44 protein-coding genes and 2 pseudogenes (1 of these 46 running past the window's edge) are annotated in these 57671 nt (G+C 69.2%); 23 read left to right on the plus strand and 23 right to left on the minus strand.

The genetic code is table 11. The features are described 5' to 3' along the window. The 5 genes and pseudogenes from AB1L88_RS10255 to AB1L88_RS10275 form a co-directional block, all read right to left on the minus strand. Positions 1-1247, minus strand: a pseudogene (locus tag AB1L88_RS10255) (hypothetical protein); the annotation flags it as partial. A 169-nt stretch (positions 1248-1416) separates the two neighbouring features. Beyond that, positions 1417-3888 carry a type IV pilus assembly protein PilM gene (gene pilM, locus AB1L88_RS10260; RefSeq protein WP_367096560.1) on the minus strand — a complete coding sequence of 824 codons (2472 nt, stop codon included), beginning with the start codon at positions 3886-3888 and terminating at the stop codon, positions 1417-1419. Positions 3889-4305: 417 nt separating this feature from the next. Continuing rightward, complete coding sequence (locus tag AB1L88_RS10265) at positions 4306-7509, minus strand: amidohydrolase family protein (protein WP_367096561.1); 3204 nt, start codon at positions 7507-7509, stop codon at positions 4306-4308. A gap of 331 nt (positions 7510-7840) precedes the next feature. Then, positions 7841-8056, minus strand: coding sequence for a hypothetical protein (locus tag AB1L88_RS10270; protein ID WP_367096562.1), 216 nt, complete (start codon positions 8054-8056; stop codon positions 7841-7843). A gap of 472 nt (positions 8057-8528) precedes the next feature. Continuing rightward, positions 8529-9632, minus strand: a complete 1104-nt coding sequence (locus tag AB1L88_RS10275) for a CPBP family intramembrane glutamic endopeptidase (RefSeq protein WP_367096563.1) — start codon at positions 9630-9632, stop codon at positions 8529-8531. A gap of 207 nt (positions 9633-9839) precedes the next feature. Between AB1L88_RS10275 and tyrS the strand changes: the two genes are divergently transcribed. The 6 genes from tyrS to AB1L88_RS10305 all read left to right on the plus strand — a co-directional run bounded on the left by tyrS (position 9840) and on the right by AB1L88_RS10305 (position 14583). Next, positions 9840-11057, plus strand: coding sequence for a tyrosine--tRNA ligase (gene tyrS, locus AB1L88_RS10280; protein ID WP_367096564.1), 1218 nt, complete (start codon positions 9840-9842; stop codon positions 11055-11057). Between the two features lie 47 nt (positions 11058-11104). After that, positions 11105-11803 carry a Uma2 family endonuclease gene (locus AB1L88_RS10285; RefSeq protein WP_367096565.1) on the plus strand — a complete coding sequence of 233 codons (699 nt, stop codon included), beginning with the start codon at positions 11105-11107 and terminating at the stop codon, positions 11801-11803. A gap of 49 nt (positions 11804-11852) precedes the next feature. Then, positions 11853-12920: a Gfo/Idh/MocA family oxidoreductase gene (locus AB1L88_RS10290; protein WP_367096566.1), complete on the plus strand. Its 1068-nt coding sequence runs from the start codon at positions 11853-11855 to the stop codon at positions 12918-12920. A 77-nt stretch (positions 12921-12997) separates the two neighbouring features. Continuing rightward, on the plus strand, positions 12998-13222 hold the full coding sequence (locus AB1L88_RS10295) for a type II toxin-antitoxin system HicB family antitoxin (RefSeq protein ID WP_367096567.1): 225 nt from the start codon (positions 12998-13000) through the stop codon (positions 13220-13222). 101 nt (positions 13223-13323) lie between these two features. Then, entirely contained in the window at positions 13324-13578 is a 255-nt protein-coding gene (locus AB1L88_RS10300; protein ID WP_367096568.1) for a hypothetical protein, read from the plus strand. A 57-nt stretch (positions 13579-13635) separates the two neighbouring features. Continuing rightward, positions 13636-14583 carry a lysophospholipid acyltransferase family protein gene (locus tag AB1L88_RS10305; RefSeq protein WP_367096569.1) on the plus strand — a complete coding sequence of 316 codons (948 nt, stop codon included), beginning with the start codon at positions 13636-13638 and terminating at the stop codon, positions 14581-14583. A gap of 41 nt (positions 14584-14624) precedes the next feature. Here AB1L88_RS10305 and AB1L88_RS10310 read toward each other — a convergent pair whose 3' ends face one another. The 4 genes from AB1L88_RS10310 to fae form a co-directional block, all read right to left on the minus strand. Then, entirely contained in the window at positions 14625-15725 is a 1101-nt protein-coding gene (locus AB1L88_RS10310; protein ID WP_367096570.1) for an MBL fold metallo-hydrolase, read from the minus strand. 81 nt (positions 15726-15806) lie between these two features. After that, positions 15807-16835 (minus strand): DUF1464 family protein, encoded by a 1029-nt coding sequence (locus tag AB1L88_RS10315; protein WP_367096571.1) that lies wholly within the window; start codon positions 16833-16835, stop codon positions 15807-15809. A 53-nt stretch (positions 16836-16888) separates the two neighbouring features. Further along, positions 16889-17752, minus strand: a complete 864-nt coding sequence (locus AB1L88_RS10320; RefSeq protein WP_367096572.1) for an NAD(P)-dependent methylenetetrahydromethanopterin dehydrogenase — start codon at positions 17750-17752, stop codon at positions 16889-16891. Between the two features lie 163 nt (positions 17753-17915). Continuing rightward, positions 17916-18422, minus strand: coding sequence for a formaldehyde-activating enzyme (gene fae, locus AB1L88_RS10325; protein WP_367096573.1), 507 nt, complete (start codon positions 18420-18422; stop codon positions 17916-17918). A 271-nt stretch (positions 18423-18693) separates the two neighbouring features. On the opposite strand from fae, the gene AB1L88_RS10330 reads away from it, so the two are divergent. The 4 genes from AB1L88_RS10330 to AB1L88_RS10345 all read left to right on the plus strand — a co-directional run bounded on the left by AB1L88_RS10330 (position 18694) and on the right by AB1L88_RS10345 (position 22303). After that, positions 18694-19845, plus strand: a complete 1152-nt coding sequence (locus AB1L88_RS10330) for an ATP-grasp domain-containing protein (RefSeq protein WP_367096574.1) — start codon at positions 18694-18696, stop codon at positions 19843-19845. A gap of 141 nt (positions 19846-19986) precedes the next feature. After that, on the plus strand, positions 19987-20679 hold the full coding sequence (locus AB1L88_RS10335; RefSeq protein ID WP_367096575.1) for a zinc metallopeptidase: 693 nt from the start codon (positions 19987-19989) through the stop codon (positions 20677-20679). Between the two features lie 176 nt (positions 20680-20855). Further along, positions 20856-21344 carry a transporter substrate-binding domain-containing protein gene (locus AB1L88_RS10340; protein WP_367096576.1) on the plus strand — a complete coding sequence of 163 codons (489 nt, stop codon included), beginning with the start codon at positions 20856-20858 and terminating at the stop codon, positions 21342-21344. Further along, positions 21341-22303 (plus strand): cation transporter, encoded by a 963-nt coding sequence (locus AB1L88_RS10345; protein WP_367096577.1) that lies wholly within the window; start codon positions 21341-21343, stop codon positions 22301-22303. The genes AB1L88_RS10340 and AB1L88_RS10345 overlap by 4 nt, the downstream gene beginning before the upstream one ends. 56 nt (positions 22304-22359) lie before the next feature. On the opposite strand, the gene AB1L88_RS10350 is transcribed toward AB1L88_RS10345, so the two are convergent. The 5 genes from AB1L88_RS10350 to AB1L88_RS10370 form a co-directional block, all read right to left on the minus strand. After that, positions 22360-22896, minus strand: a complete 537-nt coding sequence (locus tag AB1L88_RS10350) for a hypothetical protein (protein ID WP_367096578.1) — start codon at positions 22894-22896, stop codon at positions 22360-22362. A 3-nt stretch (positions 22897-22899) separates the two neighbouring features. Continuing rightward, positions 22900-24765, minus strand: coding sequence for a hypothetical protein (locus tag AB1L88_RS10355; RefSeq protein ID WP_367096579.1), 1866 nt, complete (start codon positions 24763-24765; stop codon positions 22900-22902). Between the two features lie 267 nt (positions 24766-25032). Then, a complete protein-coding gene (locus tag AB1L88_RS10360; protein WP_367096580.1) occupies positions 25033-25365 on the minus strand; it encodes a hypothetical protein in 333 nt (110 codons plus the stop codon). Positions 25366-25472: 107 nt separating this feature from the next. Next, complete coding sequence (locus tag AB1L88_RS10365) at positions 25473-26444, minus strand: GNAT family N-acetyltransferase (protein ID WP_367096581.1); 972 nt, start codon at positions 26442-26444, stop codon at positions 25473-25475. A 94-nt stretch (positions 26445-26538) separates the two neighbouring features. Beyond that, on the minus strand, positions 26539-26847 hold the full coding sequence (locus AB1L88_RS10370; RefSeq protein ID WP_367096582.1) for a Rieske 2Fe-2S domain-containing protein: 309 nt from the start codon (positions 26845-26847) through the stop codon (positions 26539-26541). A 254-nt stretch (positions 26848-27101) separates the two neighbouring features. Between AB1L88_RS10370 and AB1L88_RS10375 the strand changes: the two genes are divergently transcribed. From AB1L88_RS10375 to AB1L88_RS10410, 8 genes and pseudogenes are all read left to right on the plus strand, one after another. Further along, complete coding sequence (locus AB1L88_RS10375) at positions 27102-28664, plus strand: NAD(P)/FAD-dependent oxidoreductase (RefSeq protein WP_367096583.1); 1563 nt, start codon at positions 27102-27104, stop codon at positions 28662-28664. A gap of 79 nt (positions 28665-28743) precedes the next feature. Continuing rightward, complete coding sequence (gene bshB1, locus AB1L88_RS10380; protein ID WP_367096584.1) at positions 28744-29451, plus strand: bacillithiol biosynthesis deacetylase BshB1; 708 nt, start codon at positions 28744-28746, stop codon at positions 29449-29451. A 224-nt stretch (positions 29452-29675) separates the two neighbouring features. Next, positions 29676-31784 carry a vWA domain-containing protein gene (locus AB1L88_RS10385; RefSeq protein ID WP_367096585.1) on the plus strand — a complete coding sequence of 703 codons (2109 nt, stop codon included), beginning with the start codon at positions 29676-29678 and terminating at the stop codon, positions 31782-31784. A gap of 221 nt (positions 31785-32005) precedes the next feature. Next, positions 32006-33025, plus strand: a complete 1020-nt coding sequence (locus AB1L88_RS10390; RefSeq protein ID WP_367096586.1) for a sugar phosphate isomerase/epimerase — start codon at positions 32006-32008, stop codon at positions 33023-33025. A 632-nt stretch (positions 33026-33657) separates the two neighbouring features. Further along, positions 33658-37182 (plus strand): PQQ-dependent sugar dehydrogenase, encoded by a 3525-nt coding sequence (locus AB1L88_RS10395; RefSeq protein WP_367096587.1) that lies wholly within the window; start codon positions 33658-33660, stop codon positions 37180-37182. 216 nt (positions 37183-37398) lie between these two features. Further along, positions 37399-39018, plus strand: a complete 1620-nt coding sequence (locus AB1L88_RS10400; protein ID WP_367096588.1) for an ABC transporter substrate-binding protein/permease — start codon at positions 37399-37401, stop codon at positions 39016-39018. Beyond that, positions 39015-39761 (plus strand): amino acid ABC transporter ATP-binding protein, encoded by a 747-nt coding sequence (locus AB1L88_RS10405; RefSeq protein WP_367096589.1) that lies wholly within the window; start codon positions 39015-39017, stop codon positions 39759-39761. Before AB1L88_RS10400 ends, AB1L88_RS10405 begins: the two co-directional genes overlap by 4 nt. 87 nt (positions 39762-39848) lie before the next feature. Next, a pseudogene (locus AB1L88_RS10410) lies at positions 39849-40217 on the plus strand (GxxExxY protein). Between the two features lie 247 nt (positions 40218-40464). Here AB1L88_RS10410 and AB1L88_RS10415 read toward each other — a convergent pair. The 3 genes from AB1L88_RS10415 to AB1L88_RS10425 form a co-directional block, all read right to left on the minus strand. Further along, positions 40465-41988: a hypothetical protein gene (locus AB1L88_RS10415; protein ID WP_367096590.1), complete on the minus strand. Its 1524-nt coding sequence runs from the start codon at positions 41986-41988 to the stop codon at positions 40465-40467. A 204-nt stretch (positions 41989-42192) separates the two neighbouring features. After that, a complete protein-coding gene (locus AB1L88_RS10420) occupies positions 42193-43119 on the minus strand; it encodes a DMT family transporter (RefSeq protein WP_367096591.1) in 927 nt (308 codons plus the stop codon). 201 nt (positions 43120-43320) lie between these two features. Beyond that, the gene (locus AB1L88_RS10425) at positions 43321-44442 is read right to left on the minus strand and encodes a hypothetical protein (RefSeq protein WP_367096592.1); all 1122 of its coding nucleotides are present in this window, start codon (positions 44440-44442) and stop codon (positions 43321-43323) included. 434 nt (positions 44443-44876) lie between these two features. Here AB1L88_RS10425 and AB1L88_RS10430 point away from each other — a divergent pair, with 434 nt between their 5' ends. The 3 genes from AB1L88_RS10430 to AB1L88_RS10440 all read left to right on the plus strand — a co-directional run bounded on the left by AB1L88_RS10430 (position 44877) and on the right by AB1L88_RS10440 (position 47682). Further along, entirely contained in the window at positions 44877-45680 is an 804-nt protein-coding gene (locus tag AB1L88_RS10430; RefSeq protein ID WP_367096593.1) for a PEP-CTERM sorting domain-containing protein, read from the plus strand. 178 nt (positions 45681-45858) lie between these two features. Then, complete coding sequence (gene hemB / locus AB1L88_RS10435) at positions 45859-46878, plus strand: porphobilinogen synthase (RefSeq protein WP_367096594.1); 1020 nt, start codon at positions 45859-45861, stop codon at positions 46876-46878. Positions 46879-46926: 48 nt separating this feature from the next. Further along, positions 46927-47682: a RidA family protein gene (locus AB1L88_RS10440; protein ID WP_367096595.1), complete on the plus strand. Its 756-nt coding sequence runs from the start codon at positions 46927-46929 to the stop codon at positions 47680-47682. 245 nt (positions 47683-47927) lie between these two features. Here AB1L88_RS10440 and AB1L88_RS10445 read toward each other — a convergent pair whose 3' ends face one another. After that, positions 47928-48383 (minus strand): nucleoside deaminase, encoded by a 456-nt coding sequence (locus tag AB1L88_RS10445; protein WP_367096596.1) that lies wholly within the window; start codon positions 48381-48383, stop codon positions 47928-47930. 303 nt (positions 48384-48686) lie between these two features. Between AB1L88_RS10445 and AB1L88_RS10450 the strand changes: the two genes are divergently transcribed. Further along, on the plus strand, positions 48687-49898 hold the full coding sequence (locus tag AB1L88_RS10450; RefSeq protein ID WP_367096597.1) for a PcfJ domain-containing protein: 1212 nt from the start codon (positions 48687-48689) through the stop codon (positions 49896-49898). Between the two features lie 53 nt (positions 49899-49951). Here the strand turns inward: AB1L88_RS10450 and AB1L88_RS10455 are convergent, their stop codons facing one another. The 3 genes from AB1L88_RS10455 to AB1L88_RS10465 form a co-directional block, all read right to left on the minus strand. Beyond that, positions 49952-50884, minus strand: coding sequence for an LssY C-terminal domain-containing protein (locus tag AB1L88_RS10455; RefSeq protein WP_367096598.1), 933 nt, complete (start codon positions 50882-50884; stop codon positions 49952-49954). A gap of 49 nt (positions 50885-50933) precedes the next feature. Beyond that, on the minus strand, positions 50934-51269 hold the full coding sequence (locus tag AB1L88_RS10460) for a cupin domain-containing protein (protein ID WP_367096599.1): 336 nt from the start codon (positions 51267-51269) through the stop codon (positions 50934-50936). Positions 51270-51780: 511 nt separating this feature from the next. Continuing rightward, complete coding sequence (locus tag AB1L88_RS10465) at positions 51781-52869, minus strand: calcium/sodium antiporter (RefSeq protein WP_367096600.1); 1089 nt, start codon at positions 52867-52869, stop codon at positions 51781-51783. 976 nt (positions 52870-53845) lie between these two features. Here AB1L88_RS10465 and AB1L88_RS10470 point away from each other — a divergent pair. Then, positions 53846-54232, plus strand: coding sequence for a hypothetical protein (locus AB1L88_RS10470; RefSeq protein ID WP_367096601.1), 387 nt, complete (start codon positions 53846-53848; stop codon positions 54230-54232). A 296-nt stretch (positions 54233-54528) separates the two neighbouring features. Here the strand turns inward: AB1L88_RS10470 and AB1L88_RS10475 are convergent, their stop codons facing one another. Further along, on the minus strand, positions 54529-55833 hold the full coding sequence (locus tag AB1L88_RS10475; RefSeq protein WP_367096602.1) for a DUF1552 domain-containing protein: 1305 nt from the start codon (positions 55831-55833) through the stop codon (positions 54529-54531). 63 nt (positions 55834-55896) lie between these two features. Then, positions 55897-57671, minus strand: partial view of a DUF1592 domain-containing protein gene (locus AB1L88_RS10480; protein WP_367096603.1) — the 3' portion only. 2458 nt of this gene lie beyond the right edge of the window; 1775 of the gene's 4233 nt are visible here — the last part of the coding sequence; its start codon lies off the right edge, out of view; it ends in the stop codon at positions 55897-55899.

Genomic DNA, 57671 nt, shown 5'->3' on the forward strand with positions numbered 1-57671 from the left:
ATCATGCCGGGCATCCCGCCCATCATGCCGGGCATCATGCCTTCCATGCCGTACAGGCCGCCGCCCATCCCCATGCCGAAGCCGCCCATGCCGCCGTACCCGGAGAAGCCCTGGCCCTTGACGGGGGGCTGGACCCGGGTCTTGGGCCGGGTCCAGTTGGCCTCCAGCACCCGCATCGTCATCGGGGAGTTCTCGAACTCGACGAGCAGGTTCTGGATCGAGTTCTGGTCGATGAGCACCGAGACGTACGCGGGGTAATCGCGGAACAGTTCGACCCCGTCCTCCTGGAGGAATCGCACCGGGCCGCCCCCCTTCGAGACGCCCATGCCGCTCATGCCGCCCATCATGCCGGGCATGCTGCCCATGCCCTCCATGCCGGGCATCATGCCGGCGGCGCCGCCGGCCATGCCGCGCATGGAGTCCTGCATCTCTCCCATGCCGGGCATGCCGCCCCCGGCGGAGGTGGCGGGGGTTTCCGGCTCGATGGCCTGGCCGCCCTTGGTCACCTCGGGGGGATCCTTCAGCTCGAAGCCGAGGGCGGTCGTCCGGTGGTCGACCGCGGCCGGGTTGCCGACTTCGAGGCGGTTCAGGCGCTTGATCGCGGCCGTCTCCCAGTCCTTCGCGCCGGCCTTGCGGTTCACCTCGGCGATGACCTCGAGGATCGAGCGGCGGACCCAGAGGTTTTCCTGGTACTGCCAGATCTTGCCGATCGAGGGCAGGTTGTTGATGTCGAACGAGACGGTCTGGAGCAGCATCTCCATCGGCGGGACCTCGACGATCCCCTCCCCTTCGATCGGGTCCCAGGGATTGACGACTTCGTAGACGTTCTCCGCGTAGTCGTCGTAGACCTGGCTGTAGAAATAGGCGACCCGCTGAGTCTCGTTCTCGGAGATGTCGGCGGGGATGTCGCGGCCCCATTCGGTCAGCTGCGGCGCGACCTCCTCGGGCCAGTCGAGCAAGGGGGCCTGCCGCTCGTAGAGCCGGCGGTGGGCCTCGTTCACGTCGTTCTCGATCAGCGCGATCTTCTTCTGGGTGAAGTCCGCGTACTGGCCGTTGGGCACGGTGCCGGAGGTGTAGGACTGGGCGCCTTGCTGCGCGGACTTGATCTCGTTGGCCTTGGTCTCGGCCTGCTCCTTGACCGTCCCGGCCGTGACGAAGTAGCCGACGACCGGCAGCAAGGCGGCGATGAAGAGCACGATCCAGAAGCGATTCTGGATCAGGAGACGGAGGATATCCTTGGCATCCATGGCGGTCGGTTCCGGTGGGCTCGGGGGATCACGAATCGGTCCGATCTGAACGGGCGTGGATGGGCGAGCAGGGGCCGGAAGATGGGATGGGATCGCCCGCCGGCCGCTCTGGCCGCCGCGACGATCCCCGGGGGGAGGATCGTCGCGGCGGGTCGAGAGAGGACTGGACTCAGGGGGTCGTGGCGTCGGTCGGCGCCTCGGTGGCCGGGGCGGCCCCGTCCTCCTCGCCGACCGGGAGCTGCTGGAGCGTCTCCTGGATGACCTGCTCGGACTCGGCCGCCGATTCCGCCTCGAACTCCTCGAGGTTCGGCGCCTGGACCTTGCCGCGGTACTTCGCCTCGGCCTCTCGCATCCCCTTGGCCAGCTCGGTGGCCTCGGGGGCGGGCTTCTCCTCGGTCGGCGGCTGCCAGATCACGTAGATCACGAAGTCGGTGCGGGTCAGGTACTCGATCTCCGGTTCCTCGCTCTGACCCCCTCGGCCGCCGAAGGCCGAGGTGCGGCCGCCCATCATGCCGGGCATCATCCCGGGCATCCCGCCCATCATGCCGGACATGCCGCCTTCCATGCCGGGCATCATGCCGCCGGCCCCCATCATCTGCTCGTAACCGGACATGCCCTCCATGCCGGGCATGCCCGACATCCCTTCCATGCCGGGCATGCCGCCGGCCTGGGAGCCCATCATGCCCTCCATGCCGGGCATCATGCCCGCGGCGCCGCCGGCCCCGCCCGAGGTCGGTGCGGGGGTCGAGTGGCGGAGGGTCGGGGCGGTGGTCGGGAGGCTATTGGAGGCGAGGGCCTTCTCGCTCGTCCAGGTGGCGTCGGTCAGCAGCCAGGCCAGGGCCGCGTGCGAGAAACCAAGACGCCGGAACGGGATTTCCCAGAACCGGGGCAGGACCCGCTCGGTCAGGAACAGGTACGGCCCGCCTTCCTGGTCTCGGAGCGAGAGCGGGTTGTAGTGGTGCCCGATCAGCTCGATCACCCAGCCGGAGCCCGTCGGGGGGTTCTCCTGGTCGTACGGGTGCATGGTGTTCTTGGCGCGGGCCTTCAGCTCCTGGGTATTCTCGAACCACTGGGCGAGGTCGTCCTTGTAGACGGGCCGGATGGCGTCGATGTGGACCCGCTGCAGTTCGAGTTGGCGACGGTTCTCGGGGTTCTCGAAATCGACGTTCTGGAACCGGCGATCGTCCCGGGGGTCGTAGGTCGCCGCGCTGAGGATCTGGAAGAGGCTCTTGAAGTCGGCCCCGTCGGGGCTGGTCTCGACGAGCGTCTCCCCCTTCGTCTTCAGCGTGTTGAACTGGCCCAGGTCGGCGTCGTACTTGCTCTTGAAGCTGTCGCCGTTGGACTTGACCGAGTTGGCCCGCGAGACGGCCTCGGCGAACTCGGCGTTGTCGACCTTCGCCAGGGCGCGGTAGTCGCCCAGGAAGAGGGCCGAGAAGCCCAGCAGCAGGAGCGAGGCGGCCAGGAGGGTCAGCGGCTTCTTGGCCCGGATCATCCGGGCCTGGGCGATCTCGGTCGGCAGCAGGTTGGTCTTCAGGCCGCCCAGGTGGAGCCCCTGCACGCCGAGGCCGTACGAGACGGCGAACGAGGCGATGTTCTCCTGGAACTGCGGGGCCGTGGTGACCTCCTCGCCGACGACCCGGTCGAAATGCTCGAGCTTCTCGACCTCCATGTTCAGGTTCTGCTGCAGGAACTTCTGCAGGCCCGGCAGCTTGAAGCCGTTGCCCAGGCCGACGACCTTCACCACCTTCGCCTGGCGGTTCACGCTGCCGTAGAAGCCGATCGAGCGCTGGACCTCGCTGGAGAAGTCGTTGAAGACGTTCCGCATGGCCGTGAACACGGCGCGGGGGTCGGGGGCCTTCGTGGCGTTCCGCTTCAGGTGCTCGGCCTTGGCGAAGGTCAGCTTCAGCTCCTTCGTCAGGGCCCGGGTGAAGTGGTTGCCGCCGATCGGCACGTTCCGCTGCCAGATGCGCTGGCCGTCGGTGATGATCAGGTCGGTGTGGTCGGCGCCGATGTCGAGCAGGACGATCGAGCCGCCCGGCTCGATCGCCGGGGCCGGGGCCTCGCCGTCCTCCCCCTCGGCCGCCACGCCCAGCGGGGGGCGGAGCCGGTCGTAGGCGATGAAGTTGAACAGGGCGATCGGGCTCATCTGGACGATTTCGACCTCGATCCCCGCCACGGTGAAGGGCAGGAGCGATCGCTGGATCTGCTCGCGTTTCATGGCGAACAGGCCGACCTCGGTCTGCGAGAACTCCTCTTCCCCCTCGGTCGCGATCTCCTGCCAGTCCCAGATCACCTCCTCGAGGGCGAACGGGATCTGCTGGCGGGCCTCGAACTTGACGATGTCCGGGACCCGCTTCTTGTCGACCGGGGGCAGCTTGATGAACTTCACCAGGCCAGACTGGCCCGGCACACCGATGGCAACCGGGATCCCCTTGACCTCGTTGCGTTCGAGGAACGTCGTCAACGCCTCGCGGACGAGTTCCTCGGGGTCGGCGTCGGGCTGGCTGAGGATCTTCGGATACTCGATGTAATCGAAGGCCTCGGCCACGACGTGGTCGGGGGCAGCGCCCGGCGCCAGCTTCAGGGCCTTCAGCGCGGACAGGCCGATATCGATGGCCCAGACGGGCTGGATCTTCGGCATGCGGTCATTCTCCTGCGGGCCGGATGTCCGGGCCGGTCGGAAGCTCCGAACTGGCTTTGAGTTGCGTCGAATGAACTGGAGAGGGGAGGCGGAGGTCCGTCGTCCCTAGGAGACGAGTCAAGGGCCACCGAGGGCCCCACGCTAGCAGAGCGATCGGCGCGTCGTCAATCATTCGGGACCCGCGGACCTCCGTCGCTGCTTCTTTCGACGCCGAGGGATCGCCGGGAGTTCCCGAGTGTTGCCGAAGCCGATCAGGACCGCCGCACCCCGCCGAACCCCGGCGAGGTGCTGAACCTCCTTCGTTTAACATACGTGAGAACCGTCGTCCAAGAGGTCGCTCGATCCGCCCGGCTCGCCCGTGCCCCGCGATAACCCGCACGACGCGATTGGATTCCCGGGACACGGGCCGATTCCTCATCACGAACCGCCCCGCCCCGATCGGGAGAAGACGACCTCCCCGTCGACGACCGTCTCGGCCACCTCCGCCGCGCGGACTTCCTCCGGAGTGCTCGCGAACGGGTCGCGGTCGATCACCGTCAGGTCGGCCCGGAACCCGGGGCGGAGCACCCCGAGCCGTTCCTCGTCGAACGCCGCGAAGGCCGAACCGCTCGTGAATGCCCGCAAGGCCTCGTGGAGCGAGAGCCGGTGCTCGCTGTGCCAGCCCCCGGCCGGGAGCCCCTGCGCATCGCGACGGGAGAGCGAGGCGTAGAGCCCCCAGAACGGGCTGACGATCTCGACCGGGAAATCCGAACCGAAGGCCAGCCGCACGTCGGCATCGCGGAACCATCGCCAGGCGTAGGCCCCCAATACCCGTTCGGGGCCGAGCCGGGCATCGGCCCATCGCATGTCGGTGCTGGCATGGGAGGGTTGCATCGACGCGATGATCCCCAGCTCGGTGAAGCGCGGGACATCCTGCGGGCGGACGACCTGGGCGTGTTCGATCCTCAGGCGGGGGTCGGTCGCCTCCGGGACGGCGGCCAGGGCGGCGGCGTAGGAGTCGAGCACCAGGGCGTTCCCCTTGTCGCCGATCGCGTGCGTGCAGACCTGCCAGCCGTTGCGCAGGGCGGCGATGGTCGTCTCGCGGTGCCGGTCGGGATCGATCAGGTACAGGCCGGTGTTCTCGGGGTCGTCGTGGTACGGCTCGAACATCAAGGCCCCGCGCGACCCCATCGCGCCGTCGATGAACAGCTTGATCGCCCGGTAGCGGAACCGGGCCTCGGGCCCGGCGGCCTCGGGGGGCGTCGAGGCGAATTCGACCTCCCGGCCGTCCGGGGGATTGGCCATCCCGTAGACCCGGAGCTTGAGCAACCCCTCCCGGTCGAGTTGCCGGTAGATCGCGGCGATGCCCGGCGGGATGCCCGCGTCGTGCACGCCGGTCAGGCCGGCGGCGAGGGTCGCCTCCTGGGCCAGCAAGATCCGACGACGAATGTCCTCGGTCGAGACCTCCGGGGCGACCCGGCCGATCAGGCCCATCGCGCCGTCGATGAAGACGCCCGTCGGGTTGCCGTCGGCGTCCCGGATGATCTGCCCGTCGCTCGGCGGCTCCGAAGCGGCGGTCACGCCGGCGAGTTCCATCGCCTTCGAGCTGGCCCAGCCGGCGTGCCCATCGACGCGGCGGAGCCAGACGGGTCGATCGGGGCTGGCCTCGTCGAGGAGGCTCGCGTCGGGGAACTCGCCGCCCGGCCAGAGGCTCTGGTCCCAGTTCCGGCCGAACACCCAGCCCCCTTCCGGGGTCTGCTCGGCCCGCTCTCGGATCAGGCGCTTCACCTCGTCGAGCGAGGCCACGTCGCGCAGGTCCACTTCCTCCAGCGACGAGCCGAGCATCAGCAGGTGGACATGCGCGTCGATCAGGCCGGGCATCGCGAAGCCGTCGGGGCGATCGACCACCACCGTCTTCGGCCCCCGGAAGCGGTCGATCTCCTCCCGGGAACCGACCGCGAGGATTTCCCCGCCCCGCGCCGCCAGGGCTTCGGCCCAGGGGGACTCCGGGTCGCCGGTCCAGATGCGGGCGGCCGAGACGACCAGGTCGGCCGGGCCGTCTTCCTTCAGCCGGAGGGCCCGGCCGGGCAGGGTGTCCATGAACGCTCCCCCGGAAATGGCCGGCTCCCCGGCGATGAACAGGTGGACGACCCCCGGCGCGTACTGAGTCGGGGCGTCGAAGGTCGCCGAGTCTCGGAACGCCTCGGGGTCGAAGACGACCAGGTCGGCCACGGCCCCCTCGCGGATCACGCCCCGATCGGCCAGCCCGAGGATCTCCGCCGGCAGGCCGCTCGACGACCGGACCGCCTGTTCCAGGCTGATCACCCCGTCGTCCAGGGCATAGCGCATCTTGCGCGGGAAGGTGCCGTACGATCTCGGGTGCGGCCGGTCGTCGCCGCCGGGCAGGTGGGCCGAGCCGTCCGACGCGGTGGCGACGAACTCCCGCTGCATGACGTGCCGGACGTCCTCCTCGGTCATGCCGAAGCTCACGCCCGAGGCCCCGCCGTTGCGCTGGATCTCGATGACCACTTCCTCGGCCGGTTTCCCCTCGGCCTGGGCGATCGCCGCGATCGACTTGCCCACCCATTCGGGACGCTCCGTGTAGCGGGCGATCCGGATCGACTCCCCCCCATTCCTCGATTCGAGGCCGGAGCGGATCCCTGCGCGCAGCTTCGCCCCGCGTTCGGGGTCGTCGGCGATCGCCTTGAACGCCTCGGTCCCGTCCCGGACGGCCCAGTCGGGGATGACCATGGCGCTGACGGAGGTGCTCGACGCGATGTACGGGTATTGATCGGCCGAGACGGCCTGGCCGGCGGCTCGGGCCTCGGCGATCCGGTCGCAGGCCGGGACCACCAGCCCCCAGGCCGCCTTGCCGCTCGCCTTCAGGTGCGAGATGTGCACTGCCGCGCCCGATTCTGAGCCGATCCGGATGGCCTCGTCGATCGACCTCAACAGGCCGGTCCCCTCCCCCCGGATGTGGCTCGCATACAGCCCGCCGTGCCCGGCCACCACCTTCGACAGGGCGATCAATTCCTCCGTATCGGCGTACTGGCTGGGGATGTAGATCAGGCCGGTGGACATGCCCCAGGCCCCGCCCTCCATGCCTTCGGCAACGAGCTGCGTCATGCGATCCAGTTCCTCGGGCGACGCCTCGCGGTCGGCGCTGCCCATGACCTCGCGGCGGATCGAGCCGTGGGGGATCAGGTGGATGACGTTCGTGCCGGCCCCCTTCGCATCGACCTCGGCCAGATAGGCCGCCACGTCGATCGGGCCCGAGCCGCAGTTGCCGGTCACGATGGTTGTGACCCCCTGCGCCTGGAAATTGCGGTTCGGCCGCGTGCCGTCCTGCAGGATCGAGCGGTCCGAGTGGCTATGCAGGTCGATGAACCCCGGCGCGACGATCAGGCCGGTCACGTCGATCACGCGGGCGTCCGGGGCCGGCTCGACTCGGCCGACCGCGACGATCCTCCCGTCGCGGAGGGCCACATCGGCGACCCGACGATCCGCCCCGGTCCCATCGACGACCGTCCCCCCTCGCAGGACCAGGTCGGCCTGAGTCGATCCTCGGGCCGATGCCGATTCCCCCGAACACAGGCAGACGATCAGTGTCAACAGGGTGGCAAATCGAGCAGGCAAGGTCATGGATGCTCCCTCTCCCGGGGGGCTCGCCGCCCCTGGTCGTTCGCGTTCACGGGCCCAATGAATCGCCCGATTATGAGGGGCATACGACCTCGGTGCCAGCGTCTTCCGGCCGCGGGCCTGCGGCGTTCCGGCGAGGCAGCGATGCGGCCGGCGGTCCCGTCTCGGCGACGACCCCGGGGCCGGGACGACCAACGCAAACGGCCCCCGACCCGCTCGGAGGCGAATCGGGGGCCGTCGATGATTTCTCGGGGATCGTCGTCGGCAAGGCGCGACGGACGATCGACACGGCAAGGGCAAGGCAAAACCAGGAGAGGCGAGGCTTGGCGTCGGATTAGCTTCGGTCGGCGGGACTTGCGGTGCGGGACTCGGCCGAACGCCGGCCGGTGCGGCCGGTGTTGGCGTAGGAGGCCGTCAAGGCGCCCAGCAGCAGCGAGCGGCGACCGCTCCGGGCCGAGACCCCTCCGCGTCGGATCCGGGCCATGGCTCCGGCCCATTCGAACCCGTTGTGCGTCGGTGCGGTCTTCTTCTTGGAATTCACCACGCTCATCGTTTCCTATCACTCCAGAACGAGAGGGTCAGGCCACCACTTCAGCGACCTCGACCTCATCCATCCAATCCGTTGCACCGAGTTCGCCCCGCATCCCGAGTGCCACGGCGCGCGATCCTTGGCGGCCGGGCAACCGGTCGCGGTGTTCCACCACCGCGGGGGCCGGGTGTTCGGATTCAAGCAACCGAGGGAGGCCCGCGCCAGGCACGACCGGAAGGGGGGGTGAGCGCGAACCGCCGTCCTGCGACCGTCGGGTCGGAGGAGGACCCCGAAGATATCGTCCCAACCGAGGCCGGACTTCACGAGATTCAAGGGATCGGGAGGTTCGGATGACCTCAAACGATCGAATCTGATGAGGTCCTGACCGCCGAGGCAACGACACAGAGAGGGAGTCTTCGCTCGGAAAACCCGTGATCGAGGTACTCGCATCCTAATCCCGTCTGGGGGACCGGGCAAGTGAAAACCCGAATCTTCACACCGATTCAACATTTGGATGCGACCGACGGATCGACCGGGCTTCCGAATGCCCCGATTCTCCGGCCTGGGGCGGCCCGGACGTTTCCTCGGCCTCCCCTTCGCCCGGGGCCGAGATGCCCGGCTCCGCCGGCCCGGGCACCGGCACGGCCTCCGGCTCCGCCTCCGGGAGGATCAGCACCAGGACGATCATGCCGACGGTGCTCAGGCCGTTGAACGTGGCGTGCGCGGCGATCGGGGCGACGATGCTCTTGGTCCTCCGGTAGAGCAAGCCCAGCGCGATCGCCAGCACGAACAGGGGCAACGGCGCCGGCCACTGACCGAAGTGGACGAGCGCGAAGATCGCCGCCGGGACCACCAGCGCCGTCAGGCTCGCCACCCCCGGATCCAGCCCCGGCTGCAGGTCGATGGAATCCCGATCCGTCTCCCGGTCCTCGGCGATCGCCGTCCGGGTCACCCCGAACCGCTTCTCGAGCCAGCCTTGCAGGATGCCCCGGAACAGCAGCTCCTCGGCCGCCGGCGCGAAGATCACGGCCGAGACGAAGGCCAGGACCATGACCCAGGGCGATCGCTCCTCGAATAGCATCTCCTGCAACGGGTGCGCGGTCGGCGGCCAGATGAGGATCGCCATGAACTGCACCGAGTAGACCAGGGGCAGGCAGAAGACCGCCGAGACGACGCCGAGGAGCACGTCCCGGCCGATCCGACCCCCGCCCCCGGACAGGCCGAAGTCCGAGGCCCGGGCCCGGTTCCAGAGCCCGAGCAGGCCCGGCAAGGCGATCAGGACCAGCAGGTTGATCAGGGCCACCGCCCCCATGGCCTCGACCAGCTTCGGTTCCGCGTCCGGCCCCCGGCGCGCCCGCAGCAGGCTCGCCGCGACCAGCGTCGCGAACTGCCAGAGGAAGAAGCTCGCGAAGACCTGGGGCCCCCCCCAGGGGACCGGCCTCCCCGGCCGGGTCGGGATCACCGGCCGGCCGCCCCAGGCCCGCTCGATCGCCAGGGCCCAGGCCGCCGAGATGGCCAGCAAGACCAGCCCGGCCATCCCGAGCAGGAGCCAGGCCGAGCGCATCGGGATGTCGAGATCGGCAGCATCGAGCGGCATGAGCAGGATCGCTCCAGGGTTCGGGCACGTTTCGTGTTTCGGGGATCGCCCCCGAGGGCGGCGATCCCCGTTATCCTAGGTCTGCCGGGCCTCGCGGGCCACCTTGTCCGATTTCCCGCGATGGCCTAGAATCGCAACCCGCTTCGCCCGGGGGCCCGTTCCCGGGACCGATTCGCCTCGATTGACGCCAAAGGCCGGTTCCCCCCGATGCTTCCTGCCGCCGAGCAACTCGAACTCCTCCGCCGTGGGATCGACGCGATCACCCCCGAGCTCGACTTCGTGAAGATGCTGGACCACTCGGCCCGCACCGGGACCCCCTTGCGCGTCAAGTACGGCATCGACCCGACCGGCATCGACGTCCACCTCGGCCACACGGTCCCCCTGCGCAAGCTCCGGCAGTTTCAGGACCTCGGACATACCGCCGTCATCATCATCGGCAACTATACCGCACTGGTGGGCGACCCCTCCGGCCGCGACGAGACCCGGGCCGCCCTGACCGAGGCCCAGGTCGAGGCCAACGCCAGGGACTACCTGGAACAGGTCGGCAAGATCATCGACCTCGACCGCGCCGAGGTCCACAAGAACGGCGACTGGTTCTCGAAGTGGTCGTTCCTCGACGTCCTCGACCTCTGCCGCCGCATGACCCTCGGCCAGATCTCGGCCCGCGACGACTTCGCCAAGCGCATCGCCGCCGAGAAGCCGGTCTATCTCCACGAATGCCTCTACCCCTTGATGCAAGGCTGGGATTCGGTCGAGATCAAGGCCGACGTCGAGCTGGGCGGGACCGAGCAACTCTTCAGCCTCCTCGTCGCCCGCGACCTGCAGCAGGCCCGCGGCCAGCGCCCGCAGGTGGCCATCACCCTGCCGATCCTCGTCGGCACCGACGGCCACCGCCGCATGGGCAAGAGCCTCGGGAACTACATCGGCGTGGCCGAGCCCCCCGAGACGCAGTTCGGCAAGGTCATGAGCATCCCCGACGAGCCGATGCGCCAGTTCTTCACCCTCCTGACCAACCTCCCGCTGGCCGAGGTCGATCAACTGCTCGCCCCCGGCCTCAACCCCCGAGACGCCAAGGAGGCCCTCGGCAAGGCGATCGTCACCCAGTATTACGGCCCCGAGGCCGCCGAGGCCGCCGCCGCCGCCTTCCGCCGCCGTGCCGCCGGGGAAGACCCGGTGGAGATCCCCGAGGTCACGCTCCCCCGCGACCAGCTCGACGCCGAGGGGAAGCTCCCCCTGCCCCGCCTGATCGTCGCCCTGAAGTTCGAGTCGAGCACCTCGAACGCACGCCGGGTGATCGAGGGCGGCGGCGTGACGATCGGCCCCGACCGCGAGGTTGCCAACGACCCGAAGCAATCCATCGCCGTCGAGGACGGGTTGATCGTCCGCGTCGGCAAGCGGAAGATTGCCCGGGTGAAGCTCTCTTGACCTCTCGGATCGCCGAACACGCGATCGCGATTGCGAGGTGTGCCATCATGTCCACCACGGCTTCCGACCGAACCGGCGAGCACGGCGTGACACACGTCGACACCCCCGGCCTGGGACCGGCCCCGGCCCCTGCGTCGGCTGCTCCCTCGGCCCCCTTGGCCGATCCCGCCTACCGGCTCTACCGCTTGAGCGTCGAGCAGTATCAAGCATTCGGACGATCAGGCATCCTCACCCCCGACGATCGGGTGGAGCTGATCGAGGGCCTCGTGGTCGAGAAGATGACCAGATACGAACGGCACATCGGCACCACGAAACGGCTGGCACGGTTCATTGAGCGTGCCCTGCCTGCAGGATGGCATGTCGGCAAGGAAGACCCGATCGTGCTGGCTCGGAGCGAGCCCGAACCGGACATCTCGGTCCTTCGGGGCGACATCGACTCCTACGACCAGCAGAAACCCCAGGCAGCCGACGTGAACCTCGTCGTCGAGGTCGCCGACTCCTCTTACGCCTTCGACCGCCGCAAGATGGCGATCTACGCCGAGGCCGGCATCCCGACCTACTGGATCGCCAACCTCAACGCCGACCGGATCGAGGTCTACTCCGAACCGACCGGGCCCGACCCGACCCCCGAATACCGATCGCGCCGCGATTTCGCCAGGAGCGCCGCGATCCCCCTCGTCATCGACGGCCGGGAGGTCGCCCGGCTCGCGGTCGACACCCTGCTGGCCCCGGTTCAACCCCGTTAACGTGCCCGAGCGACACACCTTCCTCTCGAACTCAAAGGACGCCCCCCTCATGGCCGAACATGGCATTGGATTCGTCGGCTGCGGCATGATCGCCGAGTTCCACACCAAGGCGATCAACGAGATCCCGAACGCCCGTGTCGTGGCCGCCTTCGACCCGGTCCGCGAGCGGGCCGAGAAGATCGTCGGCATGGCCGAGGGGGGAGACGTGGCCGTCTTCGACAGCCTTGACGCCATGCTCGCCCACCCCGGCGTCACCGTCGTCAGCGTCTGCACCCCGAGCGGCGCCCACATGGACCCCGCCGTCGCCGCCGCGAAGGCCGGCAAGCACGTCGTGGTGGAGAAGCCCCTGGAGATCACCCTCCCTCGCTGCGACGCGATCATCGAGGCGTGCGACTCGACCGGCGTCCGCCTCTGCACGATCTTCCCCTCGCGCTATTCCGCCGCCAACGGCCGCCTGAAGGAGGCGATCGAGGTGGGCCGCTTCGGCCGCCTGACCCTCGGCGACACCTACATCAAGTGGTGGCGGACCCAGGAATACTACGACTCCGGCGGCTGGCGCGGCACCTGGGCGCTCGACGGCGGCGGGGCGCTCATGAATCAGTCGATCCACAACGTCGACCTCCTCATCTGGATGATGGGCGAGATCGAGACCGTCACCGCCCTGGCCGCCACCCTCGCCCACGAGCGGATCGAGGTCGAGGACACCGTCGTCGCCGCCATCCGCTTCAAGAACGGCGCCCTCGGCGTCATCGAGGCCGCCACCAGCGCCTACCCCGGCCTCTCGAAGCGGATCGAGATCCACGGCGACCGCGGCTCGGCCCGGATCGAGCAGGACGACATCACCCTCTGGGAGTTCCAGGAGAAGGTCCCCAGCGACAACGACATCATCGCTGCCATGGCCAGGGCCGGCGCCACCGGCGGCGGGGCCGACCCCCGCGCCATCTCCCACGCCGGGCACCGCGACCAGCTCGCCGACTTCCTCGCCGCCATCGACGAAAACCGCCCCCCCTTCGTCGACGGCAAGGAAGGGCGCAAGGCCGTCGAGGTCATCCGCGCCATCTACAAGTCCGCCGCCGAAGGCGGCAAGCCGGTGACCCTGCCGCTCCACGACGCGTGAGCCTCTCTACTCCTCGTCGGGCAGGCCGATTCTCCTGCCCGACGAGGAATTGGTTGTTCGATACCGAGTGGCGGGGGATGACGATGATCAGTAATCCACGCGATGACATCACCCTTTACTGGAGTGACGTGGACCAGGCGTTCATCGCCGAGGTCCCAGAACTTCCCGGATGCGCCGCGGACGGAGCGACTTATCGAGAGGCGATCGACGCGATCGAGGTCGTGATCGCCCAATGGATCGAAACCGCGAAGGAACTCGGTCGTCCGATTCCGGAGCCCCGGGGCCGTTCGATGTTCGCTTGAATGAGTGAAATGAGAGGCTGAGGACCAGGCAACATCCCTTTCATTTCGACCCGACTTTCCCTTGCAATTCCGCGGAAGACGATCGGCAAGGAGTAGAACGCATGTGGGACGAACACGAGCTGTTCGCCGGGCGATTCGTCCGGTTGTGCGGGGTGGGGATCGCTGTCATCGGAGCGGTGCTTGCCATTGCGAGAGTTGTGTTCGAAACCCCCGCCGTGTTCCTGGTGTACGTGAATTTCCTCGCCCTGCTGGGATTGATTGGCCTGACCTATGTGCTGATGATGCTCGGGATCACGACGATCGCGAACGGTGTATTCCAAGGGGTACGAGCGATCTGGACTCGGCACTCGCGGTAAGCTCGGCACACCTCGCATTTCTCTCCTCAACATCGTGGCTCAATGGAGTGACCGCCGATGTTCCCCAAGCCCGCCCGCGTCAAGCGTCGCAACCGATTCGTCGACTACGCCGCGTATCTCGGCGTACGGCTGGTCGTGTTCATCGCCCAATCGTTGTCGATGCGTCAATCGTACGCCCTGGCCGATGCCATCGCGGCCCTGGTTTACAAGATCGACAAGCGCCATCGACGGGTGGCGATGGAAAACCTTGAGCACGCGTTCGGCGACCAGTACACGGTGGAACAGCGCGACGAGATCGTCCGGGGGGTCTATCGGCATTTCCTCCGCATGGTCATGGAAATGCTTCATATTCCCAAGCGATTGCACCTGACCACCTGGCGCAAGTTCATCACCCTCAAGGGGCACGAGCCGGTCATCGAGCGCCTGCTCAAGGGGGGGCCGATGATCATGCTCACCGGCCATTATGGCAACTGGGAGATGGCCGGCTACATGTTCGGCGCCTTCGGATTCCCGCCGCATTCGGTGGCCCGGGTGCTCGATAACCCGTACCTGGAGCGCTACCTGAAGGAGTTCCGCGAGCAGACCGGGCAGAAGATGATCGCCAAGCGTGGCGGCTCCGACGAGATGCTCGACGTCCTCCAGTCCGGCGGCCTCCTCTCCATGCTCGGCGACCAGGACGCCGGCCCGAAGGGCCTGTTCGTCGACTTCTTCGGCCGACCCGCCTCCACCTTCAAGGCCATCGCCCTGCTCGCCATCGAGTTCAATGCCCCCATCGTCGTCGGCGGCGCCCGACGGATCGGGGACGACTTCCAGTACCTCGTCGAGGTCGAGGAGGTCATCGACGTGAACGCCGACAACGCCTCCCCCGACCTCATCCCCGAACTCACCCGGCGCTACACCGCCGCCCTCGAACGCATGGTCCGGCGCGACCCGACCCAGTACCTCTGGCTCCATCGGCGGTGGAAGAACCAGCCCCGGGCCAAACGATCGAAGGCGGCTGCCTGAGTCCTCCCGATTCCGGCACACCGAGCGAATCGAGTGAGCAATTACTTCGATTCGAACGTCCTCACCTCCCCATCCGTCCCGATCCGGATCGAATACGCCGAGCCGTCCGGCTCGACGTGGATGTGGAGGAACTGCCCCCCCTCGGGGTCGTCGTTGGCGATCAGGGCCGGGTCGGTATTGTCCTCGGGGCCGGTCGTCACGTTGCGGTGCATCTGGTAGTTGGCCTGGATGCTCGGGATCGATTTCAAGAGATGCACGACCGACGCCGATCCCCCCTTGCGCGGACCATTGTTCATCACCGTGACCGTCGGCTCAATCGTCCGGATCAAGGTCGGGTGATTCGAGCTGTCCAGCCCGTGATGCGTGACCTGGTACACGTCGATCGCCTGGTCGTCACCCTCCCGCTCGTCCGTCGCCCGGATCTGATCGACCGGACAGACCAGTTGCCGCTCGATGTTCCAGGTCAGGTCGCCGCAGTCGAGGAAGTCGAACGCCCCGAGTCGCACGATCAACGCAATGCTCCGCGCGTTGTCCGACTGGTCCTCGGCCTTGTCGGCGGGCAGGTCGTCGCACCGGGCATTCCCCACCCCTTCACCCCCCTCGCAGCACGCCAGCACCTTGCCGCCCGACGCCAGCACCACCGCCGAGACCTCCCCGGCCAGCGGAAGCGTATCGCCCGGCTGCAAGACAGATCGGTTCCCCTCGGCGGCACCGAGGTAGGCCACCAGCAACGGGTCATCGGGCTTCGGGCCGTCCGGGAAGTCGAGCCCGTCGAGCCCGTCCGACGGCAGCCCGCGATCCCAGTAGCGTCCGATCGGGACCAGCTTCGCCAGCCCCTCGACCCCGCCGTAATGGTCGGTGTGCCAGTGGGTCGTCACCAGATGGTCGAGCCGATCCAGCCCGGCAACTTCTTTCAAGACATGCACGATCCGCTTCGGGTCGCGGTCGTCGAACCCCGGCCATCCCGAATCGATCAAGATCGACTCGCGTTCCGGCGTGACGATCAGCGTGGCCGCGCCGCCGAGCACATCCACATAGTAAATGTCGAGCCCCTGCCCTTGCCCTTGCCCCGACGCGACGGGAGGCACGAGGACGGTCAGCGCGACGAACAGGCAGGCGATCCGCGAGCGTTGGGCGATCATCGGGAGAGGGCTCCGATCGAGTCGGCGAGGGCCAGGCGGGGAACGACGGTCCCCGATTGTCGGGCCAACCCCCGGCTCGGATCAAGCGTGCGGTGCCCCTTCCCCCGGCGACCTCGGCCCCCTCAGGTGGGCCAGGCCGTCGAGCGCCGTCCCCGACGCCTCCCGGAGCCGGAGCGACGCCACCAGGTCGGCATGACGTCCCCCCGCCAGGCCATCGGCCAGCAGCGCCGCCCCCTGCGCCGCGTGCTTGACCCACGCGCCCGGCAAGGAATCCAGGGGCGACACCCGGCCGAACCGCGCGAGCGTCTCCCGCACCAAAGGCCCCAGCTCGGGACGATCCGCGGCCGATCCCGAAAGGTAAATCCGATCAAACGGCGTCACCTCGCGCAATCCTGCCAGGTGCTTGCGCAACGATTCCTGGAATGCCCGGAGCCCGACCTCCCCCAGGTCGTCCAGGCCCCCTCGGAACAGATCCTGCTTCGACAGTGGGCCGAGCCAGTACGCCGCCTCGCCATCCCAGAGCCCCGACGACCGCACCCCGATCGGCCCGGCCGACCCTGCCGAGGCATCCACGAGTGCGCCTTGTTCGATCACCAAAATCGCCGAGAAGGCCGAGCCGATCTCGACCACCGCGAAGGTCGATTCCGAGGGAGGCAGCCCCCGTTCATCGGCATCAATCCACAACCCCAGTGCCGCCACCGCGACCTTGTCGGCCGTCCCGAGATCGATCCTCAACGCCTTCCGATGTGCGGGGACCGTGGGCAGGTGAATCCCCCCCGGCAGGAAGACGACCGGCAGATCCGACCGCACCAGGGCATCGAGCCAGCCCGAGAACCCCCCCACGCCGAGCGACCGCCCCCGCTCCTCCGGCCGCACCAGGGTCATCAACGCCAGGTCTTCCGCCGTGGCGTCTTCGTTTCGGACCAGTGGCAAGCCGTAGCCCGAGGGACCCGCGATCAGGTCCAGCGGTTGCCAGCGGCGGAGCTGCTCGATCAGGGACGCAGTCGAGGCGTCGGGAGCCAGGCGGGCCTGATCGGCCACCTCCCCGTCGACCAGCAGCAGCAGGTCGAGGCTCCCGGTCCCGGGGTCGGTCCCGACGACGCGAGGCATGGCAATCACTCGCCTCTCAACCCTTCGTCACGGCGGGGCCGGTCCCGACACCCTCAATCGAGGGCCTCGCCGATCGCGAAGACCTCCTCGGCGTCGAGGATCCGGTCGTTGGCCTGGAACAGCTCCCGGATCGCCTTCGCGTGGATGCCCATCTTCAGGCCGCCCACGCCGATGGCCCCCCAGGTGCGGACCCCGTCGCGGTCGGCGTCGCGGTCGTAGACCTCGATCCCCTCGATCCCCAGCGGGGGGACGGCGTTCAGGTCGATCATCACCCGCAGGTCGCCCAGGGTCGATCGGACCGACTTCGGCAGGAGCGTCACCCCGGTCGACCCCGCGGAGACGATGAGCCGGCACCCGTCCAGCCCCTCGGCCATGGCGTCGGCGTCGACCCCGGCCAGTGGGGTGAGCTTCGCCCCGGTCGCCTCGCCGATCGCCCGGGCCACCGCCTCGGCCCGATCCGGGCGTCGCGACGAGACCGTCACCTCGGCCCCTTGCCGGGCGAGCAACCGGGCCACACGCTGGCCGACCGGACCGGTCGCGGCCAGGACCGCCGCCTTCACCCCGTCGAGCGAACCGCCCATCCCCGCCTTGGCCGACAGGACCGCCGCCGCGGCCGTCGTGTTCGCCCCGTTCGGGTCGAGCAAGACCGAGACGCGGAAGGGGCCGAAGAAGGCCTCCTTCGCCGCCTTCAGCAGGGCCTCGGCCCGGTCCACATCGGTCCCGCCGATGAACACGGCGGTCTGTTTCAGGTCCTTGGGACCTCGCGTAAACAGTGCGCCGTAGATCAGGTCGCGGACCTGCACCGGCGCGACATTCCCGTGCCGGAACAGGTGATCGACACCGGCATCCACCGCGACGACCGCATCGAAGACGCTCGGCTGCGCATCGGTATCAAGCTGCAAGAGGATCGTCTTCATCGTGGGAGGCTCGTCGACAAAAGGTGGCCGATCCCCCCGCCCGGCCCAGTCGAGGGACCAGGGGACCGTTTCACAACCACGGACGTCGGCATCAGAAGAATCCAGGTCGCGCGATGGTCGAGGCGAGCCGTGCCGCTTCGACCACCGCACGACCCGAATCCGCTCACTTGGCGAACGGGTGCGACGCCGAGTCCTTCTTCTGCACCACTTCCGAGGCGGCCGGCTCGCCCTTCATGGCGCGTTGGATCGAGAGCTTGGTGGCCTCGTAGTTGTACTGGTTGATCTTGTCCTTGTCCTTGGCCTCCGGGTGGATGAAGACGCCGCAGACGATGCAAAGATCTTCGGCCTTGTCGGCCGGGATCGTGCCGTCGGCCACGCAGTCGGCCACGGCCTTGGCCACGGCGTACTGGGCAGGGCCGAACATCAGGACGGCCTGGTCGAGCCCCTTGATCGTGACCTTCGTGATCAGGACCGTGGCCGGCTTGACGGCCAGGTTCGGCTCAAGCACCGCCAGCAGGTTCGTGTGGCCGTGCGACTGGTTGGCCAGGGCATTGGCGAAGGCCGCGCCGACCGGGCCGGTCTTCGTGCCGATCATCAGGTCGATGTGGGCGACCTCGTTACCATCACCGACCAGGGCCTCTCCGATGAGCAGGGTGTGATCGCTTGCCATCAGTCAGTTCTCCGGGGCGTGTTGCGGGGAAACAGATGCAGGGGCGGATTGCGTTGCGGACGTCCGGCCGATCCATCTCGCTCCATTCCTTTGGTTGCGCAATGGTCCGGCCGGCGGTTGGGTGGCATGATAACAGGACCGCACCGCCTCGCAAGGGTCGGGCGGCGGCTTTGGCCGGGATCGCCCCTCGCGTTTCGCGGCGATCGAGCCTCGCCCGTCCCCGAACGCGTTCACGACCCCGCCGCCCCGATCGATCGCGGAGCCTCCCCTCGTGTCCAGGACGGTCTTGCTCGTCGGGGCCAGCGTGCGAGCCTCCGCCTTCTCGGCCATCCGGGCCTGGTTCGACCCCGTCGCCATCGACCTCTTCGCCGACTGGGATCTCCGGCATGCCTGCCCGGCCCACCGGGTCGATCCCCCGTCCTACCCCGAGGCGATCGAGGGGCTCTCGCTCAGGGCCACCCTCCCGGGCACCCCCTGGTGCTACACCGGGGCGATCGAGAATCACCCGACCCTGATCGACCGCATCGCCCGCGAGCGGCCCCTGTGGGGCAACCCCGGAGCCGTCGTGCGAGCAGTCCGCGACCCCTTCGCCCTGGCCGACGCCCTGCGACGCGCCGGGCTCCCCGCCATCGACGCGAGACGCCACGCGCACGGCCTCCCGACCGACGGCTCGTGGCTGGTCAAGCGTCTCCGATCGGCCGGCGGCGCCCACATCCGACCCCTCGACGCCAACGGTCCCGCCCCGGTCGAGGGGGGCGAGTACCTCCAGCGCCGAATCCTCGGCCCGAGCGGCTCGGCCGTCTTCGTCGGCACCGCCGCCGGATCGGCCCGCCTGTGTGGTGTGACGCGGCAGTGGATCGGACACGACGGCGCGGCGTTTGGCTATCTCGGGAGCGTCGGCCCCGTCCGGGTGGCTCGGGCCGTTCGAACGCAGCTCGGGCAGCTCGGTTCACTCCTCGCCCGTGACTTCGGCCTTCGGGGCCTCTTCGGGGTCGATTTCGTCCTGAGCCGGGGCGCGGCCTGGCCCGTCGAGGTCAACCCGAGGCCCACCGCGTCGGTCGAGGTGCTCGAATGGGCCACCGGCCGTCCCTTCTTCCGCGACCATGCCGCAGCCTTCGGGGCCGAGGCCGCCGAGGCGGGGCACGAGACTTGCGTGATGCGTCCTCGCGGGCGGGTGGGCAAGCTGGTCGTCTTCGCACCGGCCGGGGGCCGGGTTCCGGACGCGATCCGATGGCCGGAGACCGACCCCGGATCCGGGCGCCTGCCGAGGGTCGCGGATCTCCCCCCGCCGGGCACCGCGTTCCTGACGGGTCAGCCGGTCCTGACGCTCCTGGACGCCGGGCCGTCGGCCTCCTCGTGCCGGATTCGCCTGGCCCGACGCCTGATCTCGTGGCGGGACCGCCTGCGATCCTGGTCCCCCTGATTCCGGCCGCCCCCTGCCCCGTGCCCATCCGGCTGACGGCCGAGAACCGATGGCCTCTTCGGTTCGTAGAAGACAACATCTGTCCCTCACAAACGAACACCCTGGCAGACGCCAGTACCTGAACCGAGGAGGAATGGAACCGTGATTTTCGACCCCGTCTACTTCCTGTTTCTCGCCCCGGCGATGCTCCTGGCCGCCTGGGCCCAGATGCGCGTGAAGTCCGCCTATGCCGAGGGGGCCCAGATCCCCTCCTCGGCCGGCGTGACCGGCGCCCAGGCCGCGGCCGAGGTCATGCACTCCGAAGGCCTGAACCGCGTCGACATCGAGCCGGTCGACGGCTACCTGAGCGACCACTACGACCCGCGGCACAAGGTCCTCCGCCTCTCCCCGGGCGTCTACGGCGAGCACTCCCTGGCCGCGCTCGGCATCGCCGCGCACGAGGCCGGGCACGCCCTGCAGGACGCCCACGGCTACGGCCCCCTGGCGATCCGGAACCTCCTGGTCCCGGTCGCCGGGTTCGGGTCGAACTTCGCCTGGATCGTCATGATCGTCGGCTTCTTCATGGGCTCGATGAACATCATCATCGGCGGCATCGCCCTGTTCTCGGCGGTCGTCGTCTTCCAGCTCGTGAACCTCCCCGTCGAGTTCGACGCAAGCCGACGCGCCCGGGAACACCTGCTCTCCACCGGCCTGATCACCGCCCAGGAAGAGCCGGTCGTCGCCAAGGTCCTCAACGCCGCGGCCTGGACCTACGTGGCCGCCACCCTGTCGAGCATCCTCACCCTGCTCTACTTCCTCTTCCGGTCGGGCCTGCTCGGCGGCCGGAGTGAGTGACCGACCGGTCGGACTCTGATCAAAATCCCGAACGGCCCGGCCCTCCCCCTCCATTGAGGAAGAAGGCCGGGCCGCGTTCGTGATGGGCGATGCCCGCCCGTGGGAATGGCCTTTGCGACGAGTCCGACGGCCCCTGATCGGGCCAGTCCCGCTCGGAACCGAGAGGACCGTTGCTAATGACCCTCCCACCCGATGCGAGCCGGCTCCGCGTCTGGCTGATTCCGCCTCTGGCCGTCCTGCTCGCCACCGGCTGCGGCCTCCCGCTCGACCCGAAAGGGACGCTGAAGCGGGCGCGGGACGGCACCATGCGGGTTGGGGCCGTGCATCATCCCCCCTGGGTCGACGTGCGGGGCGGAGGCGAGCCGGAGGGCACGGAGGTCGCACTCGTTCGTCGCCTGGCCGACGAGCTGGGGGCCCGGGTCGAGTGGACCGTCGGCGGCGAGACGGCCTTGATGCACCGGCTGGAGCGTCACGAACTGGACCTGGTCGTCGGCGGGATCACCGAGGACACGGCCTGGCGCGGGACGATCGGCATGTCGAGGCCGCACGACCGCGACGGCGACCAGCCGGTCATCCTGGCCATTGCTCCGGGAGAAAACGGCTGGCTCCTCCACCTCGACCGCTGGATCGCCCGACGCGGCGCGAGCCGGGAGGACGGCCCATGAAACCGCTCGCCGATTTCGAGTTCCCCTCGGACCGGCGCGGATTCTTGCGACGGGCCGTCCGGCTCGAAGCGATCACGATCGCCTACCTCCTCAGCGTCCTGGTCCTGTTCGGCCTGGTCTACGACGGGACGCAGATCATCAAGGCGGAGCTGGTCGAGGTCGGCCTCAGCCTGACGGCCCCGATCGCCTTCCTGGTCGCCCAGCCCTTCCGCGAGCGGTCGCCGAGCGTCCAGTTCCCCTACGGCTTCCACCGGGTCGTCTCGATCGCCTTCCTGGTGGCGTCGGTGGGGCTGGTCGCGCTCGGGGCCTTCCTGTTCCTCGACTCGGGCCTGTCGCTGATCCAGGTGCACCGGCCCACCATCGGCTCGATCGAGGTCTTCGGCCGGGTCATCTGGCGGGGCTGGTTGTTCCTGCCGATCCTGGTCTGGAGCGTCGTGCCTGCCGTCTTCCTCGGCCGGGCGAAGGCCGAGCCGTCTCGCCGATTGCACGACAAGGTGCTCTATGCCGACGCCGAAATGAACCGGGCCGACTGGAAGACCGGCCTGACCGCCATCCTCGGCATCCTGGGCATCGCCCTGGGGTTCTGGTGGGCCGACTCGCTCGCCGCCTTGCTGATCTCCTTCAACATCCTCCTCGACGGCGGGAAGAACCTCCGCGCCTGCGTCTTCGACCTGATGGACCGCGTCCCGCACCGGGTCGACGATGCCGCCGTCGAGGCCCTGCCCGCCCGGATCGCCACCGAGCTGAAGAAGCTCGACTGGGTCCGCGACGCCCGCGTCCGGCTCCGCGAGGCCGGCCACGTCTTCCTCGGCGAGGCCTTCGTCGCGCCGGTCCATCACCGCGACCTCATGCCCCGGGTCGCCGAGGCCCGCGACCGGCTGCTCCGCCTCGACTGGCGGCTGCACGAGGTGGTCATCCAGTTGGAGGAGGGGGCGACCGACGAGGCGGGCTCGTCCTGATCGCAACGGGGCGACGCATCCCGGGCCGGTCAGGAGTCGGTCCCCCATCGCCCCGATCACGCATCCAGATCACGATCCCACATCATGGGATTCTTCGTGACGCCCTCCTGCAAGACCCCATCCGGCTTCTTCACAAGACCCCCGGGCTCGCCTCGCGATGAGATGATCCACGAGGAATACAGCATCGCCAGCGCCGCCGAATAGAAGGCCATCCAGTGGCCTGAAAACCCCCGGAACACTGCCGGGGGCATGTCTCCTTCCGCGGCTTGCTCCCCGGCCGGTGCCATTGCTGCGAAGAAGAGCAAGAAGTTGAAGAAGGCGTAGACGAAGAAGGCCGAGGTCATCCACCGCATCCAGGCCGGGCATCCCCGCAGGGCGACGCGCCAGGCATCCTCCCGTTTGGCCCCCCGGGTCATCTGCCCCGAGGCGAGCAAGGCGGGCAGCCAGACCACGAAGATGCCGAGGTGCAGGCCCCAGGTCGCCATCCCGAGCGGCTGGGGCACCCCCAGCCAGGCGCAGCCGTGGGCGACGAGGCTGAGCAAAAGCCCGACGGAGGCCAGGGCCAGGAACGGGACGATGAGCACGACCATCATCGATCAGAGCGTCTTCAGGTACTCGATCAGGTCCGACGTCTCCTGCTCGGTCAGCTCGCCGAGGCCGGTGACGAAGTCCGGCGCGTGGTCGCCGGTCAGGGCGTCGCGGAGGGTCCGGGCGCGGCCGTCGTGCAGGTACGGGTCGTTGTCGTAGGTCCCTCGGAGCGACGGCGGGTTGTACCCCTTGTGCACGTCCCGCTCTTCTTCGAGGCCGACGATGTGGATCTCGCCGTCGGTGAAGTTCGGGCCGGAATGGCAGGTGTTGCACGCGGCCTTCGGCGATCGGAAGACCTCCCGGCCGCGCTCGGCCGCCTCGGAGATCTCGCCGTTGGGGCCGACGTACGGGTTGCGGGGGTGTTCGAGCGTCTTGAGATAGCTGATGAGGGCCTGCACCTCGTCGTCGGTCGGCGCCTCCCCCTGCATGCTCTTGGTGAACGACTCGACCATGGCCTCCTCGAAGCTCCCCTGCCAGCCGTGCCAGGTCCAGGGCCCGGTCTGATACGCGCCCCGGAGGGTCGGCACGTCCTTCTGGCTGCGGGCGGAGCGGAGGTTCGAGAAGTCGTGCCAGCCGTCGTTCATGGTGTCGAAGCGCTCGCCGTTGTGGTGGCCGTCGCTGTGGCAGGTGTTGCAGCTATACCACTGGTTGTGCGACCGCACGGCGTCGTGGAAGATGATCTCCCCCCGGCGGACGACCGACAGCTCCTCGGGCCCTCCCAGGTCGATCGTCCGGACCAGCTCGCCCGCCTCGGCGTCGATCACCTGCACCGAATCGCCCAGGTAGTTGGCCGCGTACAGGGTCTTGCCGTCGGGGGCGAAGGCCAGCTCGGTCGGCCGGCCCCCGGTGGCGACGCGGCGGAAGCGGCCGTCGCCGCCGAGCAGCGAGAAGTGGATCAGGTCGCGCGAGCCCCCCGTGCGCCACGGGAGCCGTTGCAGGTCGGTCCGGAGCAAAATGACCTCGTGCGATCCCCCCGCCGAAATCGCGATGTACTTCCCGTCGCCGCTGACGGCCAGGCCGTGCACGTCGCCGACGGCGTCCCCCTGCGGGTCGAGCGACTGCGTGGCGTAGTCCTCGGGCGAGCCGTCGAGCGGCACCCGCGTCAGGCGCTGGCCGAGCACCCAGCCGAGGTCGATGTTCCGGTCGGTCGTCGCCATCCCCCGGTTCTCCATGTTGGCGACGTAGCCGAATTCCCCCGAGGGGTCGATCGCCACCTGTCGGAGGTTCGACCCCCGGACCGGATAGGTCCGCTCGACGTTCAGATCCGCCGTCCGGATCAGGGTCAGGTCGCCCGACCGCGTGTTGCCGACGAGCAATCGCTCGCCGTCGGGGCTGAGGGCCAGGCCCCTCGGCTCCCGGCCCACGGCCACCCGCCCGGTGACCTCCAGGCGATCGAGGTCCACCCGAACGACCTCATTCGCCACGCCGACCGTCACATACGCCGTATTGCCGTCCTCGGCGATCACCACCCCCCGGGGCTCGGGGCCGACCTCGATCCGGCCGGTCACCTCCAGCGCGTCGTCCCCCACCCGGAGCACGGCCAGGTCGTAGCCGTACCAGTGCGTCACGGCCCCCCGTCGGCCGTCGGGGGCGAAGGCCACGCCCGCCGGCTTCTCTCCGGTCGGGATCTCGGCCAGCACCTCGCCCGATCCCGTGTCCACCAGCGACACCGAGTCGGCCGTCTGATTCGCGGTCAGGAGGCGGGAGCCGTCGGCCGACAGTGCCAGGGCGATCGGGGAGCGGTGGGGTTCGGCCTGGTCGGTGCCCGTCTCGTCGCCGGTGGTCGGTCGAAACGAGAAGGCCATCAACGTCGCCAGGCCCAACGCCAGGGCGATCGGAGCCGGGGCCAATCGGGCAATCGGGTGATGCGTCACAGCTTACGCTCCTCCGGAAGACTTAGGCGGGCAGCGATCGGCGAGAACGCCGGCGGGGAGGCCGGCCGCGGGCGGAGTCGGTGCGCACGGCGGCGCATAGTCCCAAGCATACGCACCGACCTCGGATCCCGACAAGCTCCGGCACCGGGAGCAAGATCGCGCGCAGGGACGCGAAGTCGCAGGGGAGAGATCGGGAGAGGGATGGCCCGTCCCCCGATCCCCCGCGTCTCTGCGCGCGATCCCGCCCCTTCTCCGGGACAGCGTCGATCAGTCGTCCGTCGGGTCGATCGGCTCCTTGATCGACCGCAGGAAGAACTCCGCCTTCTTCTTCGCCTTGAGCTGCGCCGCGTGCGCCTCGGCGGCGGCCTTCTGTGCGTACGGGAAGGTGGCGACCGGCCGGCCGCCGATGTCGCAGACCGCCCAGACGACCCGCATTCGGGGCTGAGTCAAGGGCTTGCGGCGGCTCGATTCCTCGGGCCTCGGCCGCATGGGGGTGGCCGCGGGGGCTCGGGCGGCGGCCTCTCGATCGCGGGCCTCGACCGCCTCGACCTCGGCGCGGAGGTCGCGGAGGGTCCGACCTCGGGCAGGGCGTCGTGCCATGGTCGTTGACTTCCTTCTTCTGGTGCGTGGTGTGTGTTCGCGGCGTGATGGACGAGCAGTGCCGAGTCGGGCGCGGGCCGGCGGAGGGTCTCGGGCGGTCGCCCGGTTCAGGGGCGATCGAGCCGATAGAGGGTCGCCTCGTCGACCGGCTCGAACCCGAGCGACTGGTAGAGGCCGAGGGCCGCCGCGTTGGCCGCCCGGGTCTGGACGGCGATCGCGTGGATCCCCCTCTGGATATGGTAGCGGATCACCTCGCGAATCAAGTATTTCCCCAGCCCCTGGCGCCGCGATTCGCTCGCCACCCCCACGTCGATCAATCCCGCGCGGAGCCGACCGTCGAGCCGTTCGAACCCGGCCATGTCCCAGGTCGTCGCCGTCGCCGCCGCCCGGCCCGCCGAGTCCTCCAGCCGGAATCGGATGGCATACGTCGCCCCGAGCGCCAGCGCGTCCCACCACGGCCCGAACGCCGCGTCCTCCTCGATCGTCAGCTGGAACCGCCGCCGCAGGAGGACCGACTTGGGGTCGAACCCCGGCTCGGCCTTCGTCCCCGAGAGATCCCGCTCCAGCAAGACCGACCGGGACACCTCCTCGAAGCCCGAGGCCCGCGCCGCCCGGTGAAACCCCTCGTGCCCCTTGAGGATCCCGGCGAATTCGCTCCCCCCGTAGATCCCCCAGTAGAACGGGTTGAGCGGATACTGCCCCCCCGCGTAAATCACCCGGGCCCCTCCGTCCCGGAGCCTGGCCACCGCCCGCTCGATCAGCGAGGGGCCAACCGCCTCGTCCGCCTCCGGGTCGACCGCGAGCATGGCGACCGTCCCCATCGACCGGTCGAGCCGGTGCGACGCCCCGTCCGCCTCGGCCGGGCCGAAGCCCCCGTGGGCGAACCCGACCAGCCGCCCCTCGCCGTCGTCCCGCGCGACGATCAGGTCCCCGAGCGCGAAGCCGAGGCGATTCAGGCAGGCTTCGGTCAATTCCCTGGGCTTCAACGGCCGGGCCACGCCGTACGCGGGCGTCCCCTCGTTCCAGAGCCGGACCAGGGCCGGGATGTCGTCATTGCGGGCGGCGCGAAAGGTGGTCACGAGACAATCCCGGCGGCTATCGATCACGAGAATTCGAGGAACACACGAGCACCTTGGCTTCGACTCAGGCCGGCTCAGTCCAGCTCGGCTCGGCTCAGCCCAGGGCGACCTGAATCTCCTCCCCCTCAATACGCACGTCGTAGACCGGGATCCGGATCGAGCTGAAGGTCGTGCTGCGTCCGTCCCTGAGGTCGAACTGCCACCCGTGCCAGGGGCAGGTCACGACCCCTCCCCGGCAGACCCCCTCGGCCAGCGGACCCCCCTGGTGCGGGCAGATGCCGTCGACCGCGACGATCTCCCCGTCGAGGTTGAACAGCGCGACGATCGTCCCCTCGTGCTCGACTTCCTTCGACGATCCCGGCGGCAGATCCTCGCGACGGGCCAGGGTGACAAACTCGGGCATCGGACTCAGGACTCCCTACCGGCTCGGCGACCGTGACGGACCCTTCGGCGGGCCGGGCGGCGACCTGACGCCCACCCGCCCGGGATCGCTCGCCCCCGAATAGACCGCCCGCGGTCCGATCCTGTCAATCTCCCGGTCCATCATCTCCGAAGGTTCGCCGCCTGCCTACACTCTCTCCGGGGAAAGATCGCCCGAAATTCGAGGGGCGGTCGGTCGGTCGGCCGGCGTCGGTGGAATCTCCGATCGGAGGGGGAATGGACGATCTCATCGTCATCGGCGGGGGATGGGGGGGGCTGGCCACCGCCGCGCTCGCCCGGGCGCAGGGCCTGCGGGTCAGTTTGTTCGAGGCCCACACGAAGCTCGGCGGCTGCGCCGGCTGGTTCGACCGCGGCCCTTACACCTTCGACGCCGGGGCCACCGCGCTCATGGGCCTCGGGCCCGACGAGCCGGTCGGCGGCCTCCTGCGCCTCCTCGGCCTCGACGCCGCCGGGGCCCGGACGCCCAGCTACCGGGTCTGCCTGCCCGGCCGGACGCTCGACATCGTCCCCGACCCTTCCCGCTTCGAGCAGAACGTCCGAACCGCATTCCCCGACTCCGACCCGAAACTCGACCGCGCCCGCACCCGCTTCTGGAGGCTCCAGGAGGCCGTCGGCTCGACCCTCTTCGCCTGCGCCGGCCGCGTGCCGAGGCTCCCGGCCCGGTCGCTCGGCGACCTCGTGCACGACCTCCGCATCCTCGGCCCTCGCGGCCTGCTGGCGGCGAGCACCTGGCCGCTCAGCGTCCTCGACGTGATGCGCCTGCTCGGCCTCGACCGCGATCGCCCCTTCCGCGCCCTCGTGGCGATGCTCTTGCAGGACACCGCGCAGGCCGGGCCGGAGACCGTCCCCTTCGCCAACGCCTCGGCCTGCCTCCAGGCCTACCGGATGGGCATGAGCCGCCCCGTCGGCGGCATGAAGGCCATCGCCGAGGGCATCGGCGAGCGCTTCGAGGCCATGGGCGGCTCCCTCCGACGCGCCACGCTCGTCGACCGGGTCCGGCCCGACGGCCTCGGCCATTTCGAGGTCATCACCCGCCGCCGGCAGACCCTCAAGGCCCGCCAGGTCGCCTTCAACCTGCCGATCGACCTGGCCGCCCGGCTCCTCGGCCGCGACCTGAACGGCATGCTCGCCCGCCGAGAGGCCCGCAGCCGGGCCGCCTGGAGCGCCTTCACCGGCTACCTGGCCATCCGCAAGGACGCCGTCCCCGAGGACGGCCCCTTGTTCTACCAGGTCCTCCGCGACCACCTCGCCCCGATCCACGACGGCAACAACGTCCTCGTCTCCCTCTCCCCCCCCGGCGACCCCGGCTACGGCCCTCCCGACGTCCGCGTCGCCACCCTCTCCACCCACACCCGCCCCGACGCCTGGCACGGGCTCTCGGCCGACGACCATGCCGCGAAGAAGGCCGACTACGCCGCCCGCATGATCGCCGCCCTCGGCCAGGCCCTCCCCGATGCCCCCGATGCCCTCGTCCACGCCGAGTTCGGCACCCCCCGCAGCTTCTCCCGCTACACCAGGCGCACGGCCGGGGCGGTCGGCGGCCCCCCCGTCTCCCGGGGCAACAGCAATTTCCTGGCGGTCGGCCCCGACGTGCTCGGGCCCGGGCTCTGGGTCGTCGGCGACTCGGTCTTCCCCGGCCAGGGGACGATGGCCGTCGTCCTCTCCGGCATCCGGGTCGTCGAGCGCATCACCGGCCGGAGCTGGGAGGCGATGCGGGCCGCCCCGCCGCCCCCGGAAGTCGCCGAACTCCGGGAGCTGTCCCTTGCAAATTCCCGGTAAACCGGTTCGGATGCGACACTCATCGACTTCTCGCGATGCGGCTCCGCATCCCACCGCTTATTGAGGCGTTCAGACTCTCGTGGACGATCCCCAATCGCTCGATGCGCTCGTCATTGCCCCCCATCCCGACGACGCCGAACTCGGCATGGGCGGCACCATCCTCCGCCTGATCCGCCAGGGGTGGTCCGTCGGCATCCTCGACCTGACCAGCGGCGAGCCGACCCCCCTCGGCTCGGTCGAGACCCGGCTGGCCGAGACCGCCGAGGCGAACCGCCACCTCGGCGACCCCTGGCGGTCGAACCTCGGGCTTCCGAATCGGAACCTCGAACCGACCCTCGAGCACCGCCGCGCCCTGGCGGCCGTCTTCCGCCGCGTCCGGCCCCGATTGCTCTTCGCCCCCTTCTGGGAGGACGCCCACCCCGACCACCTCGCCGCCACCCGCCTGATCGAGGACGCCCGCTTCTGGAGCAAGCTCTCGAAGTCGGACATCCCCGGCACCCCCTTCCATCCGGCCCGCATCCTCTACTATTTCAGTGTCCACCTGAAGATCGTCGAGCGCCCGAGCTTCGTCCTCGACATCAGCGACCAGCACGAGGAGAAGCTCGCCGCCCTGCGCTGCTACCGATCGCAACTCGTCGATAACCAGCCGGAAGGCCGACCCGGCGTGATCGACTCCGTCGCCGACCGCACCCGCTTCTGGGGGCACGTCGTCGGCGTCTCCCACGCCGAACCCTTCGCCAGCCGAGAGCCGATCGGCCTGTCCGGCCTGGGAGGATTCATGCTCTAATCTCGTGCTCGACCGATTGCCTCTGACTCCCTCACCCCTCGGAATCGACTCGGATGAACATCTTCACCCCGCATGGAGGGAGAGTTCGACCGAGTCATCTCAACCCTCGCCCCCTTCCGGGGGAGAGGGTGGCCGAAGGCCGGGTGAGGGGGCGATCGACCGACCAAACCGCGATGATTGACCGGGAACCGGAGTGATCCGTCCGGGGCCGTAAGGATCAACAGATGCCGCCGCTCTACCGCATGCCCGTCGTCTACCTGCTCGTCATGCTGATCGGCGGCGTGGTCGGCCTGGCGTCCTGGATCGGCGGATCGCCTCCGCCTTCATCGAGCGATCGCTCGGGCCTTGACGGTCGGACCACCGTACGGCCCAACCAGGATCCCCCATCCACGACCCCAGCCGACACCCCGATCGACGACGGCATCCTCCGCACCGACGCCGGCCTCCGCCGCAAGGTCCTCGTCCGGGAACTCGGCCTCCGCCCTCGCTTCCGGCCCGATCCGAAAAGCCCGACCTCGGCCGACGACCTCGACTACTATTCCATCCACTTCGTCTTCGACGAGGCCGGGGCCGACCCTGCCGACCCGAGCGGTCCGGACTCCGCACGCTTCCTCCAGATCGGCCCGGCCGAAAGTCCTCCGCTCGGCTGGGTCCCCGAGTCCGGCGTCCTGGCCTGGGACACGCGGCTCATGGCCCGCCCGACCCCGGCCGGCCCTCGGCCCCCCCTGGTCATCTACCGCGAGCGCTCCTGCCTGCTCGATGCCCTCGCCGGCCGCCCCTGCCCCGACCACGGAAGCGATTGCCCGATCGAGGGGGAGGAAGCGGCCACCGACCCCCCGCCCGAGCAATCCGCCTCGGAGCCGATGCTCGGCCTCCCCATCCTCTCCAGCGACGCCATTCCCCAGGCCGACGGCCCGGACCGCACGATCTTCGAGGTCGCCAGCCTCGTGGCCGATCGCGCCCCGCCCCCCCCGCCGCCGAGCGAGCCCCCCGAGTTCCTGAAACGGTCGCTCCGGCAGATCAACCTCGCCCTGGTCATCGACACGACCGCCTCGATGCAAGGCTCGATCGACGCCGCCCGCGAGCTGGCCGCCGAGCTGGTCGCCGAGGCGACCCGGCAGGACGTGACCCTCCGCCTCGCCCTCGTCGCCTTCCGCGACGACCACCCGTCCTTCGGGTATAAGGTCCGGATCGTCTCCCCCTTCGCCTCCCCCGCCGTCTTCCGCGGGGCGCTCGACCGGATCGAGGCCGCCGCCCGGGGGGACGGCACCGTGGCCGAGGCCGTCCTCGACGGCGTGGCCGCGGCCCTGCCCGCCCCTCCCGAGGCCCCGATCGGCTCCCGCGATTACCTCGTCTGGCCGACCGGCCGCGAGGGGGACCTGGCCACCAAGCTCCTCGTCCTGATCGGCGACGCCCCCGACCACGACCGCGACGCCGACCGCGCCGCCGCCCTGGCAACCTGGGCCCGCCAGCACCGCATCACCATCGCCGCCGTCTCGATCGAGCGCGACGACCTCCGCGGCGACGAGCCGGAACGCTACCGAAGCCAGTGGGACGCCCTCGCCTCCGGCTCCTATCTCCCCCGCGACCGCTCGGCCGATTTCGAGCGGCCGATTCCCCCCGTCCGTCCCACCTTGAGTGACCCCTCGGCCCTGAAGCCGACCCTGCGGGCGATCCTCGACGACCGCGTGCTCGCCGCCCGGGAGCTGGCCGCCCTGCTCGACGCCGAGGCCGAGGGACGCTTGCAAGACTACGTCGATCGGCGTGGCCTGAGGCTCGACCAGATCGCCCCGGTCCTCGTCGACCTGCACGGCGGCCTGCCCCGGCCCGACCCCAGCCCCGACCCCCGCCAGGACGGCCGGCGTGCCCCCTCGGTCCGCCGCGGCTGGATCGCCGAGGCCATCGGCGGCCAACCCCTCGTGACGGTCGAGATGCTCATGACCCGCCGCGAGCTGGACGCCCTGATCGCCGAGCTGAGCCAGTTCCAGCAGGCCCTCCAGGGCGGGGCCGACGACCTGACCGACCTGATCCGGATCGGCACCGCCGCCGCCAGCGGCGAGGCCGCCTTCCTCGCGTCTGATCGCGGCGACCGCACCTTCGCCGAGCACCTGGCCCGACGTCAGGGGCTCCCCCCCGCCCCCGCCGAGAGCCTGCTCAACCGCTCGCAAGCTGATCTCCTCCAGGCCGACGCCCCGTACCGCTCGGCCGTCTCGCGACGCATCGCCTCGGCCATCGCCCGGCTCCTCGATCGCCGCCAGGCCCCCGACTGGGACGACCCGGGCCGGACCGTCTCGGGGATGGCCCTGGTCCCCTACGACGCGATCGACTTCTGATCGGCCCGGCGGGCGAATGCTCCCGATCCGGCCGCCGGCCGATCGCCCTGACTCATGCAATCCCCCCGGCGGGTCCTCATTGACTTCGACCCCTGCAACTTCTAGGTTTGTCGGTTGACCCGCCCCGGATCGCTCGCGACCTGCCGGGCCGGTTCGGTGCCCGGCCCCGGCCGGACGCACCCTTTATGTCCAAGCCGATGACTCTCTGGGAGGAAGCCTCGATGGCCCGTCCGATCACGCTGTTCACCGGCCAGTGGGCCGATCAACCGCTGGAGCATTGGGCCCCGAAGGTCGCCCAGTGGGGTTACGACGGCATCGAGCTGCCGTGCTGGGGCGGGCACTTCGACGTGACCCGGGCCCTGAAGGAAGAGGGCTACTGCAAGGAGCGCAAGGACCTCCTCGAACGCCACAACCTGCGCTGCTGGGCCATCTCGAACCACCTCGTCGGCCAGGCCGTGCTCGACCCGATCGACGAGCGGCACAAGGCCATCCTCCCGCCCCACGTCTGGGGAGACGGCGACCCGAAGGGAGTGAACGAGCGCGCCGCCGAGGAGATGAAGAACACCGCCCGGGCCGCCGCGAAGCTCGGCATCACGGTCGTCAACGGCTTCACCGGCTCGTCCATCTGGCACATGCTCTACGCCTTCCCGCCCACCCCCTCGTCGATGATCGACGCCGGCTACCAGAAGTTCGCCGACGTCTGGAACCCGATCCTCGACGTCTTCAAGCAGGAGGGGATCCAGTTCGGGCTGGAGGTCCACCCGACCGAGATCGCCTTCGACATGTACTCGGCCCACAAGGCGATCGACGCCGTCGACGGCCGCCCCGAGTTCGGCTTCAACTACGACCCCAGCCACCTGCTCTGGCAAGGCATGGACCCGGTCCAGTACCTCCGCTGCCCGAAGATCCGCAAGCGGGTCTACCACGTCCACGTCAAGGACGTCGCCACCACCCTCGACGGCCGGACCGGCCTGCTCAGCTCCCACCTCGACTTCGGCGACCCCCGGCGCGGCTGGGACTTCCGCTCCCCCGGCCGCGGCCAGGTCAACTTCGCCGAGATCACCCGGGAGCTGAACCTCATCGGCTACGACGGCCCCCTCTCCGTCGAGTGGGAAGACCCCGGCATGGACCGCGAGTACGGCGCCGAGGAGGCCGCGGCCTTCATCCGACGCACCATGATGTTCCCCGCCGCCGGCCGAGCCTTCGACTCCGCCTTCGCCGAGGGCCAGGCCAACGCCTGAGGCGCCCGATCGGCCCACTCCTCCCCCCCCTCCGTCCGACCGCCCGATCGACCCGCCACCCGGGGCCGAATCCCCCTCGATTCGATCCGCCTCGGGTGGCCCGCGCCCACGTCCCGCCGCGCTCCCCTTCGCTCCGGAATCTCCCCGCTCGGAATCGGCGGCCGTGCCCGATCCGAACCCCGTCTGTCGGGCCTTTCCGGGGCGAAACCTCGGACAATCGGCCCCCGAGGCCCGATCCCCGGTCGCAATCACCCGGCCTGCCCCGCGGGTTTCTTTCGTGAAAGTTGGCCGATTTTGCAAGATGATCCGATAACACCCGTTGGGGCGAGTGTTCCCGAACGGGTTCCGGGGACGAGTCGGCCGCGCCGGGTCGAATCGTGACGCTCGATCCGATCGATCCGCCGTCGAAGGGGCGTCGCCGTTCGGCCGGCGTCGGCCCGGGGTCGCCCCCGTGGGCCCGGATCCCGCGTCGCGGGAAGGCCCTTTCGAAGGCTGGCATGAAACTCCGTCATCCTCGGACCGTTGAATTCAAGATGCCCAGAGGTCTGCCCTCGGCACTGCGACTCCGGTCGAGGCCCGGGGGGCGCGAGGCGAGGCGAGGCGAATTCGGGTCCAGATCGGGAGATGCGATCGTGTTCCGAACGAACCGTTATGATCGTCGGGCCACGCCCGGGGGCCCTCGGCCGCGTCGACGTCTTTCGAGACGAGTCGCGCTGGAGGCCCTGGAGCCGAGGACCCTGCTCACGACCCTCCCCGAGGGGTTCATCCTGCGGAACGTGGCCTCGGAGCTGTCGAACCCGACCGGATTCGCCTTCGGGCCCGAGGGGACGTTCTACCTCTCGGAACAGTATTCGGGCCGCATCCAGGTCGTCCAGGACGGCCAGCTCCAGCCCGACCCGCTCATCACGCTCCCCGTCGGCGGCGGCGGCGAGCGCGGCCTGGGCGGCTTCCTGATCGGCCCCCCCCCGGCCGCCCACGACGACGGAGACGGTCATGAGCACGATCACGGGGGTGTTGATTCGAACGCGTATCTCTATGTCTACTACACAGTCAAGGCCGACGCGCCGTTCAATCGCCTGAGCCGCTTCCAGCTCGGCGACGACGGCCGGGTCGCCGGCTCGGAACAGGTGCTCCTGGAACTGCCGCCCCACGGCGAATCGATCATGCACTTCGGCGGCGGGATGGCCTGGGGAGAGGACGGGAAGCTGTATCTCTCCATCGGCGACCACACGCAATCCGAGCTCTCCCAGGATCTGGACAGCCTCTTCGGGAAAGTCCTGCGGCTCAATCCCGACGGGTCGATCCCCGAGGACAACCCCTTCTACGACCAGCTCGAGGGGGATGCCCGGAGCATCTGGGCCTCCGGGCTCCGCAACCCCTTCAAGATGCACTTCGATGAGGATGCGGGGGGCCTGCTCATCTTCGACGTCGGCGAGGCGAGCTGGGAGGAGGTCAATCTCGGGTCGGCCGGCGCCGATTACGGCTGGCCGGCCGCCGAAGGGGTCGCCAACGACCTGCGATTCGTCGACCCGATCTACACCTACAGCCGATCGGGGCCTCTGGGAGGCTGCTCGGTCATCAACGGGGGATTGTATCCCACCGACGCGGGCGCCTTCCCCGGCGACCTGCAGGGGAGCTTCTTCCTGGCCGACTACTGCAACGGCATCCGACGCGTCGACCTCGAGACGGGAGAGGCCGAGCCCTTCGCGACGGACCTTCCCTCGATCGTCGACCTGAAGATCAACGACGCGGGGGAGTTTTACGTCCTCACCTACTGGGATGAGAATTTCTCGGCCCGATCGGGTGCCCTCTACGCGGTCGAATTCGCCAGCGAGCAGGAGCCGTCGATCGTCATCCAGCCGGAGTCGCAGGTCGCCTCGCTCGGCGGATCGGCGACCTTCTCGGTCACGCCGACGGGATCGACCCCCTACGCGTTCCAGTGGCTCCGCGACGGCGAGGCCCTGGACGGAGCGACGCTCCCGACACTCACGCTCGAGAACCTGTCCCTCGACGACGACGGGGCCTCCTTCCAGGTGATCGTCTCCAACGCCTTCGGCTCGGTCAGCAGCGACGCGGTGAACCTGAGCGTGCTGGCGTTCGAGGGGCCGACGATCGACTTCGTCGCGCCGGGCCTCGACACGCGCTACAATGCCGGGGACACCCTCGCCTTCGAGGCCTCGGCCGTGGATGGCCTGGGAGAGCCGATCCCGGCCGAGGGTTTCCAGTGGTGGATCGACTTCCACCACGACACGCACTCCCACCCCTTCCTGACCCCGACGGCCGGCATCACGTCCGGGTCCGAGGAGATCCCGACCACCGGGGAAACCTCCCCGAACGTCTGGTTCCGCGTCCATCTGAGGGTCGAGGACCAGTACGGCCTGGTGACCGAGACCTTCCGAGACGTCCACCCGAACACCGCCAACGTGACCCTGCAAACCAGCCCGGGCGGGGGCGGGATGACGCTCGACGGGCGGCCGCTGACCGCCCCGCAGTCGTTCCAGGGCGTCACCGGCGTCCGGCGGAACCTCGGGGTCCCCGAGACCCTGGAGCGGGACGGCGTCTCCTGGGTCTTCGACTCCTGGTCGGACGGCCGGGCCCCGGGCGAGGCGCTCTCGACCCCCTCCGGCGACCTGGCCGTGACGGCGATCTACGGCGTCGATGGCGGCACGATCGGCGAGGGTCAGGGGATCCTGGCATCCTATTATGATGACGACGAGCTTTCGGCCCTGCTCGCCCGTCGCGTCGAGCCGGCCATCGCCGCGGACCTGATCACCCGACTGCCCGCCTGGCCCGAAGGCCGCACCCCGGTGGCGGCCCGCTGGGAAGGGACCGTGCTGCCCCAGTTCGACGAGCTGACCTCCTTTTACGTGACCACCTCCGGGGGGATCCGGCTCTGGGTGGGGGATGACCTGCTGATCGATCAGTGGGACAACCAGTCCCCCGCCGAGTTCGGCACCATCCCCGTCTACCTGACCGTCGGCGATCCGGTCACCTTCCGCCTGGAGGCGCGCGATCCGGAGGCCCTCGGCCCGGTCGCCTTGCACTGGATCAGCGATTCGATCCCCCGATCGATCGTGCCCAGCCGGCAGCTCAACGTCCCGGCCGGGGTCGAGCTCCCCTTCGATCCCCTCCTGCCCAGTCCCGGCGATCCCCTCCCCGAGGACCCGGACCCCGAGGACCCGCTCCCCGAGGAGCCCGAGCCCGAGCCCGAGGAGCCGACCCCGCCGAAGGACCCCGAGTTCTTCGACTTCGACGGCGATGGCCTCGCGGACCGCGTCGCCTACGACCCGGAGACGGCGACCTGGATCATCACCCATGCCAATGGCGAGACGATCACTCGGCGCTTCGGCGCCCCGGGCGACCTGGCGATCCCTGGGGATTACGACGGCGACGGGACGACCGACCTGGCCGTCTTCCGCCCCGAGAGCGACCTCCTGCCGGGGGCTGCCCACTGGTTCGCGGTCCTCAGCGGTGGCGGCGTGATCGCCCGGCCGTTCGGCGCGGCGGGCGACCTGGCGGTGCCCGGCGATTACGACGGCGACGGGACGACCGACCTGGCCGTCTTCCGCCCCGAGAGCGATCTGCTGCCCGGGGCGGCGCACTGGTTCGCCAGCCTCTCGGGGGGCGGGGTGATCGCCCGGCCGTTCGGGGCGGCGGGTGACGTGGCGGTGCCTGGCGACTACGACGGTGACGGGACGACCGACCTGGCCGTCTTCCGCCCCGAGAGCGACCTCCTGCCCGGCGCGGCCCACTGGTTCGCCAGCCTCTCGGGGGGAGGGGTGATCGCCCGGCCGTTCGGGGCGGCGGGCGACCTGGCGGTGCCGGGGGACTACGACGGCGACGGGACGACCGACCTGGCCGTCTTCCGCCCCGAGAGCGACCTGGAGTCGGGCGCGTCTCATTGGTTCGTGTCCCTCAGCGGGGGTGGGGTGATCGCCCGGCCGTTCGGCGAGCCCGGCGACGTGCCCGCGCCGGGCGATTACGACGGGGGTCGGGTCACTCGCCTGGCGACCTTCCGCCCGGAATCGAGGCAGGCGTTCCTGCTGCAGTCGTCCGACGAGGTCCTGGACCTGGCCTTCGAGGATGTGAGTCGTCGGACCCGCCTGCTCTCGAAACGATGGCTCTGGTTCGGCCGCGAGGGGGACGGCCTGGCCTGATCGGCCGGCCCCCCCGGCCACCCCGGGGGGCCTCGTGATCGTGACACATGTGCATCGGCCAGGGCCCTTCGTAAGGCCCTGGCCGATGGTCGTTGCGGGGCGTGGCGCCGACCCGGGAACGATCCGATCGAAATGCCTCTTGCGATGGGGGATCGAAGGAGTCACGATTGAGAGCCTCTCGGATCCGTCAGGGTTTCACCGGAAGGAGGTTTCTTGATGGAACAACCCCCCTCCGAGTCATCCGACTCGGTGCTGGTCGCTCGGGTGCTCGGCGGTGCTCGCGTCTGCTCGAAGCTTCGACTGCGTTGTGTGGGTGTGTGGCTTGCTCTGTTGGCGGCGACGGTCGCGGCGAATTCGGCCCAGGGCCGGGATGCGTTCGATGAGGTTGTGAGGTCCGGCCGGCTGACGTATGGGAGCGACATGGAAGGGGGCGGCCCCTTCGCCTACCTCGACCCGGATGACCCCGGCCGGCTGGTCGGGTTCGAGGTCGAGTTGATGGATGCCCTGGCCGATCGGCTGGGGGCCGAGGCCGAACTGGCCCAGGGGCAGTGGGACCAACTGCTCAACGTGCTGTCGGCCGGCAACGTCGACACGGTGGTCAACGGCTACGAGCTGACCCCGGCCCGCGTGCGGGGCCACCGGGCGACCCGGCCGTATTACCTCTTCCAATTGCAGGTGATGGTGCGCAAGGGGTCGTCGATCCGATCATGGGACGACCTGAGGCAGCCAAAGCCCGGCGGCGGGCGGTGGCGGGTCGGCGTGCTCGGCGGTTCGTCGGCCGAGCGATTCGCCGAGGAGGAGCACGACGGGACGGTCGAGATCCGTGCCTACACCGGCGCGACCGACGCCATGATCCAGGTGCTCAGCGGGCAGCTCGACGCGACGCTCCAGGACTTGCCCGCCGCGCGGTTCTATCAGCCCCAGTTCCCCGAACTGGAGAACGTCGGCCCCCCGGAAGGGTTGGGATATTATGTCATCTACGTGCGAAAGGACGAGGATCGGCTGGCCGAGGCGCTCGATCGGGGGATCGCCGGGCTGATCGAGGATGGCACGCTTGAGCGCATCTACCGGAAATATGACATCTGGACGGACGCCCAGGAGCGGCTGGCCGGGCTGGACGCCGAGGCACTTGCCGCCGAGATCGCCGGCCTGAGTCGCGAGTCGGAACGCGGCTGGCGGCTGGTCTGGAAGTACAGGGATCACCTGCTGCGGGCGGCCGGGACGACGGTTTTTCTGTCGGTCGTGTCGATGCCGATCGCGATCCTCGTCGGGCTGGTCCTGGCGATCGGACGCCTGTACGGACCGGCGGTCGTGCGGGTCCCGTTCACGATGTATGTGGAATTGATCCGCGGCACGCCCTTGATGCTGCAATTGTTCGTCTTGTTCTACCTGGCCAATTTGCCGCCGTATGTCGCGGGAATCCTGGGCCTGGCGATCAATTATTCGGCCTATGAGGCGGAGATCTACCGCGCGGGGTTGCAGGCGATTCCGGGCGGGCAGATGGAGGCGGCCCTGGCCCTGGGGATGCCGAGGTGGATGGCCTTGCGGCGGGTGGTGGTGCCGCAGGCGGTCCGGATCGTCATCCCGCCGGTCACGAACGACTTCATCGCGTTGTTCAAAGACAGTTCGGTCTGCTCGGTGATCACGATCATCGAGCTGAGCAAGCAGTACCAGATCCTCGCCAATAGCACGGGAGGGGTGCTCGAATTTGCATTCGTGTGCGCCTTGCTGTACCTGGCGATGAGCCTGCCGTTGTCGTGGTTGTCCCGATGGTCCGAGCAGCGTCTCCGAGGAGGCGACACGTCCCGAGCGACGAAGAGGGGGGCCCCCGAATGATCGAGGTGTCTGGATTGGTCAAGCGGCACGGGGCACTCGAGGTGCTCCGCGGGATCGACCTGAGGGTCGGCCGAGGCGAGGTCGCGGTGGTGGTCGGCCCGTCGGGCAGCGGCAAGAGCACCTTCTTGCGCTGCCTGAACGGCCTGGAGCGGTTCCAGGGGGGGGCGGTCGTGGTGGATGGCCTGCCGCTCGATGCGTCGCTGGCCGATCGCCGTCGGGAGGCGGTCCTGCGCCAGATCCGGACGCGGGTGGGGATGGTCTTCCAGAGCTTCAACCTGTTCCCGCATCGGACGGTCTTGCAGAACGTGACCGAGGGGCCGATCCACGTTTTGGGGGTCGATCGCGAGGAGGCCGAGCGGCGGGCGGTGGCGCTGCTCGACCGCGTGGGACTGGCCGATCGGATCCTCGCGAGGCCGACGCAGCTCTCGGGGGGCCAGCAGCAGCGGGTGGCGATCGCCCGGGCCTTGGCGATGGAGCCGCGCGCGATCCTTTTCGACGAGCCGACCAGTGCGCTCGATCCGAGGATGACCGGAGAGGTCCTGGCCGTGATGACCGACCTGGCCAGGGAGGGCCAGACGATGATCGTGGTGACGCACGCGATGAGCTTCGCGAGGCGGGTGGCCGACGTGGTGCACGTGTTCGACCAGGGGGTCGTGGTGGAGTCGGGGACGCCGGAGGAGGTGCTGGAGAACCCGAGCCAGGAGGCGACTCGTCGATTCCTCACGGAGACGGTGGCGGCGTGATTCGGGGGAGATCTTCGCCACGGATGAAACACGGATGGAACACGGATGGGAGAGGGATAAGTGGTCGGATAAGAGATGGGAAGAACGATGGGATTGGAGGAGAAGGGGATTACGGAGCAGGTGATTGGGGCGGCGTTTGAGGTGCATCGGGTGTTGGGGTATGGATTTTTGGAAAAGGTGTATCAGAAGGCGTTGCAGATGGAGTTGGTGAAAAGGGGGGTGAGGGCGGAACTGGAGGCGAAGATCAAGGTGATGTACAAGGGGGTGGTGGTGGGAGATTATCAGGCGGATTTGTTGGTGGAGGATCGGGTGGTGGTGGAGTAGAAGGTGGCGAAGACGTACAACACCGACGATGAACCGCAATTGCTGAATGAGCTGAAAGCGACGGGGATCAAGGTCGGGTTGCTGATCAACTTGGGGCGGGCCAAGGTCGAGTTCCGTCGGCTGGTGTATTGAACGCTACGACATCCTGGTTGCTCTTGATAACAGGTTCGCCTCGATCTTTCGATTGAACCACTCTCCCTGCCCTGCCCTGCGTTGTTCTGCTCTGCCTTGAGCTACCGTCTGCACTCCCTCTCCTGCCCTTCCCTCCCCTCTCCTTCTCGTTCCCTCTCCCTTATCCGTGTCCCATCCGTGTTTCATCCGTGGCTGAAACCTCCCCTCTCCCCCGATCCAGGCGAGGGAGAGGGTGGTTCTCAGGCGATCATCCCAGCCGGGCGACGGCCTCCTGGGCGCGGCGCATGAGGGGGCTGTCGCGGGTGGCGGAGCCGGGGATCTTGCCGACAATCGCGGCGGCGAGGGCGGGCTGCCAGCGGGGGTCGGAGGCGAGCTGGTGCTCCTCCCAGGCGGCGGCGCCGTACTTGTAGTCGTGGCTGTCGCGCCCCTTGCGGAAGATGGAGTGGCGGGTGGCGGCGAAGAGGGCGTCGGGGGAACCGCCCTGGTCGAAGTAGCCGAGGATCAGGGCCGCGGCGCGGCGGTGGTCGTCGCTGATGGCCTCGAAGATCTGGGCGATCGCCTCCTCGCCACTGCCTTCGGGGGCGATCGGATCCATCGAGGTGAGGACGGGGGAGGCGTCGAGGTTCATCCGCCTGCGGAACAAGGGGACCCAGCCGGCACCTTGCAAGAGGGCGAGGACGCGGGTGGTCGGGTCGGCCGAGGCGCGGGAGATGTAGTGCAGGGCATTGGCCGCGGTGACGGCGTGCAGGGGGATGATCCCCGGCTCGCGGACGAGCAGCTCGCTGCCGGAAAGGGCGACGGCGTCCCAGAGGGATTCGGGGGCGATGCCGTCGTTGAGCAGGCGGGCGGCCTCGGCGCCGGCCTCCTCGGGGGAGCCGGAGCGGATGGCGTCGAGCAGGGTCTCGGTCGCGCCGGCGTCGCGGCGGCCGAGGGCCCAGTCGGCCCGGATCGAGCGGGCCAGTTCCAGGTTCGCCTCATATGGCCCCTCGGCCGAGGCGGAGCCGCCCTGGGTGTCGAGGATCCCGTAGGAGAGGGAGCGGAGGACCGGCTCGGCGTGCTCCCAGCCGATCGCCTGGAGGGTCCGCCAGCACTGCATGGCGAAGATCGGCTTGTGGCCGATGTTCCGCCAGTCGCGGACGGCGCAGTGCCAGAAGGGTTCCATCGCCTCGGCGGCCCCGGCGTAGCGGGCGACGGCGGCGGTAGCGGTGTCGGCGGCGTCGGCATCCCAGGCGTCGAAGGCCGATTGCAAGTCGGCGACGGCCCGGGAGGGGCCGGGCAGGCGGGCGTCGTCGACCTTCGAGAGGGTCCAGTCCCCTTCCTGGACGTCCTGGGCCTGGGAGGACTTGAAGTTGTCGAGGGCCCAGAACATGGGCAGGAGGCGGTCCTCGACCGGGGCCGTCTGGCCGAGGAGGTGGGCCGAGTTCATGACCATGACCGCGTGGAACTTGAAGCCGACGGGCCGGGGCTTGATGTTCCGGATGCCGGCCAGGAAGAGGCCGGCCAGCAGGTCGCGGTAGGAGAGGCCGGCGTCGAGCTGCTCGACGGCCTTGTCGAGGGCCTGCTCGCGCGGGGTCTCCTCGATCCAGCGGACGACCGGCTCGATCTCGGGCCGGAAGCGGACGGCCTCGGGTTCGAGGGACATCTCGGCGGCCCGGGCGGGGGTGATGGCGCCGAGCGTCGCCCAGGGGCCGAGCCCGGCCCCCAGGCCGACGGCCGAGGCCGACTGGAGGAACGTCCGGCGGGATCGGTTCGGTGGGGTCGGTGTCTTCATGGCGGGCCTCGTCTCGATCAGGTGCCGCGGGTCGGCCCGGCGGGGCGCGGTCGTGCCGGTCCGTGCCGGGCCGTCTGGAAAGGGAACCCTCGGGCCGCTTCGGCGGCCCGGGAGAGGAGCGGGCGGGATCCCTCCCCCTCTTTATCAGAAGGCGTTCCGCGTCGTGGGGCTAGTCCCTAGTTTCCTGGGAATCGGGCGGAGAACTCAGGGGGCGTCCTCGCCGGGGAGGGCGAGCGCCGGGGATCGGCGGTGCTCGGCCCGGTCTCGGGAGACGAGGTAGATGCCCCAGCCGACCAGGATTCCCGCGATGACCAGCTCCCAGCGGAACGGCTCGCCGCGGATGAGGGTCCCGGCGGCGATGCCGGACAGGGGGGTCATGAAGGCGAGGGTGGCGATCTGGTTGGCAGGGTAGCGGGAGAGCAGGAGCATCCAGACCGTGAAGACGACCCCGGAGACGGCAAGCCCCTGATAGACGAGGCCCCAGACGGCCCCCGGGGTGAACCGATAGGTGTCGAGTCCCTCGAAGGCGGCGCTGATGGCGAGGAACATGGGGATGGCCAGCACATACTGCGTGAACAGCAGGGTGGCCGGCCGGATGATGGGGAAGGTCCACTTCTGGGCGACCGTCTGGACGCCGAAGATCATGCCGGAGAGGAGCACGATGGCGTCTCCGGCCAGGTTGCCGCCGGCCTGGACGGCGGTCGAGAGCAGGACGGCGACCCCCAGGGCCGCGGCGATCAGGCCCATCACCCCCCGCCTGCCGAGCCGCTCGTGCAGCAGGAGCCACGACAAAGGGGCGACGATCAGGGGGTGGACGTTGATGAAGACCGACGACCGGCCGGCCAGGCTCAGGCCCGTGCCCAGGTTGAAGGTGCCGATCTGGAGCACCGTCAGCAGCGAATGGGCGATCAAAAGCCGGGTATGCCGCCGCTCGACCCACATCGGCTGGCCCATGACCCGGCAGACGAGGGCCACCACGGGCAGGCCGATGAGGAACCGGAAGACGGCGCAGCCGAAGGGCGGGATGTCGGGCACGGAGTACTTGACCGCGACGGCGTTGCCCCCCCAGAGGGCGCAGCAGAGCGTCACCCCGAGCACTCCCATGAGGTCGAGACGGCGGGAGGTCGGCACGGGGGGCATCGGCGGGCCTTTGCGGGGGTGGGAGGGTCAACCTGCGGCGGCGGCGGGAGGGAGGGAGCCTTATTGTTCTCCGTCGGGGGGCCGGGGTCAACCCGACGAGCGTGTTCGGGGGCCGGGGCGGCGGGGCGCGGACGGCGAACGCTCCGGGGGCGTCGGGCCGGATCCCAACACCAGTGGGGGGCGAGCTGCGGCTCAGGAGCGTCGGGCGGCGGCGGCCAGGGCTCGCCGGGCGCGGCGATTGAGCGGCGCCGGGCGGTCGGCCAGGGCGTTGCGGAGCGCCCCGGCGCCCGATTTGGGCGAGGACGGGGCGACGGCGGCGGGTTCGTTTCGTAACGGGGGCGGCGGGGGGGCGGTGGGATTGGTTTCGGCCGCGATTGAGGGGGGGACGGGGGAGGGATCGGCCGGTCGCTCGGGAGCGAGCCGCCGCGGGGCGCGTTCGGGGCGGGGGCCGGGAGGGGCCGGGGGCGGTGCCGAAGCGTGCGCTTGTGTCTGCGACTGCGCGGACGATTCGAGCGCCTGGAGACGGCGCAATTCGTTTGAGGCGAAGGAGAAGCGTCGGCGGGCGTCGGCGGCGTAGCGTTCAAGGAGGCGGATGGCGGGCGGGTCGTCGGCATCGAGGCCGAGGGCGGCGTCGGTCCGGGCGCGGTCGTCCCGGGCGTCGAGGAAGGCGGTCAGCCGGTCGCGGAGGGCGGCGACGGTGCGCGCAACCAGGTCGAGGCCGGGTCCGTGGCCGGGGTCGCCGAGGTCGAGATCCCAGGGGCCGGAACCTTCCCGGGCGAAGGACGAGACGCCGAGCAGGTCGAGGGCGAGGTCCCAGGTCTCGTGCGTCCAGCCGTCGTGGCGGTTGAGGGCGTCGTCCACCTCGTCCCAGCGGTCGAGGAGCCAGAGGACACCGTGCCGCGACTGGAGCAGGCGGGGCTGGATGACCTCGGGGCGTCGGGAGAGGGTCGCGGCCTGCTGGGCGACGGCGGCGGCGCGGTCGTCGTCCCAGGATTCGTCGGCGCGCTGGGCGTGTTCGAGCCGGGCGGCGGAGATGCGGGCCTCGCAGAATTCCAGACGCACGGACTCGGCGCAGAGGCGATCGAAGTGGTACTGCTGGGCGGCGCCGGAGGGCCGGTAGTCGAGGCGCCAGTCTGCCTGACGCTCGGTGATGGCGGCGGCCATGTCGGCCGGGGGGCGGCTGCCGATGCTCGACAGGCCATGGGTGCGGGCGTTCTGGCTCGACTGCGCCTTGCCCTCGGCGGTCTTCGGGCCGGTGGAGAGCAAGGCGTTCAGGCGGTTGGCGATCGTCTGCTTCAGCGTTGCGGCGGCCATTGGGGAGGGCTCCAGCAGAAGGTGAGGATTCAAAGGAGGTGGTGTGCGCGGGCGTTCGGTGCCGGGAGACGCGTCGGGCGAGCGTGGCGCGTCCGTCAATAACATCGAGAATGGGACGAGGCTTAATTGCGGAAAATTGGGGAAAGAGGATAAATTTCGCGATTTCGAGGGTTTTGCCGAGGGGCCACGGCGGGGATGGGGGCCGCCTGCGTTCCCGGAGGAGAGGCCGGGCAGGTTGAATGGGGGGCGATGTGACCTGGGGGGGTGGAGACCGGCTGTGGGGTGGGGGTTGGGGACGATCGGGAGAGGTCGGGAGGGGGGAGAGGGCTGAGGATCGAGGGGGGCGTGTTCAAGGCGATCGTTAAGAGGGTGAGGGAGGAGCGTTCTCCCTGCGGCGTGGCTGTCACCTACTTCTTTCGAGGCGAATGGACATCATGGATTCCAAAGGGTTCGGGACGCTGATCGGGCTGGTGATGAGTGTGACGATGGTGCAGGCGGCGGGATCGGCGGAGATCTTGTATGTGCAGGATTTCGAGAACCCGACCGGGTTCCGCAACGACGGGGCGGATGTGAACATTTTTCGGACGGTGAATCAGCTTTATGGGAACCAGCCGACCGGATTTCAGTTTGCCCAGGCGAACACGGTGGAGACGCTGCTGATCACCGGGAACCAGGCGTTCGGGACGGGGTATTCGGACCCGTCGGGCATCGGGGGCAATTACACGCTGGGGATGCTGTCGAGTTTTCAGAATGACCTGCTGGGCCTGTCGTTCGACACGGGGGGCAGGCAGTTCCTGAATTTCCAGCTCACGGTGTCGAGCATCGACCTGAGCGCCTGGAACGGGCCGTTCGTGGCGGCGGGGGCGGTGCCGGTGTTCCGGTTCACGCTGTATGACAACCCGTCGGGGGCGAACGGGCTGTTCGGGAATGGGACGATCCTGGATCGGATCGAGGCGTCGGGGACGGCCTCGGCGCGGTCGGTATTTGATTGGACGACGCTGCTGCTGCCGCTGAACGCCTCGGGGTCGACGAATGGAAGGGTGACGATTCAGATTGACCTGCTCAGCGGTGGTTATGCGGCGATGGATAATTTCCGGATCGTCGCGTCGGACATCCGCGGCGACCTGGGGACGATCCCGGAGCCGAGTAGCCTGATTTCGCTCGGGCTGGGCCTGGCCGGGCTGGGAGGGATGCTGGTGCGGCATCGGGCCGGGAGGGGGCGATCGCAGGTGGCGTGACGGGCGACCGGGCCGGAGGGGGACGCCTTCGAAGGCTCGAAGGCGCCCGACGGTTCGGTCGAGCAGGACGGCGTCATCGGCCGCGACGGGCGGGCCGGGCGGTGGATGAGGGGACGGGGCGGGGGCTATGATGGGGCATGTCGGTTGACATTGCCTTTCCTGCCCGCGAGACGATCCCATGCCCGGCCCCCGATTGCCCAGCAACCCCGGCCAGTTCCCGACGACTCGACCGCGCCGAGCGAGGCGAGAGGACTGGTCGAGGAGGCTGGTGGCGGAACACCAATTGAGTGTGAATGACCTGATCTGGCCGCTGTTCGTGTTCGACGGGCCGGGGGATCGGCAGGCCGTGCCGTCGATGCCGGGGGTCGAGCGGCTGGCGATCGGGCCGTTGGTCGAGGCGGCGGCGCGGGCGGCCGAACTGGGGATCCCGGCCGTCGCGATCTTCCCGGCAACCGACCCGGGCCTGAAGACGCCGGAGGCCGAGGAGGCGGTGAACCCGGAGAACCTGGTGTGCCGCGCCGTGAGGGCGGTGAAGGAGCAGGTGCCGGGTATTGGGATCATTTGCGACGTGGCGCTCGACCCGTATTCGAGCCACGGTCAGGATGGCCTGGTGCGCGACGGATACGTGGTGAACGACGAGACGGTGGAGGCGCTCTGCCGGCAGGCGGTGGTGCAGGCCGAGGCCGGGTGCGACGTGATCGCGCCGAGCGACATGATGGACGGCCGGGTGGGGGCGATCCGCCGGGCGCTCGACGCGGCCGGGTTCGAACGGGTGCAGATCCTTGCGTATGCGGCCAAGTACGCATCGAGCTTCTATGGCCCGTTCCGGGACGCGGTGGGGTCGGCCGGGAATCTGGGGTCGGGGGACAAGAAGACCTATCAGATGGACCCGGCCAACGGCGACGAGGCGCTGCGCGAGGTGGCGCTCGACATCGCCGAGGGGGCCGACATGGTGATGGTCAAGCCGGGGATGCCGTACCTGGACATCGTGCACCGGGTGAAGGAGGCGTTCGGCCTGCCGACCTATGCCTATCAGGTGAGCGGCGAGTACGCGATGATCCGGGCGGCGGGGGATCGGGGGTGGCTCGACGGCGACCGGGCGATGATGGAAAGTTTGCTCGCGTTCAAACGTGCGGGGGCCGATGGGGTGTTGACCTATTTCGCCCGAGAGGCGGCGGAGCGGCTGCGAACCGGGTAACTTGTCTTGGGATTCCGTGTTGGCCCCCAACGAGAACGAGTCTTTCAGATGTCATTGCTGGATCATCCGACGGGTGGGTATCGCGTGTTGCCGGGGATCGAGCCGTATTCGTGCGGCGTGATCGCGGCGGAGGGGTTCGAGATCGTGCATGCGACGTTCGAGCGTCCGGTGCCGGTGTCGGAGGGGTTCGAGCGGGTGCGGGCGCATCTGGGGCGCGAGGGGAGGCCGGTCTCGGCGCTGTGCGGGGTGGAGCTGCGCTCGCCCAGGCCGTTCAGCTTCGAGGGGTTCGCCGCGTTCAATGCGTCTTATGCGAAGGTCTTGAAGGAGTGGGGCGTGTTCCTGGGCGAGGTGAATCCGGTGGCCCGGACGAACGTCGCCCCGGAGGGACAGGCGCCCGGGTCGCCGTCGTTCTACGGATTCTCGTATACGAGGGAGTGCGACCCGACGCTCCCGCCGACGTTCGTGGTCGCGGGGGCGGGGGAGCTGCCCGAAGGGGTGCTGGAGGAGTCGGCGATCGTGCGGGGCGGTGAGACCGATCCGGATGCGATCGCCGAGAAGGCGAGGTTCGTGATGGGCCTGATGGAGGGGCGGCTCCGGGGGCTGGGCGTGGGCTGGGATCGGGTGACGGCGGCTGATGTGTACACGATTCATCCCGTGGCGGCGTTGCTGCCGGGGGTCATCCTGGGGCGGATGGGGGCGTCGGCGATTCACGGGATTCGCTGGTTCTTCAGCCGGCCGCCGATCGTGGGGATCGAGTACGAGATGGACCTGCGGGGCGTTCGGACGGAGATCCGGCTGGCGTGAGGGGCCGGGATCGGGATGCGGGATGGGGGCCGGCACGGCGTTGCGCCGTGATGGTGCCGGAAGTCCCCTCGCCCGGCCTGCGGCCACCCTCGCCCCAGAGTCGGGGGAGAGGGTTGAATCAGCCCCCCTCACGCGGGCCGTCATTCACCCGATCCGTCGCGGGCGGGGGAGAGGGATTGGGGGTGCTCGTCGGGGTCAGGGCGAGGGGAATCAGGTGCGGGGCAGGAAGGCGAGTGAGGATAGGTTCAAACGCCGATGTCCTCGTTCCAGAGGTCGGGGCGGTCGTTGATGAATGATTTCATCAGGTGAATGCATTCGGGATCGTCGAGGATGTCGAGGGCGACACCTTGCGAGCGGAGCAGGTCCTCGGCGCCGAGGAAGTTGCGGTGCTCACCGATGACGATGCGGGGGATTTTGTAGAGCAAGGCGGCCCCGGAGCACATGGGGCAGGGGCTGAGGGTGGTGTAGAGGACGGCCCGCCGGTAGTCGCGGGCACGGAGTCGGCCGGCGCGTTCGAGGGCGTCCATCTCGGCGTGGAGGATGACGCTGTCCTGTTGCACGCGCCGGTTGTGGCCCCGGCCGATGATGCGCCGGTCGAGCACCAGGACGGAACCGATGGGGATGCCCCCCTCGGCCAGGCCGAGCCGGGCCTCGTCGATCGCGGCCTGCATGAAGGGGTCGGGGGATGCGGATGGGCTCATCGGAGAGTTCCTGGGAAGGGGTGCTTGAGCATTTGACGCGCGATTCCGGGGATGGCGGCGAACCTGGCGCGGGATCGGGGTGTCTTGGTCCCGCGAGACGAGACCGATCCGTTTCCGAGAGGAGGTCGCGATGACGACCATGACCCTTCGAAGTATGTCGAATCCGACATCGTACCACAGTGCGCGATTCGCCACCTGAATCCGTCGATCACGCTCGGGGGGACTGTTCCGGCCGTGACGGCGACGTGGCGTTCGTCGTCCGCCGTTCGGGATGGTTCCGGGGATTTTACCGAGCGATTGATCATGTCTACGTCACGATCGTATCGAGAGTTTGCGAAGTCGAACATCGACGAGGCCATCCGCCTGGCCCTGGCCGAGTCGGGCGGGGTGAAGGCCAGGCGGGCGTTGTCGCGGATGATCTGGACGGTCCAGGGCCGTTCGGACCTGCTGCGGCCGGCTCGCCATGCGGGGCGGTCCGATGCGGAGATGCTGCGTCGGATCGTGCGCGGGCTGGCCGCGCTGCTGGGGTTCCGCGCGTCGTGGCTCCGGCCCCTGGAGGAGTGGGAGCCGCGGGGCGAGAGGGCTCGCGGCGTCTTTTCGTCGCTTGCTCATCATTTGCTGGCCAACTACCCGGTGCCGGCGGTGCTGCATGCGGCCTGGTTCGAGGAGGCGGGGTACTGGGCGTATCGGCAGCAACACTGGTTTCATCATGTGGGGATGGGGAGGAGCCTGCGGAGCGCCGGGTTCCCGATCGCGTTGACGAGGCGGATGGCGCACGAGTTCTCGAACGCGCCGGCTCATGTCGAGGTCGGGTTTGCCCTGCGATGGGCGGAGGTGCGGGGGCTGGGGGGCTCCGAGGCGCTGGCGAACGCGGTGGCCTCGACCCGCCTGAAGCGGGAGTTCCTCGGCCAGGAGTTCTGGAGGTCGTTGATCCACCTGCTGCTCAACGCGAGGGGGTTGGAGCTGGGGCAGATCACTCCGATCGTGGAGTACCTGTATCATCAGAAGTTCGCGCAGAGGACGGTGATCATCGGGGAGGACACGGAGCTGTCGATCGATCCGCCCCGGCCCGACCTGTCGATCAAGGGGTGTACCGCGGCCTCGCTGGTGCGGCGGGCGAGGGAGTGGGAGGCGGAGCGACGTCCGGAAGGCCCGGTGCGGAGGCGGTTCGCCTGGGATCGTTCGGGGATCCGGGAATTCCAGGGGGATCGGACCGAGGGCAAGGCCTGGACGATCCGGGAGCTGCTCGACAGCGACGACCTGGCCGCGGAGGGGAAGGCGATGAAGCATTGCGTGGCGACCTATACGGAGTTCTGCGTGAAGCGGCGATCGACGATCTGGTCGCTCGGCCTGGAGGGGCCGGACGGTCGGCGCAGGCTGGCCACGATCGAGGTCGACCCGAGCACCAAAACAGTCGTTCAAGCGAGCATGAAATGCAACGAGGAGCCGGACGAGCCGTGCCGGTCGATCGTGCGGGAGTGGGCCAGTCGCGAGGGCTTGACCGTCGAGTGCTGAACCCCCGGGCCCCACTGGTTCGGGCGATTCATCGACATGCTGATCCGCGAGGATCAGGATGCGTCCTGATCGGGCGGGCCGGGGAGGGACCGCACCAGGGGGCGGATGACCGACCAGAGCTGTTGCTTGATGCGGACGGCGGGCGGGTTGTCGAGGGTGCGGGGGGATCGGTCGGGGGCCGGGGCCGGTGCGAGGAGGCAGATGGTCAGCTCGCCGTCGGTGACGTAGCGGTCGCCGCCCCCGTTGCGCCCGGAGAGGGTCGCGCCGACCCCGGTGACCTGGAAGACCTCGGCGAGCCGGCCGTGCGACCGGAGGTCGGCGATCAGCCCGTCGCGCTCGGCGTCGATGTCGGGGCCGATGTGGTGGGTGATCTGGCCGGTCCGGTGGCTGAGGCCCACACTCTCGTCGAAGGTGACGGCGCCGATCCAGAGGGGGACGCCGTCCCGGCCGAGTTCCACCGACTCCCAGAACCGGACGTGGTGGCGACGCCGGGCGCTGGTGCCGACGGGCTTCTCGAACGCGAGGTCCTGCTTGCGGCCGAACAGGAAGAGGTTGCTGACGGGGGCGTCGGGGTCGGGCCGGTCGCGGAGGACGCTGCCGGCGATGGCGAGGCTGGAACGGAAGGTGATGGGGTCGGCGGCATCCCATCCGGAATTGAGCATGGATTGGATGACCTCGGATTCCGAGCCGATGAGGCCGACGTTGAGCGGGTCGCCGGGGATGCCCTGGGCGGTCCGGGTGACCTTGGGGGCGTTTTCCATGACCGGGTGGTGCTCGTAGTGTCGCCAGAGGATCGGCAGGACGGCATATGCGAGCACCAGCCAGGTGATGATCACGACGAGGAGGACCCCGAGGGCGCGGAGCAAGGCGCGTTGCCAACGCGGCCGGCGACCGGCGGAGGCGGGGTTCGGCTCCGGTTCCGGCTTCGTGGGCGGGGGGATCGAAGAGTCGGCGTCGGCCTCGACGTCGGCGTGCTCGTCGGACATGGACGTTTCCTCGACGTGGGAGGGGGCGGGGTCGGGGGGTGGGGGGGCGTCAGGAGTTATGAGTGTTTTTGAGGAGGATCAGGAGCATGATCGTGGGGGTCCTGGCCCGGATGGCGTGGGTGAGGCCGGCGGGCATCTGGGCGAAGGTGCCGGCGCGGGCGTCGAGGGCATCCGGGCCGAGGGTCAGGGTCGCCTCCCCCGCGATGAACTGGAGGATGGCGGGGGCGGAGGCGGTGTGCTCGGACAGCTCCTGGCCGGCGGCGAAGGTGAAGAGCACGGCCTTGGTGCGGTCATCCTGGTGGATGGTGCGGCTGAGGATGCCGTCTTCGAGCGGCATCGATTCCCGATTCAGGTCGGCGAAGTAGGTGTACGAGGGGCTGCTCATGGGGGGCCTCCGTGGGCGGGTCGGCGCGGCTCGCGAAGGGGGCGGCCTGAGACCATTCTGACCCGCGGGGCGGCTTGGGTCAAAAGGTTTTGATCGTTTGGGCGGGGCAGGACGGTTCGTCGGCGATCGCGGGGGTGTTCAGGGAGTCGGGTAGTGGGATGTGAATGTCTTTGCATCGATCCGGCCCGGTTGGGAGGCCCCGGGCGATCGGGCCGGGCGGCGGGGAGAGGGGGCCGCCGGATCGACGGGTTGTGGCCGTGCTGGAGGCCCTCTTGCTCGGCCTGCGGCAACCCGTTGCCGCGTGCGCGGGGAGTGGGCCGGGGTGAGGGGGCTGAGGCCGGGTCGCAAGGCGGGGCGTTCTCGCCGAAGGCCCCCTCACCCGGCCTTCGGCCACCCTCTCCCCCGAGCGGGGGAGAGGGGCGGAATCGTGCGGGGCTCCCGGACTGGCGGACGCCCGAGGCTCGGAGGGGGCGAGGGGCGGAGGGATGAGGATGTGAGAATCGTAGCGTAATCAGGGGCGTGCGGGGCGGCTGCGCCATTCGCGGACGGCGACGACGGCGAGGGTGATGATGGTCAGGGGGATGATGAAGCCGCCCATCACCAGGCGGAAGGGGGTGAGCCAACCGGGCTCGGTCGCGGCGAAGACGAGGTGGGCGGTGTAGGCGACGTAGTAGCCGAGGAAGAGGGCCCCTTCCCAGCGGGCGATGCGGTGCCCGCTGGCGAAGATGGGCAGGCAGGCGACGGCCACGGCGACCATCACCGGCAGGTCGAACCCGATCGCGGCGGGAGGGACCGGCACCCCGGCCGGCGCGACGGCGGAGGAGAGGCCGAGCACGCAGAGGATATTGAAGAGGCAACTGCCGATGACGTTGCCCACGGCGATGTCACGCTCCCCCCGGAGGCTGGCGATGACCGAGGTGGCGACCTCGGGCAGCGAGGTGCCGGCGGCTACGATCGTCAGGCCGATGACCAGCTCGCTGACCCCCAGCACGCGGGCGAAGGTGACGGACGACTCGACCAGCCAGCGGGAGCCGATGACCAGCAAGGCCAGCCCGGCGACCATCAGCACGACCTGGAGCACCAGCCGTCCCGCCTTCGACGGCTCCGAACCGGCGCCGTAGGCGCGGGCGAATTCGTGTTCGACTTCGCGATCTTCTTTGCGGCTCTGGCGGACGAGCCAGGCGGTGTAGACGAGGATTCCGGCGAAGAGTCCGAGACCGTCGATGCGGCCGATCTCGCCGTCCCATCCCAGGACGAGCAGGAGCAGGGAGGCCCCGATCATCAGCGGCACGTCGAGCCGGATCAGTTGCCCGGCGACGACGAGGGGGGTGATGAGGGCGGAGAGGCCGAGGATGAACAGGATGTTGAAGATGTTGCTCCCCACCACGTTGCCGAGCGCGAGGTCGGCCTGGCCGGCGTAACCGGCCTGGAGCGAGACGGCCAGCTCCGGGGCGCTGGTGCCGAAGGCGACGACCGTGAGGCCGATGACCAGCGGCGAGATCCGCAAGGCCGCCGCCAGGGCCGAGGCACCCCGGACGAACACCTCGGCCCCGGCAACCAGGGCGATCAGGCCGATGACGAACCACAAGGCGGTGAGCATGGGAAACGTCCTGCGGGACCGGGCACGGGTCGGGGGAGCGGGAATCGCGATCCATCCTGATCATCGCGGGCAAATTTGTCCATCAGCGACTCGTTCGCTCCGGGACGATTGCGGGATTCTTCGGGGCGGATCGTGCGTCGTCGTGTCGCCCGATGTGAGGGCGGGGGGCTGGCCGCGGGAGGAGGCGGGGAGTGGGAGACGTCGTCGGGAGCGGTCGCAACCATTGCGCACCGAAGGAGGGGCGATTGGGAAGGGGACGTGCGTTTTCGCGGACTCAAGACACTCGACCACCGCTTGCAGATTCGATCGGCGGGTTCACCGTGTTCGCAACCGGTTGTTGCGGATGGCTTCCGCAGTTGATTGCCAGACATGTTTTGATTGGGAATGGGTGTAGGGTGCTGTCGAGTCTTCGAAGACGCACCACCCAGCGGAAGGCATACCGCCCCGGGGTTCCCAACGTTGTGTGTCCGGTGCGTTTTCGCAGACTCAACGCACCCTCCTCCACTCGACGCACCCTGCGGGGCTCGATTATTCCGGTGACTTGAGAGAATTTTCTGAAATCATCTCGGTTGCTCTGTCATGATGTCCGAAACTGTGATAAGGAAAGATTGCATCACGCCGTGAGTTTGTCTTGGGAAGCACTTCACACGCATTCTGAAGGCCGGTCACTCATTCCGGTGTCATTCGTGCAGCTTTGCACGATGGCGAGAATCCTTCGAATGGTTCGGTTCGACGGGGGCATTCGTTCCCACCGGCCGATCTCACCCAGCACAACGGGGGCATTGCGATGCGAGCATCCACGGGTCTCAAGGTCGGGGTGTTGGCGGTCCTGGGCGTCGGGAGCGGGTTGATCTCTGCGTCGATCCTTGCTCATACGAGGAACGGCGCGGATGAGCCTCGGGTCCCGGGGTTTACCAAGACGCTCATCAGTTCGGACACTCTCCCCGAGGGTACGGTCCTGGAAGAGATGTTCCCGTTGGGCGGCGATGAGTCGACCGCGAGTTTCCAATTCGGATCCATGGAGCTTTCCGAAGACAACGGGACGACGCGTGTCGAGGCGACGATGAAGATCCTGGAAACGAGGCCGGACATCTTCTACATGTGGTCGCTTGTCGTGATGCAGGACACGTACGCGAATGTCATCGGCAATCGTAATTACACGGACCAGCTCTTTTTCGTGCCCCTCGGCGAGCCGATCGATGTGACGTTCGAGGAGACGATCCAGCTTCCCCCGGGCACGTATTTCGTCCAGGTGCGCCTGAATGAGTTCGCATCGAGGGATCAGGTGAAGGATCTGGGTGACGAGGTGCTCCCGCGCACTCAAGCGAACCTGATCCATCACGAGAAGATCGTGATCGAATGAAAATAGCGGGATTGGTGTGGATGTGGGTGAGGGGTCGGCGGTCCGAAGGCCTCCTCACCCGGCCTGCGGCCACCCTCTCCCCCGGAGGGGGCGAGGGTTGGAGTTTGCCTTGTTTGATCAGGGGAGTGTTTGAGGACGCAATGGTTTGCGAGCCGCACGAGGCCCCCCTCACCCGGCCTGCGGCCACCCTCTCCCCGGGAGCGGGGGAGAGGGGCGGGAGGGAGCAATCTCACGCTCCAGGTTCGAGTGAAGATATGTTCGCATGAGCGGAGATTGCGTCGTTGAGGGGCGGGGGATCAGACCTCGGCGAGGGGCTCGTCGGAGTCGCCGAAGGAGTCGAGGGGGACGCCGGCCTTGTGGAGGAGGCTGAGGAAGAGGCTGCACATCTTGCGGTTCGGGGCGTCGAGGTAGTCGAGCACGCGACCGCCCTGGAGCCGGCCGCCGGCGCCGCCGAGGGTGATGACGGGGAGCTGGTTCGCCTCGTGGTTGCCGGTGAGCATGCTGGAGCAGAAGACGAGCATCGAGTTGTCGAGCGCGGTGCGCTCGCCTTCCTGGATGGCGTCGAGGCGTCGGGCGAGGTAGGCGACCTGCTCGACGAAGAAGCGATTGACCTTCAGCCAGTCGTCGCTGTCGGTGTGCGAGAGGAGGTGGTGGATCATGTAGTCGACGCCGAGGTTCGGGAACCGCAGCGAGCTGTGGTCGTTGTTGAGCTTCAGCGAGCAGACGCGGGTGGTGTCGGTCTGGAAGGCGAGGACGAGGATGTCGGTCATCAGGCGCATGTGCTCGCCGATGTCCTGGGGGATGCCGTCGGCGGGGCGGGGGATGTCGGGGGTTTCGAGCGAGGGGCGCCAGCCCTGGAGCTCGCCGCGACGGCCGGCGTGGGCGATCCGGGTCTCGACCTCGCGGACGGAGTCGAGGTATTCGTCGAGCTTGCGGCGATCGGAGAGGCTGATGGAGCGGCGGAGGTCGCCGGCGTCGGCCAGGACGGAGTCGAGCACGCTCTTGTCGCCGGCGCGGGGCTCGTCCTTGAACAGGCGGTCAAACGCCAGGGCGGGGTAGAGTTCGAGCGGGGTCGGGGTGGTGGGGGAGCTCCACGAGATGTGGGAGCTATAAAGCATCGAATAGTTCTTGTGGACCGATGGGTTCGACTTCTCGCAGCCGAGGACCAGGCTGGGGACCTTCGTCCGCGGGCCGACGTGCTGGGCGAGGAGCTGGTCGACGCTGGTGCCCGATCGGATCTCGCCGCCGGAGGCCAGCGGGGCGCCCGAGAGCAGGTTGCCGGTCTGCGAGCTGTGGATGTTCCCCTTCAGGGCCTCGGCGTTATAAAGCCCTCGGAGGAAGAGGAGCGACTCGCGGAAGTCGGTCAGGGGTTCGAGGACGGCGCCCAGCTCCATGTCGCGCCCCTGCCCTTTGGCCCACCACTCCTTGCTGTGGAAGCCGTTGCCGGCGAAGAGGACGGCGAGGCGGACGGGGGGCCCTTCCGAGGCGACGGCCGCGGGCACGTCGTCGGCCCAGGCGGGGACCGATTCGAGCCAGGGCAAGGCCATGCTGACGCCGACGCCTCGGAGGAAGTTGCGTCGGGAGTGCAGTGGGAGGGTCATCGGTCGTCTCCTGGGGCGGAAGGAGGGGGGCGGTGGTCGGACGTAGATGGAGTGATGAGTTTGTTATCCGGTCGGTGTTGATGAGAGGCCGCGGCCGCGGATCTGGCGGAACTGGGGGCTGCGGACGATGGTCTCGATGGCGGCGGAGACGCGGTCGTCGTGGGCTCGGAGATTGGCCTGCATGGCGTCGAGCAAGGGGTCGTCGGAGAGGAGGACGCCGCGGCCGAGGGCGTAGCCGAGGAGCTTGCGGCAGAACTGGCGGGTGAAGTCGTCGCGGCGGGCGGTGAGGAGGTACTGGCGGAGGCCGTCGACGCCGTCGATCGGGGTCTGGTCGGGCAGGACGGTCCGGGTGTCGACGGGGCGGTCGGCCAGGTCGAACCGGCGGGCGCGGCCGATGGCGTCGAAGCCTTCGAGGGCGAAGCCGAAGGGGTCGATCCGGGCATGGCAGCCGGCGCAGCGGGGGTCCTGGGTGTGCCGCTCGACCAGCTCGCGGACGGTCAGGCCGTCGGTGTCGGCCTCGTCGTCGGGCAGGTCGGGGACGTCGCGCGGGGGATTGGGCAGGGGTTCGCCGAGCAGGACCTCGGAGATCCAGATGCCTCGGAGGATAGGGCTGGTGCGCGAGGCGCCGGATTGCTTGGCGAGGGTCGAGCCGAGGCCGAGGATGCCGCCGCGGTCGAAGCGGCGGACGCCGTCGACCCGCTGCCAGTCGGGGCCGGCGATGCCGTCGATGCCGTAGTGCCGGGCGAGTTCCTCATTGAGGAAGGTGTAGTCGGCGTCGAGGATGGCGGGGACGGGGCGATCGTGGCGGAAGAAGTCGGTGAAGAAGCGGATGGTTTCCTCGTACATCGCCGGCCGGAGCGCGGCGAAGGTGGGGAAGTGACGCTCGCTTTTTTCGTCGAGGGCGGGGAAGTCGTAGACCTGGAGCCACTGGCAGGCGAACTCCTCGGCCAGGCGGCGGACGCGGTCGTCGTCGAGCATCCGGCGGGCCTCGGCGGCGAGGACGTCGGGGTCGTTGAGTGCGCCCGAGGCGGCGTTGGAGCGGAGCGTCTCGTCGGGGACGGACGACCAGAGGAAGTAGCTGAGGCGGCCGGCCAGCTCCCAGCTCGACAGGTCGGCCGGCCCTTCGACGGGGGGGGCCTGCTCGATCCGGTAGAGGAAGCTCGGGGCGATGAAGACGCGGGCGAGGGTGAGGCGGAACGCCTCGTCGTGGGGGAGGGATTCGTCGCGGAGCGATCGGTAGAGCTGGGTCAGTTCCGCGCGATCGGCCTCGGAGAGGGGCCGACGGTAGGCGAGGGAGGCGAAGTCGAGCAGGGCGTCGAGGTGGCGGGGTTCGGCGGCGATCAGGGCGGCTCGGAAGGCGTCGGCCTGGGCCTCGATTGGGGCGCGGAGGGGCTCGAAGAGGCTGGGGTCGCCGTCCTGCGAGGCGTATTCGAGGAGCTGCTGGAAGGCGTCGACGGTGGTCAAGGCGTCGTGGCTGATGAAGCGGAGCTCGTCCCAGAGGCGGTCGAGCTCGGCGGCCTGGGCGTCGTCGAGCATCAGGCGGCGAAGGTGGTCGTCTTCCCGGTAGTGGAGCATGAGGGTGATGACCTCGTCGACCGGGACGATCTGCGAGTAGCAGAGGGCCGGGGGGAAGAGGTCGCGGAAGGAGGCGAGGTCGTCGGAGAGCCGGGCGTGGGCCGGGCTGCCCTCGGCGACGACGATCGGCCGGTCGGGGGCCGGGCCCGAGGGGGGATCGATCGGCTCGAGGGAGGCGAGGAACTGGACGCTGGCCGACGCGCCGGCGGAGGGGAGGAGGCGGCCGTTGGCGACGAATTCGGAACCGGCGACCAGCTCGGCGG

The organism is Tautonia sp. JC769 (assembly GCF_040717455.1).
GTDB lineage: Bacteria > Planctomycetota > Planctomycetia > Isosphaerales > Isosphaeraceae > Tautonia.

What these genes read in the sequence shown, in the direction of transcription:
- fae (WP_367096573.1), bottom strand. Translation starts at nt 18,422, where the DNA reads ATGGCAAGCGATCACACCCTGCTCATCGGAGAGGCCCTGGTCGGTGAT.
- tyrS (WP_367096564.1), top strand. Translation starts at nt 9,840, where the DNA reads ATGCTTCCTGCCGCCGAGCAACTCGAACTCCTCCGCCGTGGGATCGAC.
- AB1L88_RS10345 (WP_367096577.1), top strand. Translation starts at nt 21,341, where the DNA reads ATGAAACCGCTCGCCGATTTCGAGTTCCCCTCGGACCGGCGCGGATTC.
- AB1L88_RS10465 (WP_367096600.1), bottom strand. Translation starts at nt 52,869, where the DNA reads ATGCTCACCGCCTTGTGGTTCGTCATCGGCCTGATCGCCCTGGTTGCC.
- AB1L88_RS10400 (WP_367096588.1), top strand. Translation starts at nt 37,399, where the DNA reads ATGGAACAACCCCCCTCCGAGTCATCCGACTCGGTGCTGGTCGCTCGG.
- AB1L88_RS10275 (WP_367096563.1), bottom strand. Translation starts at nt 9,632, where the DNA reads ATGCCGCTCGATGCTGCCGATCTCGACATCCCGATGCGCTCGGCCTGG.
- hemB (WP_367096594.1), top strand. Translation starts at nt 45,859, where the DNA reads ATGCCCGGCCCCCGATTGCCCAGCAACCCCGGCCAGTTCCCGACGACT.
- AB1L88_RS10450 (WP_367096597.1), top strand. Translation starts at nt 48,687, where the DNA reads ATGTCTACGTCACGATCGTATCGAGAGTTTGCGAAGTCGAACATCGAC.
- AB1L88_RS10370 (WP_367096582.1), bottom strand. Translation starts at nt 26,847, where the DNA reads ATGCCCGAGTTTGTCACCCTGGCCCGTCGCGAGGATCTGCCGCCGGGA.
- AB1L88_RS10310 (WP_367096570.1), bottom strand. Translation starts at nt 15,725, where the DNA reads ATGATCGCCCAACGCTCGCGGATCGCCTGCCTGTTCGTCGCGCTGACC.
- AB1L88_RS10305 (WP_367096569.1), top strand. Translation starts at nt 13,636, where the DNA reads ATGTTCCCCAAGCCCGCCCGCGTCAAGCGTCGCAACCGATTCGTCGAC.
- AB1L88_RS10300 (WP_367096568.1), top strand. Translation starts at nt 13,324, where the DNA reads ATGTGGGACGAACACGAGCTGTTCGCCGGGCGATTCGTCCGGTTGTGC.
- AB1L88_RS10430 (WP_367096593.1), top strand. Translation starts at nt 44,877, where the DNA reads ATGGATTCCAAAGGGTTCGGGACGCTGATCGGGCTGGTGATGAGTGTG.
- AB1L88_RS10270 (WP_367096562.1), bottom strand. Translation starts at nt 8,056, where the DNA reads ATGAGCGTGGTGAATTCCAAGAAGAAGACCGCACCGACGCACAACGGG.
- AB1L88_RS10315 (WP_367096571.1), bottom strand. Translation starts at nt 16,835, where the DNA reads ATGCCTCGCGTCGTCGGGACCGACCCCGGGACCGGGAGCCTCGACCTG.
- AB1L88_RS10290 (WP_367096566.1), top strand. Translation starts at nt 11,853, where the DNA reads ATGGCCGAACATGGCATTGGATTCGTCGGCTGCGGCATGATCGCCGAG.
- AB1L88_RS10405 (WP_367096589.1), top strand. Translation starts at nt 39,015, where the DNA reads ATGATCGAGGTGTCTGGATTGGTCAAGCGGCACGGGGCACTCGAGGTG.
- AB1L88_RS10360 (WP_367096580.1), bottom strand. Translation starts at nt 25,365, where the DNA reads ATGGCACGACGCCCTGCCCGAGGTCGGACCCTCCGCGACCTCCGCGCC.
- AB1L88_RS10265 (WP_367096561.1), bottom strand. Translation starts at nt 7,509, where the DNA reads ATGACCTTGCCTGCTCGATTTGCCACCCTGTTGACACTGATCGTCTGC.
- AB1L88_RS10320 (WP_367096572.1), bottom strand. Translation starts at nt 17,752, where the DNA reads ATGAAGACGATCCTCTTGCAGCTTGATACCGATGCGCAGCCGAGCGTC.
- AB1L88_RS10425 (WP_367096592.1), bottom strand. Translation starts at nt 44,442, where the DNA reads ATGGCCGCCGCAACGCTGAAGCAGACGATCGCCAACCGCCTGAACGCC.
- AB1L88_RS10475 (WP_367096602.1), bottom strand. Translation starts at nt 55,833, where the DNA reads ATGACCCTCCCACTGCACTCCCGACGCAACTTCCTCCGAGGCGTCGGC.
- AB1L88_RS10455 (WP_367096598.1), bottom strand. Translation starts at nt 50,884, where the DNA reads ATGTCCGACGAGCACGCCGACGTCGAGGCCGACGCCGACTCTTCGATC.
- AB1L88_RS10285 (WP_367096565.1), top strand. Translation starts at nt 11,105, where the DNA reads ATGTCCACCACGGCTTCCGACCGAACCGGCGAGCACGGCGTGACACAC.
- AB1L88_RS10440 (WP_367096595.1), top strand. Translation starts at nt 46,927, where the DNA reads ATGTCATTGCTGGATCATCCGACGGGTGGGTATCGCGTGTTGCCGGGG.
- AB1L88_RS10350 (WP_367096578.1), bottom strand. Translation starts at nt 22,896, where the DNA reads ATGATGGTCGTGCTCATCGTCCCGTTCCTGGCCCTGGCCTCCGTCGGG.
- AB1L88_RS10375 (WP_367096583.1), top strand. Translation starts at nt 27,102, where the DNA reads ATGGACGATCTCATCGTCATCGGCGGGGGATGGGGGGGGCTGGCCACC.
- AB1L88_RS10415 (WP_367096590.1), bottom strand. Translation starts at nt 41,988, where the DNA reads ATGAAGACACCGACCCCACCGAACCGATCCCGCCGGACGTTCCTCCAG.
- pilM (WP_367096560.1), bottom strand. Translation starts at nt 3,888, where the DNA reads ATGCCGAAGATCCAGCCCGTCTGGGCCATCGATATCGGCCTGTCCGCG.
- AB1L88_RS10385 (WP_367096585.1), top strand. Translation starts at nt 29,676, where the DNA reads ATGCCGCCGCTCTACCGCATGCCCGTCGTCTACCTGCTCGTCATGCTG.
- AB1L88_RS10340 (WP_367096576.1), top strand. Translation starts at nt 20,856, where the DNA reads ATGACCCTCCCACCCGATGCGAGCCGGCTCCGCGTCTGGCTGATTCCG.
- AB1L88_RS10460 (WP_367096599.1), bottom strand. Translation starts at nt 51,269, where the DNA reads ATGAGCAGCCCCTCGTACACCTACTTCGCCGACCTGAATCGGGAATCG.
- AB1L88_RS10445 (WP_367096596.1), bottom strand. Translation starts at nt 48,383, where the DNA reads ATGAGCCCATCCGCATCCCCCGACCCCTTCATGCAGGCCGCGATCGAC.
- AB1L88_RS10390 (WP_367096586.1), top strand. Translation starts at nt 32,006, where the DNA reads ATGGCCCGTCCGATCACGCTGTTCACCGGCCAGTGGGCCGATCAACCG.
- AB1L88_RS10295 (WP_367096567.1), top strand. Translation starts at nt 12,998, where the DNA reads ATGACGATGATCAGTAATCCACGCGATGACATCACCCTTTACTGGAGT.